Source organism: Pacificoceanicola niger, assembly GCF_048553275.1.
In the GTDB taxonomy this organism is placed as follows: Bacteria; Pseudomonadota; Alphaproteobacteria; order Rhodobacterales; family Rhodobacteraceae; genus Pacificoceanicola.
Genome location: NZ_JBLZMW010000004.1, coordinates 224336 through 280555 on the forward strand (window position 1 = coordinate 224336; position 56220 = coordinate 280555).

The 56220-nt window shown below is 65.2% G+C and carries 51 protein-coding genes (2 of these 51 only partly in view); 26 read left to right on the plus strand and 25 right to left on the minus strand.

Features of this window, described 5'->3' with window-relative positions; genetic code table 11:
* The 3 genes from ACN2XU_RS08055 to pepN all read right to left on the minus strand — a co-directional run.
* Window positions 1-658: the 5' portion of a lysophospholipid acyltransferase family protein gene (locus ACN2XU_RS08055; protein WP_419409906.1), read on the minus strand. Its footprint begins 215 nt before the window's first position; the window shows 658 of its 873 coding nt (coding positions 1-658); it begins with the start codon at window positions 656-658; its stop codon lies off the left edge, out of view.
* 140 nt (window positions 659-798) lie between these two features.
* Window positions 799-1542, minus strand: a complete 744-nt coding sequence (locus tag ACN2XU_RS08060; RefSeq protein ID WP_419409907.1) for an SDR family oxidoreductase — start codon at window positions 1540-1542, stop codon at window positions 799-801.
* Window positions 1539-4088 carry an aminopeptidase N gene (gene pepN / locus ACN2XU_RS08065; RefSeq protein ID WP_419409908.1) on the minus strand — a complete coding sequence of 850 codons (2550 nt, stop codon included), beginning with the start codon at window positions 4086-4088 and terminating at the stop codon, window positions 1539-1541. Before pepN ends, ACN2XU_RS08060 begins: the two co-directional genes overlap by 4 nt.
* 108 nt (window positions 4089-4196) lie before the next feature.
* Between pepN and ACN2XU_RS08070 the strand changes: the two genes are divergently transcribed.
* A complete protein-coding gene (locus tag ACN2XU_RS08070; RefSeq protein ID WP_419409909.1) occupies window positions 4197-4391 on the plus strand; it encodes a hypothetical protein in 195 nt (64 codons plus the stop codon).
* 98 nt (window positions 4392-4489) lie between these two features.
* The gene (locus ACN2XU_RS08075) at window positions 4490-4657 is read left to right on the plus strand and encodes a DUF2256 domain-containing protein (RefSeq protein WP_419409996.1); all 168 of its coding nucleotides are present in this window, start codon (window positions 4490-4492) and stop codon (window positions 4655-4657) included.
* Between the two features lie 213 nt (window positions 4658-4870).
* Here the strand turns inward: ACN2XU_RS08075 and ACN2XU_RS08080 are convergent, their stop codons facing one another.
* A complete protein-coding gene (locus tag ACN2XU_RS08080; protein WP_419409910.1) occupies window positions 4871-8734 on the minus strand; it encodes an efflux RND transporter permease subunit in 3864 nt (1287 codons plus the stop codon).
* Window positions 8731-10554: an efflux RND transporter periplasmic adaptor subunit gene (locus ACN2XU_RS08085; protein ID WP_419409911.1), complete on the minus strand. Its 1824-nt coding sequence runs from the start codon at window positions 10552-10554 to the stop codon at window positions 8731-8733. The genes ACN2XU_RS08080 and ACN2XU_RS08085 overlap by 4 nt, the downstream gene beginning before the upstream one ends.
* A 352-nt stretch (window positions 10555-10906) precedes the next feature.
* Between ACN2XU_RS08085 and ACN2XU_RS08090 the strand changes: the two genes are divergently transcribed.
* The 3 genes from ACN2XU_RS08090 to der all read left to right on the plus strand — a co-directional run bounded on the left by ACN2XU_RS08090 (window position 10907) and on the right by der (window position 14636).
* Entirely contained in the window at window positions 10907-11584 is a 678-nt protein-coding gene (locus tag ACN2XU_RS08090; protein WP_419409912.1) for a tetratricopeptide repeat protein, read from the plus strand.
* 79 nt (window positions 11585-11663) lie between these two features.
* Window positions 11664-12998: an outer membrane protein assembly factor BamB family protein gene (locus ACN2XU_RS08095; RefSeq protein WP_419409913.1), complete on the plus strand. Its 1335-nt coding sequence runs from the start codon at window positions 11664-11666 to the stop codon at window positions 12996-12998.
* 153 nt (window positions 12999-13151) lie between these two features.
* Window positions 13152-14636 carry a ribosome biogenesis GTPase Der gene (gene der, locus ACN2XU_RS08100; RefSeq protein ID WP_419409914.1) on the plus strand — a complete coding sequence of 495 codons (1485 nt, stop codon included), beginning with the start codon at window positions 13152-13154 and terminating at the stop codon, window positions 14634-14636.
* 190 nt (window positions 14637-14826) lie between these two features.
* On the opposite strand, the gene ACN2XU_RS08105 is transcribed toward der, so the two are convergent.
* From ACN2XU_RS08105 to ACN2XU_RS08125, 5 genes are all read right to left on the minus strand, one after another.
* Window positions 14827-15162, minus strand: a complete 336-nt coding sequence (locus ACN2XU_RS08105; protein WP_419409915.1) for a hypothetical protein — start codon at window positions 15160-15162, stop codon at window positions 14827-14829.
* A 174-nt stretch (window positions 15163-15336) separates the two neighbouring features.
* A complete protein-coding gene (locus tag ACN2XU_RS08110) occupies window positions 15337-16038 on the minus strand; it encodes a TspO-related membrane protein (RefSeq protein WP_419409916.1) in 702 nt (233 codons plus the stop codon).
* The gene (gene serS, locus ACN2XU_RS08115; RefSeq protein ID WP_419409917.1) at window positions 16035-17327 is read right to left on the minus strand and encodes a serine--tRNA ligase; all 1293 of its coding nucleotides are present in this window, start codon (window positions 17325-17327) and stop codon (window positions 16035-16037) included. The genes ACN2XU_RS08110 and serS overlap by 4 nt, the downstream gene beginning before the upstream one ends.
* An 84-nt stretch (window positions 17328-17411) precedes the next feature.
* A complete protein-coding gene (locus tag ACN2XU_RS08120) occupies window positions 17412-18050 on the minus strand; it encodes a trypsin-like serine peptidase (RefSeq protein WP_419409918.1) in 639 nt (212 codons plus the stop codon).
* Window positions 18051-18116: 66 nt separating this feature from the next.
* A complete protein-coding gene (locus tag ACN2XU_RS08125; protein ID WP_419409919.1) occupies window positions 18117-19628 on the minus strand; it encodes a pentapeptide repeat-containing protein in 1512 nt (503 codons plus the stop codon).
* 406 nt (window positions 19629-20034) lie between these two features.
* Here ACN2XU_RS08125 and yajC point away from each other — a divergent pair, with 406 nt between their 5' ends.
* The 10 genes from yajC (at window position 20035) to ACN2XU_RS08175 (ending at window position 27177) form a co-directional block, all read left to right on the plus strand.
* Window positions 20035-20322 (plus strand): preprotein translocase subunit YajC, encoded by a 288-nt coding sequence (gene yajC / locus ACN2XU_RS08130; protein ID WP_419409920.1) that lies wholly within the window; start codon window positions 20035-20037, stop codon window positions 20320-20322.
* A gap of 6 nt (window positions 20323-20328) precedes the next feature.
* Complete coding sequence (gene secD, locus ACN2XU_RS08135; RefSeq protein ID WP_419409921.1) at window positions 20329-21990, plus strand: protein translocase subunit SecD; 1662 nt, start codon at window positions 20329-20331, stop codon at window positions 21988-21990.
* Window position 21991: 1 nt separating this feature from the next.
* Window positions 21992-22960: a protein translocase subunit SecF gene (gene secF, locus ACN2XU_RS08140; RefSeq protein ID WP_419409922.1), complete on the plus strand. Its 969-nt coding sequence runs from the start codon at window positions 21992-21994 to the stop codon at window positions 22958-22960.
* The gene (locus ACN2XU_RS08145; RefSeq protein ID WP_419409923.1) at window positions 22953-23705 is read left to right on the plus strand and encodes a TSUP family transporter; all 753 of its coding nucleotides are present in this window, start codon (window positions 22953-22955) and stop codon (window positions 23703-23705) included. Before secF ends, ACN2XU_RS08145 begins: the two co-directional genes overlap by 8 nt.
* A gap of 9 nt (window positions 23706-23714) precedes the next feature.
* A complete protein-coding gene (locus ACN2XU_RS08150) occupies window positions 23715-24068 on the plus strand; it encodes an Mth938-like domain-containing protein (RefSeq protein ID WP_419409924.1) in 354 nt (117 codons plus the stop codon).
* Between the two features lie 140 nt (window positions 24069-24208).
* A complete protein-coding gene (ccmA, locus tag ACN2XU_RS08155; protein WP_419409925.1) occupies window positions 24209-24823 on the plus strand; it encodes a heme ABC exporter ATP-binding protein CcmA in 615 nt (204 codons plus the stop codon).
* A complete protein-coding gene (gene ccmB / locus ACN2XU_RS08160) occupies window positions 24820-25476 on the plus strand; it encodes a heme exporter protein CcmB (RefSeq protein ID WP_419409926.1) in 657 nt (218 codons plus the stop codon). The genes ccmA and ccmB overlap by 4 nt, the downstream gene beginning before the upstream one ends.
* A 279-nt stretch (window positions 25477-25755) precedes the next feature.
* Entirely contained in the window at window positions 25756-26484 is a 729-nt protein-coding gene (locus ACN2XU_RS08165; protein WP_419409927.1) for a heme ABC transporter permease, read from the plus strand.
* Complete coding sequence (gene ccmD / locus ACN2XU_RS08170; protein WP_419409928.1) at window positions 26481-26639, plus strand: heme exporter protein CcmD; 159 nt, start codon at window positions 26481-26483, stop codon at window positions 26637-26639. Before ACN2XU_RS08165 ends, ccmD begins: the two co-directional genes overlap by 4 nt.
* Before the next feature lie 19 nt (window positions 26640-26658).
* Window positions 26659-27177 (plus strand): DsbE family thiol:disulfide interchange protein, encoded by a 519-nt coding sequence (locus ACN2XU_RS08175; RefSeq protein ID WP_419409997.1) that lies wholly within the window; start codon window positions 26659-26661, stop codon window positions 27175-27177.
* 151 nt (window positions 27178-27328) lie between these two features.
* On the opposite strand, the gene purB is transcribed toward ACN2XU_RS08175, so the two are convergent.
* Window positions 27329-28636 (minus strand): adenylosuccinate lyase, encoded by a 1308-nt coding sequence (gene purB / locus ACN2XU_RS08180; protein WP_419409929.1) that lies wholly within the window; start codon window positions 28634-28636, stop codon window positions 27329-27331.
* Window positions 28637-28719: 83 nt separating this feature from the next.
* Between purB and ACN2XU_RS08185 the strand changes: the two genes are divergently transcribed.
* The gene (locus ACN2XU_RS08185) at window positions 28720-29160 is read left to right on the plus strand and encodes a DUF6314 family protein (RefSeq protein ID WP_419409930.1); all 441 of its coding nucleotides are present in this window, start codon (window positions 28720-28722) and stop codon (window positions 29158-29160) included.
* A gap of 143 nt (window positions 29161-29303) precedes the next feature.
* A complete protein-coding gene (locus ACN2XU_RS08190; protein ID WP_419409931.1) occupies window positions 29304-30602 on the plus strand; it encodes a DUF3422 family protein in 1299 nt (432 codons plus the stop codon).
* Window positions 30603-30730: 128 nt separating this feature from the next.
* On the opposite strand, the gene ACN2XU_RS08195 is transcribed toward ACN2XU_RS08190, so the two are convergent.
* The 4 genes from ACN2XU_RS08195 to ACN2XU_RS08210 all read right to left on the minus strand — a co-directional run bounded on the left by ACN2XU_RS08195 (window position 30731) and on the right by ACN2XU_RS08210 (window position 35779).
* On the minus strand, window positions 30731-31774 hold the full coding sequence (locus ACN2XU_RS08195) for a YeeE/YedE family protein (RefSeq protein ID WP_419409932.1): 1044 nt from the start codon (window positions 31772-31774) through the stop codon (window positions 30731-30733).
* A gap of 206 nt (window positions 31775-31980) precedes the next feature.
* Complete coding sequence (locus ACN2XU_RS08200; protein WP_419409933.1) at window positions 31981-32961, minus strand: ABC transporter permease; 981 nt, start codon at window positions 32959-32961, stop codon at window positions 31981-31983.
* A complete protein-coding gene (locus ACN2XU_RS08205; protein WP_419409934.1) occupies window positions 32954-33961 on the minus strand; it encodes an ABC transporter permease in 1008 nt (335 codons plus the stop codon). Before ACN2XU_RS08205 ends, ACN2XU_RS08200 begins: the two co-directional genes overlap by 8 nt.
* Window positions 33962-34078: 117 nt before the next feature.
* Window positions 34079-35779, minus strand: a complete 1701-nt coding sequence (locus tag ACN2XU_RS08210; RefSeq protein WP_419409935.1) for a peptide ABC transporter substrate-binding protein — start codon at window positions 35777-35779, stop codon at window positions 34079-34081.
* A 258-nt stretch (window positions 35780-36037) separates the two neighbouring features.
* Here ACN2XU_RS08210 and ACN2XU_RS08215 point away from each other — a divergent pair, with 258 nt between their 5' ends.
* From ACN2XU_RS08215 to ACN2XU_RS08230, 4 genes are all read left to right on the plus strand, one after another.
* Window positions 36038-37870, plus strand: a complete 1833-nt coding sequence (locus ACN2XU_RS08215) for an ABC transporter ATP-binding protein (protein WP_419409936.1) — start codon at window positions 36038-36040, stop codon at window positions 37868-37870.
* Between the two features lie 73 nt (window positions 37871-37943).
* Entirely contained in the window at window positions 37944-39098 is a 1155-nt protein-coding gene (gene argE, locus ACN2XU_RS08220) for an acetylornithine deacetylase (RefSeq protein WP_419409937.1), read from the plus strand.
* The gene (locus ACN2XU_RS08225) at window positions 39095-40438 is read left to right on the plus strand and encodes an NAD(P)/FAD-dependent oxidoreductase (protein WP_419409938.1); all 1344 of its coding nucleotides are present in this window, start codon (window positions 39095-39097) and stop codon (window positions 40436-40438) included. Before argE ends, ACN2XU_RS08225 begins: the two co-directional genes overlap by 4 nt.
* A gap of 407 nt (window positions 40439-40845) precedes the next feature.
* The gene (locus tag ACN2XU_RS08230) at window positions 40846-42006 is read left to right on the plus strand and encodes a M20 aminoacylase family protein (RefSeq protein WP_419409939.1); all 1161 of its coding nucleotides are present in this window, start codon (window positions 40846-40848) and stop codon (window positions 42004-42006) included.
* A gap of 263 nt (window positions 42007-42269) precedes the next feature.
* Here the strand turns inward: ACN2XU_RS08230 and rsgA are convergent, their stop codons facing one another.
* Entirely contained in the window at window positions 42270-43295 is a 1026-nt protein-coding gene (gene rsgA, locus ACN2XU_RS08235) for a ribosome small subunit-dependent GTPase A (protein WP_419409940.1), read from the minus strand.
* Between the two features lie 224 nt (window positions 43296-43519).
* Here rsgA and ACN2XU_RS08240 point away from each other — a divergent pair, with 224 nt between their 5' ends.
* Together ACN2XU_RS08240 and ACN2XU_RS08245 are read left to right on the plus strand one after the other, a co-directional pair.
* Window positions 43520-44317 carry a glycosyl transferase gene (locus tag ACN2XU_RS08240; protein ID WP_419409941.1) on the plus strand — a complete coding sequence of 266 codons (798 nt, stop codon included), beginning with the start codon at window positions 43520-43522 and terminating at the stop codon, window positions 44315-44317.
* Window positions 44318-44540: 223 nt separating this feature from the next.
* Window positions 44541-44702: a hypothetical protein gene (locus tag ACN2XU_RS08245; RefSeq protein WP_419409942.1), complete on the plus strand. Its 162-nt coding sequence runs from the start codon at window positions 44541-44543 to the stop codon at window positions 44700-44702.
* Between the two features lie 134 nt (window positions 44703-44836).
* Here the strand turns inward: ACN2XU_RS08245 and ACN2XU_RS08250 are convergent, their stop codons facing one another.
* The gene (locus tag ACN2XU_RS08250) at window positions 44837-45445 is read right to left on the minus strand and encodes a thermonuclease family protein (RefSeq protein WP_419409943.1); all 609 of its coding nucleotides are present in this window, start codon (window positions 45443-45445) and stop codon (window positions 44837-44839) included.
* A gap of 311 nt (window positions 45446-45756) precedes the next feature.
* Between ACN2XU_RS08250 and fabF the strand changes: the two genes are divergently transcribed.
* Together fabF and mltG are read left to right on the plus strand one after the other, a co-directional pair.
* Window positions 45757-47019, plus strand: a complete 1263-nt coding sequence (gene fabF, locus ACN2XU_RS08255) for a beta-ketoacyl-ACP synthase II (protein WP_419409944.1) — start codon at window positions 45757-45759, stop codon at window positions 47017-47019.
* 4 nt (window positions 47020-47023) lie between these two features.
* The gene (gene mltG, locus ACN2XU_RS08260) at window positions 47024-48178 is read left to right on the plus strand and encodes an endolytic transglycosylase MltG (protein ID WP_419409945.1); all 1155 of its coding nucleotides are present in this window, start codon (window positions 47024-47026) and stop codon (window positions 48176-48178) included.
* Window positions 48179-48311: 133 nt separating this feature from the next.
* Here mltG and ACN2XU_RS08265 read toward each other — a convergent pair whose 3' ends face one another.
* From ACN2XU_RS08265 to ACN2XU_RS08280, 4 genes are all read right to left on the minus strand, one after another.
* Entirely contained in the window at window positions 48312-48665 is a 354-nt protein-coding gene (locus ACN2XU_RS08265; protein ID WP_419409946.1) for a DUF2798 domain-containing protein, read from the minus strand.
* 343 nt (window positions 48666-49008) lie between these two features.
* On the minus strand, window positions 49009-49674 hold the full coding sequence (locus ACN2XU_RS08270; RefSeq protein ID WP_419409947.1) for an alpha/beta hydrolase: 666 nt from the start codon (window positions 49672-49674) through the stop codon (window positions 49009-49011).
* Window positions 49671-50315 carry a DNA-3-methyladenine glycosylase family protein gene (locus tag ACN2XU_RS08275; RefSeq protein WP_419409948.1) on the minus strand — a complete coding sequence of 215 codons (645 nt, stop codon included), beginning with the start codon at window positions 50313-50315 and terminating at the stop codon, window positions 49671-49673. Before ACN2XU_RS08275 ends, ACN2XU_RS08270 begins: the two co-directional genes overlap by 4 nt.
* Entirely contained in the window at window positions 50297-51031 is a 735-nt protein-coding gene (locus tag ACN2XU_RS08280) for a precorrin-6A/cobalt-precorrin-6A reductase (RefSeq protein ID WP_419409949.1), read from the minus strand. The genes ACN2XU_RS08275 and ACN2XU_RS08280 overlap by 19 nt, the downstream gene beginning before the upstream one ends.
* A gap of 100 nt (window positions 51032-51131) precedes the next feature.
* On the opposite strand from ACN2XU_RS08280, the gene ACN2XU_RS08285 reads away from it, so the two are divergent.
* Entirely contained in the window at window positions 51132-52376 is a 1245-nt protein-coding gene (locus tag ACN2XU_RS08285) for an MFS transporter (protein ID WP_419409950.1), read from the plus strand.
* A gap of 109 nt (window positions 52377-52485) precedes the next feature.
* Here the strand turns inward: ACN2XU_RS08285 and ACN2XU_RS08290 are convergent, their stop codons facing one another.
* The 4 genes from ACN2XU_RS08290 to cysS form a co-directional block, all read right to left on the minus strand.
* Complete coding sequence (locus tag ACN2XU_RS08290; protein ID WP_419409951.1) at window positions 52486-53253, minus strand: squalene/phytoene synthase family protein; 768 nt, start codon at window positions 53251-53253, stop codon at window positions 52486-52488.
* Entirely contained in the window at window positions 53250-53972 is a 723-nt protein-coding gene (locus tag ACN2XU_RS08295; protein ID WP_419409952.1) for a class I SAM-dependent methyltransferase, read from the minus strand. The genes ACN2XU_RS08290 and ACN2XU_RS08295 overlap by 4 nt, the downstream gene beginning before the upstream one ends.
* A 24-nt stretch (window positions 53973-53996) precedes the next feature.
* Window positions 53997-55619: a citramalate synthase gene (cimA, locus tag ACN2XU_RS08300; RefSeq protein ID WP_419409953.1), complete on the minus strand. Its 1623-nt coding sequence runs from the start codon at window positions 55617-55619 to the stop codon at window positions 53997-53999.
* Window positions 55620-55701: 82 nt separating this feature from the next.
* A protein-coding gene (gene cysS / locus ACN2XU_RS08305) for a cysteine--tRNA ligase (RefSeq protein WP_419409954.1) crosses the window boundary here: on the minus strand, window positions 55702-56220 show its 3' end. Its footprint extends 888 nt past the window's final position; the window shows 519 of its 1407 coding nt (coding positions 889-1407); its start codon lies off the right edge, out of view — the gene reads right to left on this strand; the stop codon is at window positions 55702-55704.

The window sequence follows — 56220 nt, forward strand, 5'->3', positions numbered from 1 at the left end:
TGTCGCGCAGCGTCGGGTGGATCAGATCGCACAGGTAGAACAGCACCGAGTTGCGCGCCCGGATGTTCACCGGGATCACCGGCAGGTCGAACTTGCGCGCAATCATCGCCGCCGAGCCCATCCAGGGCCGCTCGTGCAGGCGCAGCCCGCGCCGTTTGGCCAGCCGGCCGGAGGGGAAGATCACGCCAAGCCGCCCAGCTTCGACCGCCTTGCGGGTATAGGCCATGGTCTCGCGTGTCTTGCCATGGCTGCGCCGCTCCTTGCGCCATTCCACCGGCGCGATCATATCCGCCATCTGCGGCACCACCCGCAGGATATCGTGATTGGCATAGTAAAACGCATCCGGGCGGATGCGCTGAAGCAGGTGGTGCAGCACGATGCCATCGGCGATCCCGGTGGGATGGTTCGCCACGATCAGCGCGGCGCCGTGGCGCGGGATGTGCTGCTGCCCGTCATAGATCGCCTCCTGCGCCAGCAGCGCGCCCATGGTGCGCATGATTTCGGCCGAGGGCATATGCTCGACTGCAGCGGCAATACTGAGGGTCTTTTCATAGCTGAGCAGGCGATTGAGGGCGCTATGCGCCATCCGCGCGCCGGGGCGTCCGGAAAACAGCCAGGGCGCGCGGTCCTGTATCAGCGGATCAATACGGTCTTTCATGAGGCCCACCCTTATTACGCGTTCGTAACGCATGAATGACAGCCTGGTTCCGCGATTTTCGCGGGCGGGGACGGCGGGCGCGACCTTCACGCCCGCTCCTTGGTGCGCGATCGCCGCGCAGATCAGCGGGATGGAGGTGTCTACCGCCCGCCCGAGACGTCCAGAAAGCCGTTCGTCACATAAGACGCCTCTTCCGACAACAGCCACAGCGCCCCGGCCGCGATCTCCTCCGGTGTGCCCGCGCGGCCCAGCGGGATCTTGTCCGACATCCCCTTGAGCCGGTCCGGCTGGCCGCCCTTGGCGTGGATTTCAGTCTCGATCGGGCCGGGACGCAGCGCGTTCACCCGGATGCCCTCGGGCGCAAGCTCCATCGCCATGCCCGTGGTCAGCGTGTCGATGGCGCCCTTGGAGGCGGCGTAATCGGTGTATTCGCCGGGCGCGCCAAGGCGCGCGGCGGCGCTGGAGATATTGACGATGCCGCCGCCCTTGCCCCAGGCGCGCATCTGCATCACCGCGCGGCGGCAAACCTCGAGCGCCCCGAATACATTGACTTCAAAGACCTTTCTGACCCGATCCGGGGTCAGATCCGCAATCCCGCCCTTGGGCGCGACGATCCCGGCATTGTTCACCAGATACAGCGGAGCAGGGGCCAGACCGGCGATCTCGGCGAACATCGTGGTCACGGCATCCATGTCCGAGACATCCGCCCCGATCACATGCGCCTGCGCCCCGGCGGCGCGCACATCCGCCGCCACCGCCTCGGCCCCGTCGCGGTCGCGGCCATAGTGCACCACAACATCGGTATAGCCCTTGGCCGGGGCCATGCGGGCCGTCGCCGCGCCAATCCCGGCGCTCGCGCCGGTGACGATCAGACATTTGCTCATGATAGAATCCTTGAAACCATTTCGTTGGTGTCGCCGCTCAGGTTCGGCTTTGCCGCGATCCGTTCCAGCGCCGCGCGCATCTTTTCCTGACGCCCCGCGTCATAACGCTTCCAGGTCTGGAAGGCCGAACACATCCGCGCCGTGGTCTGCGGGTTCTTGTCGTCCAGCGTGATCAGCCAGTCGGCCAGCAGCGCATAGCCCGCGCCATCCGCCTGATGAAAACCCGCATGGTTGCCGATCAACGCGCCAAACACCGCGCGGAAGCGGTTCGGGTTCTTCCAGTCGAATTTTTCGTGACGGGTGAGGGCGCTGGCGCGCGCGACCGCCTCGGCGGGGGCGGCGGCGGCAATCTGCAGGCCGAACCATTTGTCCATCACCAACCGGTCGTCCTGCCACTGATCGTGGAAGGCCTTGAGCGCATCCTCCGCCGTTCCGGCGCGATTGAGACTGGCCAGCGCCGAAAGCTGCATGGTCATATTGTCCGCCGCCGCGAATTGCGCCTGCGCCGCCGCGCCGCCGTCGATGCGGCTCTGCAAGGACAGCACCCGGTTGCCAAGCGCCCGCTGCCCCGCCTGCGCCGCGCCGGGATCAAAGGGCGCGCTGACCCGTGCCTCCTCGGCCAGCTTCGGCAGAAGATCCGCCCAGCGTTCCGCCATGAACAGGCGCAGCGTCTCGACCGCGTCGAAAATCGCGTCCGGGTCCGGCGTGACACCGGCCTCGTGCAGGCTCCGGGCCAGATCGGCCTCGGTCGGCAGCCCAAGCATCAGCGCCCGGTAGGCGGGATCAAGCGTGTCGTCACGCAGCAGCCGCGCCAGCCCGTCAAGCCAGGCGGTGTCCGGCGTCGCGCCCTCGGTGATCATCGCGATCAGGCAGGCCCGCGCCAGCGCCTCGCTCGCCTCCCAGCGGCAGAACGGATCGCTGTCATGCGCCAGAAGGAAAGCCCGCTCCTCGGCGCTGCTCTCGCGCCTGAGCACGACGGGAGCGGAAAACCCGCGCAGGATCGACGCCACCGGACGGGCCGAAAGCCCGGTGAACTCAAAACTTTGCTTGCCTTCCGTCATTTCCAGAATGGTCGTGTTCTGCACCTCGTTTCCGTTTGGCCCGAGCAGACCCACGGCAATCGGCAGCACCTGCGGCGCCTTCTCGTCCTGTCCGGGTGTCGGCGGGGTGTGCTGCTCGAAATGCAGGGTGAAGGTGCCGTCGCTCCAGTCTTCGGTAACGCTCAGATGCGGCGTGCCGCTCTGCGAATACCAGCGCTTGAACTGGCTCAGGTCGCGGCCCGTGACATCCTCGAAGACCTTCAGCCAATCCTCGATCGTGGCCGCATCGCCGTCGTGGCGGTCAAAGTAGAGATCGAGCGCCGCGGCATAGGCCTCATCCCCCACGAGCCGCTTGAGCATACCGATCACCTCGGCACCCTTCTCATAAACCGTCGCGGTATAGAAGTTGTTGATTTCCTGAAAGCTTTCCGGCCGCACCGGATGCGACAGCGGGCCCTGATCCTCGGGGAACTGCCGCGCGCGCAGGTCGATCACATCGCTGATGCGCTTCACTTCCGGCCCGCGCATGTCGGAGGTGAACTGGCTGTCGCGATAGACCGTCAGCCCCTCTTTCAGGCACAGCTGGAACCAGTCGCGGCAGGTGATCCGGTTGCCCGTCCAGTTGTGGAAATACTCATGCGCGATGATCGCCTCGATGCGCTCGAAATTGGCGTCTGTCGAGGTCTCGGGCGAGGCCAGAACGCAGGAGGAGTTGAAGATGTTCAGCCCCTTGTTTTCCATCGCGCCCATGTTGAAATCGTCCACCGCGACGATGTTGAACACGTCCAGATCGTATTCCCGGCCATAGACGTCCTCGTCCCATTTCATCGACGCCTTCAGCGCCTGCATCCCGAAGGCGCATTTTCCCTCGTCGCCGGGCCGGACCCAGATGTTCAGATCGACCTTTGTGCCGCTCCTGGTGGTGAAACTGTCCGGATGATTGCGCAGATCGCCCGCCACCAGCGCAAAGAGATAGGCCGGTTTGCGCCAAGGATCGTGCCATTCGGCAAACCCGTCGCCCGCCGTGCGGGGATTGCCGTTCGACAACATCACCGGCATGTCACTCTCGATGCGCACGGTGAATGTGGCCATCACATCGGGGCGGTCGGGGTAGTAGGTGATCTTGCGAAAGCCCTCGGCCTCGCACTGCGTGCAATACATGCCACCGGACATATACAGCCCTTCCAGCGCGGTGTTGCTCGCCGGGTCGATCTCCACTTCAGCTTCCCACAGGAACGGCCCGGATGGCACCGCGCAGGTCAGTCCCGCGTCGGTCAACTCCGGCGTGACCGGCTGCCCGTCGATACTGGCCCGGATCAAAGTCAATGCGTTGCCGTGCAGGAAGAAGTCCTGCGTCGGCGCGTCCGGGTTCGGCGCGAAATGGATGCGCGCGATCACCCGCGTGGCGTTGGGGGCCAGCCGGAAGGTCAGGTACACATCCTCCACCTGCCAGCCGAAGGGTGTGTAATCCTTGAGGTAGATCGTTTGCGGTGCAGCGTCTTTCATCTCGGGCCTTTCGGGGATGGAACGAATTGCTGGCCCAAGTGTTATGGCCTTGCGAGCGGGGCTGCAATGGTGCGGCGCCGCAGATGAATTCGTACGAGAGGATGACCGATGTCCGCACCCGATACCAACGTCGAAAAGCAGAAGAAGAGACATGCCCCCGCCATGAGCGCGATCAAGCTCTCTCTGGCCGTCGTGGCAATTTTGTTCGTCGGATGGCTGGCTTGGGTTGCTTGGGCGGCCGATGCGCCCGAAGAGGTTGACGTTCAGGTCCAGTCCGGGGCCGATACTGTCCAGACCGACTGATCCGTCAGATCAACCGAAACACAGCAGCGCCCCCGCCGAGGGGCGCTTTTTTCTTGTCCGCCCTTGTCCGCCCCGTGCCGGGGGCCATTTGCCGCGAGATGAAACCACGCCGCAAATCCGAGCTGCCCAGCAAACCCTGCGCCACCTGCCGGCGACCGTTCACATGGCGCAAGAAATGGGCAAAGGTCTGGGACGACGTGAAGTATTGCTCGCAGCGCTGCATGCGCGAAAGGGCGGGGCGGTCCGGGGACAAACCGGCCTCCTGATGGCCCCGTGACCTTTGCCGCGAATGACATCGCATCGCGACGTTTGGCGATCGCGCCAACGGGTCGCAGAGGTACGGCGATGATCCTGTCCGGCCGTACCCCTTCACCCCCGATGCGCTGCGACGCACCGGGGGCCAATGGGAAACGGGGCGTCAATGCGCGCCCACGGGCCGTTCCGCATCGCAGGGATCAGCGCATCTGGCAAACGTCCCGCTATTCCGCGGCTTTGAGATGCGCCGCGGCCGCGATGTCCGGCTCGTCCGTCCAGATGATCTCCGGTGCCTTCGTCCGGCGCGCCTCGCGCATCAGCGCCCAGTTGCGCGCAACCCGGCTCGTCTTGCCCAGCGACAACCGCGCCAGCAACCGCGCGAACCACAGCGCATAGGTCGTCGCCCAGACCCGCAGCGCCAGCATCGAGGGCGTGAACACCAACGTCAGCACCGTCGCGATGCCAAGACCAAAGACCACCGCCGTAGCGAGGTTCTTCCACCACAGCGCCGTCGGGCTGTCGATCGAATAGCCGCCGCCGAAGAAGTCCACCGACAGGCCGAACATCATCGGCGCAAGGCCCGCCATGGTGGTGATCGTGGTCAACAACACCGGCCGGATACGATCTTCTGCCGTGCGGACGATGGCTTCGATCCGGGGCATGTAGCGGGAATACTCCTGATAGGTGTCGATCAGAACGATGTTGTTGTTCACCACGATCCCGGCCAGCGCCACGATGCCCGTTCCGGTCATGATGATGGAGAAATACTGATCCATCACCAGCATCCCGATCAGCACGCCGGTGGTCGACAGGACCACCGCCAGCAGCACCAGCACCGAGTTGTAGAAGCTGTTGAACTGCGCCAGCAGGATGATGAACATCAGCCCCAGCGCCGCGCCGAAGGCCTGCCCGAGGAAGGCCTGGCTCTCGGCCTGATCTTCCTGATCGCCGGTCCATTCCCAATCCACGCCCGCAGGCAGTGGCTTGGTCTCCAGCCATTCGGTCAGCTTCCCGATGCGCTCGTTCGCCTCGATCAGCACGAGGCTCGCATCGCCGCCGGCGATCCGCGCCTCCAGGTTGCCCACCGTGACGCCATTCTCAAGCCGCACGATCTCCAGCGGCGCGCCCGTCGGGCCGGTGATCTCGGTGCCGCCGTGCGAGGCCGCGTCCTGCAACAGGCGCACGGTGGCAAGCGCCTCGCCGCCATCATCCACCAGCGTCGCCAGCGACGGCGCAACACCGGCCTTGACGTCGAAATAGCGCTCCTGATCGACGCGCGTGATCTCGGCCAGCTTGGCCACCGGGGTGCGCGTGATGAAGTTGGCCAGCGGCACCAGCCCATCGGCGGTGCGCACCTTCAGGGTGTCGAGCGTCGACATCACCCGGTCCTTTTCCGGCATCCGAACGCGGATCTCGATTTCCTCGTCAGAGCTGTCCACACGCATGGTGTCGAGCAGGACGCCGCGCGTCACAAGCTGCACCATGGCGCCCACCGTCGCCACATCCGCGCCGTAGCGACCGGCCTCCTCCACGTCCACGTCAATCTGCCAGTCGATGCCGGGCAGGGGACGCGTGTCTTCGATCTGGGTCAGGCCGGGCAGGGCGTTGAACCGCTGGCTCGCTATTTCCGTCGCCTGCAGCAGATCGTCCCAGTTGTCGCCCTTCAGGCGCAGGTGCACGGGCTTGGCGCTCGCCGGTCCGCGCGCCTGAGCGAGGATTTCCACCTTGATGCCCGGGATCTGTTCGAGCTGCGCGGTCAGCTGATCAATGATCAGATCGCCATCGAAGTCGGGCGCCTTGATCGCCTTTTGCACCGTGTGGTTGGTGAACGGAATGGTGAACCACGGCTCATGTGCGATCGGCCGGTCTTCCCAGGCGATGGTCTCAAGCTGGATCTGCCCGATGGTGTCCTTTGGCGGCTGCGAGCCTCCGGTGTTGTTGTTCAGCCCGCCTTCACCGGCAAAGGCAAAGGCGGTCTTGATGCCCGGATGCTGCATCACGATGTCTTCGGCGCGCTGCACCAGCGCATCCTTCTCCGCAAGCGACAGGTTGCCCCGCGCGCGGACATAGACAATGGCCTGCTCCGGCTCGCTCTCAACGAAGAAATCGGTGCCGTTGTTGTTGTTGCCATAGTAGATGAAGACCGAACCAACGAGCACGAAAACCGCCGCAACCACCACCAGCGGCCCCGCCGGGTTGGTGGCGAACAGCGCGATGAACCGGCCAAACAGGCTCCGGCGATAGCCGCTGCGGATCGGCTTTTCCCTGGGCGCGCCAAAGACACGGCGTTTCAGCGCGGTCAGCCCCGCACCGATCCGCGCCGGAATGGCGGACAGGCCCAGCAACAGCGCGACCACGCCGCCCACCGCCAGCCCCGCCAGTACGACGACACCCAGCCCAATCAGGAACACGGTGAGGAAGACCGGCACAACCGAGCCGAGGATGTTGGCGCCGTCCATGATGGCGAACTGGCCGCCGATCAGCGCAAAAAGCGTCGGCACAAGCGCGCCCGCCACCACCAACGGCAGCACCGAAATCAGCACAAGACCGACATGCGCCAGAAGCGGCAGTGCCGCGATCTGCGCGATGCGCTGCTTGAGCCAGCGTTCGGAGCGGCCGAGAACGCCGCCCATCACCGGCAGGTAGACCAGCGCCACCACCAGAGAGGCGGACAGCACAAAGATCAGCGTGACCGGCAGCATGCCCATGAATTCACCCGCGACACCGGGCCAGAACAGCATCGGCAGAAACGCGCAGAGCGTCGTCGCCGTCGATGACACCACCGGCCAGAACATCCGGTGCGCCGCTTCGACATAGGCGTGCATCGGGCCGACGCCCTCCTCGACGCGCTTGTCGGCGTATTCGACCACCACGATGGCCCCATCGACCAGCATCCCGACCGCGAGGATCAGACCGAACATGACGATGTTGGAAATCGTCACCCCCATCAGCGCCAGCAGCAGGAAGCACAGCAGGAAGGACGTCGGGATCGAAAACCCGACCAGCAGCGAGGGCCGCAGCCCGAGCGAGGCCAGCACCACCAGCATCACCAGCGCAATCGCCGTCAGCACCGAGCCTTCGAGCTGGCTCACCATGCTTTCGACCTGGCGGCTCTGATCGTTGCTTGCGCCCACGTCCAGCACCGCCTGCAGCTCCTCGGGCCAGTCGGCGCGTGCCTCCTCGATCACCCGGCGCACCTCGGCGGCGGTGTCGATGATGTTGAATCCCTTGCGTTTGACCACCTGCAAGGCCACCGTCGTCTTGCCGTTGAACCGCGCCGTACCGGTGCGGTCCTCGAAGGTCAGGTTGATCGTCGCCAGATCCCCGAGCGTCACCACCCGGTCGCCATTCACCTTGATCGGCAGGTTGTAGATGTCCTGTGCCTCGTCGAAACTCGACGGGATCTTGATCGCGAAACTGCCCTGATCGGTCTCCACCTCACCGGCGGCGATCAGCTGGTTGTTGTTGCGCACCACATTGATCAGCTCGCCCGCCGTGACGTTGTAGCTTTCAAGCTTGAGCGGGTCGATCAGCACCTCGACCATCTCGTCGCGGTTGCCCGCGATCCCGGCCTCCAGAACCGCGTCCAGCGTCTCGACCTTGTCCTGCAGATCCTTGGCGACCTTGGCCATGGTGCGCTCCGGCACCGGGCCGGACAGGTTCACGATGATGATCGGGAATTCGGAGAAGTTGATCTCGTTGATCGAATATTTCTCCGCGCCTTCGGGGAAGTTCGCCTCGGCGTTGTTCATGGCATCGCGCACGTCGGCGATGATCTTGGTCTTGTCCCAGCCGAATTCGAACTCCAGCGCGAGACCGGCATAGCCCTCGGCGGCGGTGGCCGACATGGTCTTCAGCCCGTCCAGATCCGACAGCTCCGTCTCCATGGGCTGCACCAGCAGCGTCTCGGAATCGGCGGCGGAAATACCGGGGAAGGGGACCGACACGAACAGCGCCGGGATCTCGATATCCGGCTCGCCCTCCTTCGGCAGGCTGACATAGGCATAGCCGCCCACGATGATCGACAGCACGATGAAGGCGATGATCATCCGGGCGCGCTCGGCGGCCCAGTCGATGATACCGGTCATTGCGTGACCTCCTCGAAGACCGGCTCGACCGGGATGCCCTCGGTGACATACTCCTGCCCAAGCGTGATCACGTTGACCGTATCGGGCAGACCGGCCAGCAGCACGCCCTCGCGGGTGTCGCGGATCAGCGCGACCGGCAGGAACCGCACGTGGTTGGTCTCATCCACCGTCCGCACCCCCAGCGTGCCCTCGTCATCGAGCGTCAGCGCCGATTGCGGCAGCAGATGCGCCGGGGCGCCCTCGGCCTCGATGCCGATCTCGGCGGTCTGGCCATCGCGGATGCTCAGATCGGCATTGTCCACCGTCAGCTCGACAAGGAAGGTGCGCGTCACAGGATCGGCGCTGCGCGAGACGAAACTGACCTGTCCCATGACCTCGCGCCCGTCGATCAGCCGCGCCCCGGCAGGCGCGCCAAGCCGCACGCGGGAGACGTCCTGTTCGGGCACGTAGCCGGTGATCTTCATCGGATCGAGCTGGAACACGGTGGCACAGGCGCCGCCGTTTTGCAGCAGCGCGCCAAGCTCCGCCGTGTCGCTTTCCAGAACCCCGGCAAAGGGCGCGTGAATGCTCAGCCGCTGGATGTCCTTGCGCACCGTGGCCAGCGCCGCCTCGGCGCTCTGGATGCCGCTCTGCGCGTTTTCTTCACCTGCCTTGGCCGATTCGATCCCCGCTGTCGCCCCTTCGAGCGCGGCCTTGGTCGAACTCACCGCCGCCTTTGCACCCTCCAGACGGCTCAGCGCCGATTGCACGGCGGCGCGCGAGCTCTCGATATTGCTGCGCGCGGTCTCGATCCCGGCCCTGGCGCTCTGGATCTGGGTCTCGGCGGAGCGCACGGCGGCGCTGGCGCTCTCGACCTGGCTCTTGGCGGATTGAACCTGTGCCTTGGCCCCTTCAAGGTTGCCCTTGGCCTGTTCGACCGCCGCCTCGGCGCCCTTCACGCCCGCCAGCGCCGCCTGCTCCCCGGCCTTGGCGCTTTCATATCCCGCCTGCGCAGCGGCGAGGCTGATCTCGGCGGAAAAACCGCTCTTGTTCAGCTTGGAACTGGCGTTGAGGTTGATTTCCGCTTCGCGCACCCGCGCCTGCGCTTCCTTGAGGCGGGCCTCCGCCTCGGGACGCCCGGCTTCTGCCTGAACCAGGGCGGCCCGCGCCGCCGGGACATTCGCCTCCGCCTGCGCCAGAGCGGCGGCGGCGGCCGGGATCATCGCCTGAGCTTCCTTCAACCGCGCTTCGGCCTCGGGCAGACGGGCCTGCGCCTCCAGCAGCAGCGCCTCAGCGGCGGGCACACCCGCGCGCGCCTGCGCCAGCGAGGCCTCTGCGGCGGGCACATTGGCCTCTGCCTCAAGGATCGCGGCCCGGGCTGCGGGCTCCTGCGCCTGCGCCTCCAGCAACCGCGCCCGCGCTTCCGGCAGCCGCGCCTTGGCCTCGGACAACTGCGCCTCGACCTCCTGAAGCGACACACCGCGCGTCCCCGGATCAATCTCGCAGAGCAGCTGACCGGCCTCGACCAGCGTGCCGCGCCGCAGCGGCGTGTTGATGATCTTGCCGGCGGTTTCCGCCCGCACCTCGACCTGCCGCAGGGCCTGCGTCTGGCCGCGCAGCACCACGGTGCTGTCGACCTCGCGGGCCTGCGATCTGCGCGCCATCACGCGGATCACCGGGGTCTCTTCGGCCGCCGGGGTTGTCTCTGCGACCTCGGTCGGAGCCGCGCCGTCCCCGGACGGAGGGCCGGACACCAGCGCATCGAACGTGTCGCGCTCGATCACGATCATGTAGAGCAGCCCGGAAACCGCGATGGCCGTTGCAATCGGAATAATCCGCATAAGGTCCGTATCCACTGTCTGTCGCGGCCCGAAGCGGGCAGCGGAAATATCGTTGGGTGCCCGCGCAGGCAGAAAGCCAATAAGACGCACGCATCCTGAACTGTTTGGTTCACTTTAGACGTGGCGTCACAAGGCTTCAAGCGCCGCGAAGTCGCACAGTCTGGCATTTCGTGCAGAATTATGGCGCTTTGTTGCAGTGAACAGCACAATTTGCGGGTTTTGCCCGGATTTCGCACAGGCCGAAGGCAGAATTCCGGCGCGCAGGCGGTGCCTGACGCCTTGGCACGCCCGCCCCTCCGCGATAAGAGGGGGCAAACAGGCCCAGTTTTGCGGGCATGAGAGGGAGCCGCTTGTGAGCGACACGGACAGTTTCATCGACGAGGTGACCGAAGAGGTCCGCCGCGACAAACTCTTTGCAACCATGCGAAAGTATGGCTGGATTGCCGTCCTGGTGGTGGTGGCGATCGTTGGCGGTACCGCGTGGCGCGAATACAGCCAGGTCCGGACCGAGACACAGGCGCAGGCCTTCGGCGATGCCATCATGGCCGCCCTGGAGGAAACCGAACCGGACGCGCGCATCGCGGCTCTGGACGAGATCGCAACCGACCGCCCCGGCGCGCGCGCCGTGCTGGATATGCTGGTTGCCGCCGAAAAGGGCGCCGAAGGCGATGATGCCGCCGCCGTGGCCCAGCTTCAGGCCGTCGCAGGCAGCACCGAGGTGCCGCAGATCTATCGCCAGATCGCGCGCTACAAGGCGCTGGCGCGCGGCGCAGGGGTGCTCAGCCTCGAAGAGCGCCGCCGCGGTCTCGAAGACCTGGCCGTTCCCGGCGAGCCGCTGCGCCTTCTGGCCGAAGAGCAGCTTGCACTGGTGGACATCGAAGCCGGGAACAAGGACGCGGCGCTGGAGCGGCTCAAAAACATCGCTGTGGATTCGGAGGCGACAGCAGGCTTGCGCCGCCGCGCATCTCAGTTGATTGTGGCTCTTGGTGGCTCGCTGGATGACCTTATGGGTCAGGTACAGGACAGTTAAGGGTAATTTCGGCCCGGCCCGAAGCGCGCTGCCGGATGGCAGCCCTGCGGGAACAGGCGGCAAGCAAGGGGGCACAGACATGCTTCGCACGGCAACATTGATGGCAGGCATTGGCCTGATCGCGCTCGCAGGCTGCGAGGAACGCGAGGAAATCCTGCCCGGCGAGCGCATGAGCGTGCGCGACGTGCTGGAAACCCGCGTCGACCCTCTGGCTCAAAGTGACGTCAATATCGCCCGCGCCGTGGCGCTTCCGGCGCATCGCAGCAATGCCGATTGGGCGCAAAGCGGTGTCTCGCCCTTCGCCCGCATCGACAATGCCGCCTTCTCCGGCAGCTTTCAGCCGATCTGGCAAACCTCCATCGGTGCCGGAGACGGTCGCCGCAAACGCCTCAACGTCGATCCGGTCGTGGCGGGCGGGCGCGTCTTTACCATGGACAGCGAGTTCGTGGTGCGGGCCACCTCCACCGGCGGCGCGCCGCTGTGGAGCCATGACCTGACCCCGCTGCGCGACAAGAATTACCAGGCGCAGGGCGGCGGTCTCGCCTACGAGGGCGGGCGTCTCTATGTCGCCTCCGGCTTTGGCACCGTGACCGCCATGGACCCGGAAACCGGCGGCGAGATCTGGACCCAGCGCCTCGGCAACACCGCCACCGGCGCCCCCTCGATCCGCGATGGCGTCGTCTACCTGACTTCCGGCGACAGCCTCGGTTGGGCGCTCGAAGCCGACGATGGCCGCATCCGCTGGCAGCTCGACGGCGTCGGCGACAGCAACAACGTGGCCGGTGCGCCATCCCCGGCACTTGGCGAGAAGCGCGTGATCTTCTCCTTCGGCGATGCGTCCGTGCAGGCGGCCTTCCTGCAGGGCGGGCTGAAACTCTGGAGCGCGGATATCCTGGGCCGCCGCAACGGCGTGGCGCTCTCGGCGATCGACGACATTACCGGCGATCCGGTGATCGTGGGCGAAACCGTGTACGCGGGCAACCACTCGGGCCGCTTCGTGGCGCTCTCGGTGCATGACGGCGAACGGCTCTGGACCGCCCGCGACGGCGCGCTTGGCCCGGCCTGGCCGCTGGGCAATGATTCGGTGGTTTTTGTCAGCGACCGCAATGAGCTGGTCCGCCTCGACGCCGCCACCGGCGAGCGTATCTGGGCGGTGGATCTGCCGGGCTATGTGCCGACCCGCCGCAACCCGCAGAAACGCCGCGATGCGGCCTATGCCAATCATGGCCCGATCCTCGCGGGTGGGCGGCTGATCGTGGCAAGCTCGGATGGCTTCATCCGCAGCTTTGACCCCGAGACCGGCGCGGAAGTGAGCCGCGTCGAGATCAGGGGCGGCGCAACCACGCGCCCCGTGGTCGCGGGCGGCACGCTCTACGTCGTCTCCGGCAACGGCACGCTGCACGCGTTTCGCTGAGCAAGGCGGCAGGCCGAAGCCCGCACCGGGGCACCGGGCTCCGGTCCGAAGCCGCTGAAAGAATCCGGGTCCGACGGGGGCGACGTGGTCTTGCCCCTTCCCACGGGAAGAGAATTCCTGTAAGCGGCGCGACTTGAACGCGGAGCAAGCCCCATGTCCTTTTCCCTCGCCATCGTCGGCCGTCCCAATGTGGGCAAGTCGACGCTCTTCAACCGCCTCGTCGGCAAACGCCTCGCGCTGGTCGACGACCAGCCCGGCGTCACGCGCGATCTGCGCGAAGGCGAAGGGCGGCTGGGTGATCTGCGCTTTACCGTGATCGACACCGCCGGGCTTGAAAACGAAAACGACGACAGCCTGCCCGCCCGCATGCGCCGCCTGACCGAGCGCGGCGTCGACATGGCCGACATCTGCCTGTTCCTCATCGACGCCCGCGCGGGCATCCTGCCCGACGATGAAGTCTTTGCCGAGATCCTGCGCAAACGCGCCAAACACGTCATCCTCGCCGCCAACAAGGCCGAGGGCGCGGCGGCGGACGGCGGTGTCATCGAAGCCTGGTCTCTCGGCCTCGGCGAGCCGATCCGCCTCTCCGCCGAACACGGCGAAGGGCTGAACGATCTTTATTCGCAACTGCTGCCGCTCTCCGAAGGGTTCGAGGCCCGCGCCGCCGTGGAAGCCCCTGATGTCGAGGTCTCCCTCAGCGAAGAAGAGGCCGAAGAGGGCGACGACCGCGTCCCCATGCCGACCGCGAGAAAGCCTCTGCAGATCTGTGTCGTCGGCCGCCCGAACGCGGGCAAATCCACCCTGATCAACCAGATCATCGGCGAAGACCGCCTCCTCACCGGCCCCGAGGCCGGCATCACCCGTGACGCCATCTCGGTGCAGCAGGAATGGGGCGGGGTGCCGATGCGCATCTTTGACACCGCGGGCATGCGAAAACGCGCCAAGGTGCAGGAAAAGCTGGAAAAACTCTCGGTCTCCGACGGCATCCGCGCGGTGAAATTCGCCGAGGTGGTGATTGTCCTGCTCGACGCCGCGATCCCCTTCGAAGTGCAGGACCTGAAAATCGCCGACCTGGCCGAACGCGAAGGCCGGGCGGTGGTGATCGCGGTCAACAAATGGGACATCGAGGACCACAAGCAGGACAAGATGCGCGCGCTGCGCGAGAGCTTTGAGCGGCTGCTGCCGCAGCTGCGCGGCGCGCCGCTCGTCACGGTCTCGGCCCGCACCGGCAAAGGCCTCGACCGGCTGCAACAGGCCGTCATGGACGCCTACACGGTGTGGAACCGCCGGGTCTCCACCGGGCAGCTCAACCGCTGGCTCGCTTCCATGATCGAACGCCACCCGCCCCCCGCGCCGCAGGGCAAGCGCATCAAACTGCGCTACATGACACAGGTGAAATCGCGCCCGCCCGGCTTTGTCGTGATGTGCTCGCACCCGGACAAGCTGCCTGCCAGCTACTCGCGCTTCCTGGTCAATGGCCTGCGCGAAGACTTTGACATGCCCGGCACCCCGATCCGCCTGTCGATGCGCGGGCAGGGAGATCAGAACCCGTTCAAAGGCCGCAAGAAAAAGAACGCGGGGGCGCTGAAGAAGCACCTTGGCGGGCTGCAGGGCAAGAAGGGCGGTGAGCGCCCGTGATCGCCTGTCCGGGCCTTGGTGTCCGGACCCGTCACGGGGCTTTTCGATCCGGCGGTTTCGGATCGCCTGCGCGATCCGACAAAGGGCGCGGCTCCTGCGGACCCGCGCCCGAGGGGGCTCCGCCCCCAAGCGCCCTTGGCGCTTTCCCCCGGGATATTTTTGCAGAGAAGATGCAGCGGCGTTGGTGCCGCTAGTCCGGCGTTGCCTTCTCCAGCGCCAGCCCATCGGCCCAGGTGCCATGCAGGGTGCCGTCGGGCATGGTGACGTAGATCACCGGCGCCTGTCCGGGTGCCCAGTTCAGGGTCAGGATGCGTCCGTCGAGCGGGCCATATCCGGAGTAGGGTGTGCCGCCAACCATCCAGTCCGCCGCGACCGCATTGCCGTGCTGTTGCAGAGTCAGCGTTCCGCTATAGGCGGAGCCGTCGGCATTGCGGCCCTGGACCGTGTAGCGGCCGCTCAGGTCGGCGGCGGCAAGGATGGGCAGGGCGCTGAGCAGCAGCGCTGCTGCGAGGGAGCGGTTGAGCATGGTGGCACCTCCGGTTGCCATGCGGGCGGTGAGCATGAGCTTAGGCGTGCTGTCCGGGCCGGGGCAACCGGTTTTCGTCGCGTAATCTGCCGGGTTCGTTTGCCGCTGGCGGGGTTGCCTGGGCGCTGAGCCGCGCCAGAGGCGGCGACGTCCGCTGCCAGGGTCAGTGCGCGCTTATTCGGTGTCGGTGCCGCGCAGCCCGAGGATGGCGATGATCCCCAGCAGGGCCAATCCGGCCACCGCCGCATTGAACGGGTGGGAATTGGCGACGATCACCGCCACAAGCGCCCAGATCACCGTGATGCCATATTCCGGCGCCCGGTGCAGGCGGTATTGCACCACCACGGAAATCACCAGTGCCAGGGCCAGCGAGACCAATGCCGCCGGGGTCGGCGGCAGCCAGCCATAGCCGCCCAGCACCACGCCGAGCCCGACGCAGGAGGCCGCTGTCAGCCAGCCGGCATAGATGGCCACCGGCGCCTGTTGCAGCCAGCGGTCGGTGTCCCCGACCCGGAACAGGCTGAGCAGTGCGCCCGCCAGCATGACCCAGATCATCCCCGTCGCGATCACCGGATAGTGCATGGCGACCGGTAGCCAGTTGACCCCGACCGCAAGGCTCACGAAGAGCGGCAGCCGCCCCGGCGTCCAATCCGGATCGTCCCAGCGGCGCAGCAGGCCAAACCCGGTGCCGACCACCAGCCAGGCGAAGATCAGGCCCCAGATCGAAAACGCATAGCCCGAGGGTTGCACCGGCGGCTCTTCGATCATCACGGGGAATTGCGAGGCCTCATAGCCGCCAAAGCCCGGCGCGAGCAGGGGCGAGGCCGCAAAGCCCACCGCCGCCAGAAAGCACAGGATCGCCAGAAGGCGGATCATGCCAGCTGGCCCTCCGCCGTCAGTGTGGTCTTGCCGCCAAGCCAGGGATGCAGCGCCGCGGGCAAGGTGACGGAGCCATCGGCGTTTTGCCCGTTCTCCAGCACCGCGATCAAGCAGCGCCCCACGGCCAGCCCCGACCCGTTCAGCGTGTGCAGGAACTGCGGCTTGCCGCCGTCCGCCGGTTTGAAGCGCGCGTTCATGCGGCGCGCCTGGAATTCACCTGCCACGGAGACGGAGGAAATCTCGCGATAGCTGTTCTGCCCCGGCAGCCAGACCTCGATGTCATGGGTCTTGATCATGCCAAAGCCGATGTCCCCCGAACACAGCACCACCGTCCGGTAGGGCAGCTCGAGCTCTTGCAGGATCGCCTCGGCGCAGCCGGTCATGCGGTCGTGCTCTTCCATGGATTTGTCCGGATGCACGATCGACACCATTTCGACCTTCTCGAACTGATGCTGGCGCAGCATGCCCGCGGTGTCCTTGCCGGCGCTGCCCGCTTCGGAGCGGAAACACTGGGTGTGCGCGACATACCGGCGAGGCAGGTAGCTTTCGTCGACCACCAGCCCGTTGACGATATTGGTCAGCGTCACCTCGGCGGTCGGCACCAGCCACCAGCCATTCGTCGTCTGGTAGGAATCCTCGCCGAACTTCGGCAACTGGCCCGTGCCGTACATCATCTCTTCCTTGACGAGCACCGGCGTCCACGTCTCGGTCAGCCCGTGCTCGGCGATATGCGTGTCGAGCATGAACTGGGCCAGGGCGCGATGTACCCGGGCAACGCCGCCCGACAACACCACGAAGCGCGACCCGGACAGCTTGGCCGCCGTCTCGAAATCGAGACCGTCCCGCGTCGCCGCCAGCGCGTAATGCTCCTTCGGCGCGAAATCGAAGCTGCGCGGCGTGCCCCACCGGCGGATCTCCACGTTGTCGGCCTCGTCGGCGCCGTCCGGCACATCCGCATGCATGACGTTCGGAAGCGCCATCAGCAGGTCCGTCAGCTCCGCATCCAGCGCCTTGGCGCGGGCCTGCATCTCTGCCACTTCGGCCTTCTTCTCGCCAACCAGCGCGCGCAGCCGTTCAAACTCCGCCTCGTCGCCGCTCGCCTTGGCCTTGCCGACGTCCCTGGACGCCTTGTTCTGCTCGGCCTGCGCGGTCTCTGCGGTCTGGATCGCAGCGCGCCGCGCCTCGTCGATGGCGAGGACAGACGACGACTGCGGCTCCATCCCACGGCGGGTCATCGCCGCATCGAAGGCGGCGGGATTTTCGCGGATGGTGCGGATGTCGTGCATCGTATCCTCCTGATTACACGGAACTTGAGACAATTTGAGTCGGGTGCCTTATGCCTCACTTTGATCGAGGAGTGTAGAGGCCTCTCACGGCCCATCCCGCGCCATGCCGATCTTCGCCGCCGGAGCCGCCCGCGCCCATGCGTCCAAAGGCAGCGCCAGCGCCATCGCGCCCTGCCGCGCCACGATCACCGCCACCAGTTTGCCCTCCGAGAGAACCGCACCCCCCGATTGCCCCGCCGTGACCCGGCAGCCCAGCCGCCAGAACGGCAAGACCTCCGCCCCGTAACAGAAATCCTGCCGCAGACGCTCGCCCGGTGCCTCCCGCCGGAAACTGACGAAACTCACCGGACCGGGCAGGGGGGCCTCGCCCATCGCCACCGGCGGCGCCGAAAGCGGCGCGGCCAGCTCCGCCAGCGCCATGTCCGTCCGTGGGCTGAGCCCGTCACCCATCGCGCGCAACCCGGGATGCGGCACCACGCCGACGATCTCGGACACCACCGCGCCATCGGGCTGCGGCAGCACGAAAACCTGGCCCTCCAGAACCCGAATGCCCGCCCCCTCGACCCGCGCCACACAATGCGCAGCCGTCAAAACAAGCTGCGGCGCAATCAGCGTGCCGCTGCAATGGCCCTTGCCGGGCGTGCTCGCACTGGTCAGCCGCCCGATGCTCTGCCCGTGGGCAGGAAGGGCCAGCAGCGCCAGCAAGACGATCAAGGCTCTCATGCGGGCCATCCCCTTGTTGCCCGGCAGCGTATCAGCGCCAAGCAAACCCCGGAGACGGGCACCGGGTCAAGGGTCTGGCACGTCCAACGTGTCCGGTTTGTCGGGATCAAACCCGATGGACCGCTGCCAGGCGCGCCAGGCGGTTTCGAAGTCGTCTGAGACAATATCGAATTTCTCGGCTTTCCAATGGTCAGGCCGTACCTCTCCGTCGGGCAGGATCACGGAGCCATCGGCAAAGACATCCTGCCAAAACGGCTTCAATTGCGTTATGGTTGTAGAATCCACGTCTCTCAGCGCCGCGCCTCGAAGAGTAGCGGCGCTGAGATCCGTATCCTCATCCAACTGCGTGTCGTCTAGGTCCGCTCCCTGCATCTGCGCCTCCACGAGGAACGCCCCCTGCAACTGCGCCCCCCAAAGGTTCGCCCTCTGCAACTCCGCCTCCCAGAGGTTTGCCCCCTGCATCTGCGCCTCCCCGAGGAACGCCTCCTGCATCTGCGCCTCCCCGAGGAACGCCTCCTGCAACTGCGCACCCGCAAGGGCCGCCCCCTGCATCTGCGCGTTCCCGAGGTTCGCCCCCTGCATCTGCGCGTTCCCGAGGCTCGCCCCCTGCATCTGCGCGATCCTGAGGTTCGCCGACTGCAACTGCGCCCCCCAGAGGCGCGCCCCCTGCAACTGCGCCGCCCCGAGGTCCGCCCCCTGCAACTGCGCCTCCCCGAGGTTTGCCTTGTCAAAGCGCAGCGCCTTCAGGTCAAACCCCTGCAAATTCGCGCGGCGCAGGTCGATTTTCAGGTCCTCCGCCTTGACGCCGTCGATCCCCGCCAATCGTCCCAGCACCTGAGCGGCGTTCTGCATGTCGGCGCGCACCGGCTCCAACCCTCGCGCCCATGCCGAGATCTCGACCACATTGTCGGACTTCGGGACGGGTTTTGGCGGAAAGTCCTTGCTCAACTCCCGCACATAGATGCTCAGCAGGCGCGACACCCGCTCCGCCTCGCGCGGCTGTTCCTTGACCAGTTGTTCCAGACGGTCGATCGCCGCATTCCGGCGGATCACGTCGTCTTCGTATTTGTCGATGTACTTCTGCGGACCCAGCTTCACCGTCACCTTTCGCGTCGCGTACAAATCCGCCGCCGCTTCGGTGATCTTGTCATTGAACAGCGAGGCTTTCGACGTCTCCGTCTGCTCCCGCGTCAACCGCAGCCGGTTCAACGTCACCGGCAGCGCCACCAACGCACCGAGGACTGTGGTCAGCGCCGCCAGTTGCGCGAGTCTGAACCGGAAGTCCCAGACCTGATCCTGTCCCGGCATGGCGTGCAGCAAGATTTTCAGCACCAGCCAGAACAGCCCCACGAACACCACGAGGGCGATGGCCGCCCAGAGGATTACTGGCAGCCAGAACAGGCCGGGGGGCAGGTCCGACAGCCCCATGCGTTTCTGCAGATCACCGGGTTTCAATTCGCCGCGACCGGAGGCCACCCACAGCAGGCAGAAGACAATCAGAACCGCAAGGCTGACCCCGAGCAACGTCACGCTGCCCCAGAACACATCCGGCGCGATCGGCAATACCGTTTCTGTCATACCCGCTCCCTCGCAAACCGAGCCACACCCTAGGGGTGTCTCGCAGGCCCCGCAATCGCCGCGTTAACCCGAATTAATCGAAATTAACCACGAACCACGCCTCCGGAGCCGGTCCGGGCCTGAGGGGCGGGGCGTTTTGTACCAAACTCGCCGCGAATCGTACCAAACGGCGTTGGGCGGCTGCGATGGGCCTCTGCGAAGGGGGTGCATTTTGTACCGAACTCGGCGCATTTTGTACCGAACTGGCCCCCGCGCCGCACCGCGCGGGGCGTTAACCCCACCGTACGCTCCTTTTCTTGACTTGCGCCCCGGTCCGCTGCCTTGCAACTGGCCCCCGCCGCGCATAGGTTCCGCGCAATCAAAAAAGGCGGGTGCCCCGCCTCGAAAAATTGACAGGAGCATCCCCATGGACGTCGCACAGCTTGGCCAGTTTCTTCCGCTCATCCTGATCTTCGCGATCATGTATTTCCTGCTGATCCGGCCGCAGCAGAAGAAGATGAAAGAGCATCAGAAGATGGTCGAAGCCCTGCGTCGCGGCGATCAGGTCGTCACCCAGGGGGGCCTCATCGGCAAGGTGGCCAAGGTCAAGGAAGGCAATGAAATTGAAGTGGAAATTGCCGAAGGCGTGAAAGTCCGCGTCGTCCGCGCCACCATCGCGCAGGTCCTGTCCAAGACCGAACCGGCCGAAAGCTGATCCCTCATGTTGCAGATTGAAACCTGGAAGCGGGTCCTGATCTGGGCGACTTTGGCGCTCGGATTGGCGCTGGCGCTGCCCAATGCCTTCTACACCCGCGTCGAGCAGCACAATGATGCCGTGAGCGCGATCGAGTTGGGCGCGGATACCGCTGAAAATCAACAGCTTGCGTCCCAGTGGCCAGGTTTCCTGCCCTCCGGCCTCGTCAACCTCGGCCTCGACCTCAGAGGCGGTGCCCACCTCCTCGCCGAAGTCAAGGTACAGGACGTCTACGCCGCCCGGATGGAGGCGCTCTGGCCCGATGTGCGCGATGTGCTGCGCCCCGAGCGCGAGACCGTCGGCACCATCCGCCTGCTGCCCTCCGATCCCGGTGAGCTGCGCGTGCGCATTTCCGAACCCTCCGGCATGCCCCGCGCCATCGAACTCGTGCGCGGCCTTGCGCAGCCGGTGGTCTCGCTCACCGGCGCCGGGTCCACGGACATCGTTGTCCGCGCCGACGGCGATCAGATCGTGGTCACGCTTTCCGAGGCCGAACAGCAGGCCAGCGACGAGCGGACCATGCAGCAAAGCCTTGAAATCATTCGCCGCCGCATCGACGAGGTCGGCACGCGAGAGCCCACGATCCAGCGTCAGGGCAGCGACCGCATCCTGATCCAGGTGCCCGGCATCGGCTCCGCGCAGGAGCTCAAGGACATCATCGGCACCACCGCCCAGCTGACCTTCCAGCCGGTCGTCGGCAGCACCGACAACGCGAACGAAAGCCCCGGCGTGGGCAATGAGGTCGTGCCCTATCTGGACCGCGAGGGGGCTTTTGCGATTCTCGAACAGGTCCCGGTTGTCACGGGTGAAGAACTGGTTGATGCACAGCCCGCCTTCGACCAGAACGGCCGCCCCGCCGTCAACTTCCGCTTCAACCCATCAGGCGCGAGAAAGTTCGGCGACTATACCGCCGACAACATCGGCTCACCCTTCGCCATCGTTCTGGACAACGAAGTCATCAGCGCACCGGTCATCCAGAGCCACATCGCCGGCGGCTCCGGCATCATCACGGGCAACTTCACCGTCGAAGAAAGCACCAACCTTGCCGTGCTGCTCCGCGCCGGCGCGCTGCCGGCGGGGATGGAGTTCCTCGAAGAGCGGACGATCGGCCCGGAACTGGGGCAGGACAGCATCGACGCGGGCAAGATCGCGACGGTCGTCGCCTTCGTCGCCGTGCTTGGCTTCATGCTGGCGGCCTACGGGCTGTTCGGGATCTTCGCCAACTTTGCGCTGATCTTCAATATCGTGCTGATCTTCGGCGCGCTGAGCCTGATCGGCGCAACGCTGACCCTGCCGGGCATTGCCGGGATCGTGTTGACCGTGGGTATGGCCGTGGATGCCAATGTGCTGATTTTCGAGCGTATCCGCGAGGAACTCAAGACCGCGCGCGGCCCTGCGCGGGCCATCGAACTGGGCTATGAAAAGGCGCTGTCGGCGATTGTCGATGCCAACATCACCACCTTCATCACCGCGGTCATCCTCTATGTCATGGGCTCCGGCCCGGTGCGCGGTTTTGCCATCACCCTTGGGCTGGGCATTCTGACCTCGGTCTTCACGGCGATTTTCGTCACCCGGCTGTTGATCGTCATGTGGTACGAACGCCGCCGCCCCAAAACGATCGAGGTGTGACATGAGACTGAGACTGGTTCCCGAATCCACCAATTGGGACTTCTTTTCCCGCTCGAAGCTCTGGCTGGGTATTTCGCTGTTCATGATGGTTCTCGCCTTTGGCAGCTTCATGCTGCGTGGGCTTAACTATGGCATCGACTTCCGGGGCGGCACGACCATCCGCACCGAAAGCGCGCAGCCGATTGATGTGGGCGCGTATCGCGACGCGCTGTCGACGCTGGGGCTGGGTGACACCACGATTTCCGAGGTGTTTGATCCGACCTTCGGCCCGGATCAGAACGTCGCCATGGTACGCATCGGCGCTCAGGACGGCGAAGAGGCCGTGTCCTCCGAGGTGATCGCTTCGGCGGAGGCCGCGCTGCAGCAGATATCACCGGATATCAAGTTCGTCTCGGTCGAGAGCGTCGGACCGAAGGTCTCGGGTGAGTTGATCAAGACGGCAGCCATCGCCGTCACGCTCGCCATCGCGGCGGTGCTGGTCTACATCTGGCTGCGGTTCGAGTGGCAATTCGCGGTGGGTGCGGTGATCGCGCTGATCCACGACGTGATCCTGACCATCGGCATCTTCTCCGAACTGCAGATCAAGTTCGACCTTGCGATCATCGCGGCGCTGCTGACCATCGTGGGCTATTCGCTGAACGATACGGTGGTGGTCTTTGACCGAGTTCGGGAAAACCTGATCAAGTACAAGTCCAAGGATCTCAAGGAGGTCCTGAACGTGTCGATCAACGAGACGCTGAGCCGGACCTTCATGACCTCCTTCACCACGCTGATCGCGCTGATCGCGCTGCTGGTGCTGGGTGGGGACGTGATCCGGGGCTTCGTCTTCGCCATGACATGGGGCGTGATCGTCGGCACCTATTCGTCGATCTTCGTGGCCTCGGCGATGTTGCTGCGCACCGGGGTCAAACGCGACTGGAGCAAGCCGTCGGACACCTCCGGCAACCAGTTCGGCAACATCGATGCCTGATCTCATCGCCGGGGTCCTGCACACGCAGGGCCTTGGCTGGATTGCCTTGGCGGCATTCCTTGGGGGGCTGGTCCGGGGCTTTGCAGGCTTTGGAACAGCCCTTGTTTTTCTGCCGGTGGCGGCTCAGTTCCTGACGCCGTTTCAATCGATACTCGCTCTGACTTTCATGGACCTGATCGGCCCGGTTCCGAACCTGCGCCGGGCATGGCCGCAGGTCGAAAAGGGCGACCTTGCGCGCCTGTTGATCGGGACGGCGGTCATGCTGCCGGTCGGGCTCGGGGTGTTGAGCGTGGTGGATGCAGGGGTCTTTCGCTATGCCGTGAGCGCGCTGGCACTCGGGATGCTGCTCGTGCTGCTCGGCGGGCTGCGCTATCGCGGTGCAGTGACACGGCGGATGGTGATCGGCATCGGCGGCGCGGCGGGGTTCCTTGGCGGGGTGGCCGGGCTGCCGGGGCCGGCGGTGATCCTGTTCTACATGGCGCGGCCGCTGGCGGCATCGGTTATCCGGGCGACAACGTTGTTTTACCTGTTCTGTTTCGACGGATTGATCATCTTCGGCATGGGGCTGTTCGGACGCTGGGAGAGCGGCGCGGTGGTGCTGGGCCTGTGTCTTGCGGTGCCGTGCATGGCGGGCAACTGGCTGGGGGGAGCACTGTTCCGGCCATCGCTTGAGAAAGCCTATCGCGGGTTGGCCTATGGGTTGATCGCGCTCTCGGCCTTGTCGGGGCTGCCACTCTGGGGGTAGAAACATCCTATGCGTATCAATGAAATCACCTTTACCGATGCTGTGCCGGTCGACGGCTATGGGCCGGGCTTTTTCCGGGTTGGCGGTTCGGTGCACACCGGGCCGATGCTGATGTATGGCGCCGGGGCGAATCCCTGGGGCGGGCTGAGCGACGAAGCGGCGCTGCTTGACCTTGTTGGCCATGTCGATGTGCTCTTTGTGGGCACGGGGGCAGAGATCTTTCACCTGCCTTCGGCGCTGCGGGCGCGCCTGGAGGAGGCCGGACTGGGCGTTGAAGTGATGAACTCGCCCGCTGCCTGCCGGACCTATAACGTGCTGCTCAGCGAAGGGCGACGCGTGGCGCTCGCGGTGTTGCCGGTCTGAGGATGGGAGCGCCGCTCGTCCGGCGGTGCCGGACATCGCCCCGCCCGCCATCCCGCAAGCCGCGCCGCGTCAGGCGCCGGCAAGGACACAGCGCTGTTTTGCCGCTTTTGCAGCGGCGCGCGCTGCGGTAAGCCTCGGGCATGGATTTGACTGCGACCGATCTTGCGGTGGCCCGGGGGGGCGTGCCGGTCCTGGAAGGGCTGAGTTTCGCGCTCGCGCCGGGACGAGCCCTTGTGCTGCGCGGGCCGAACGGCTCTGGCAAGACGACGCTTCTGCGCACGGTGGCGGGGCTGCAACCGGCCTTCGCCGGGGAGATTGCCGGAGCCGGAGAGCGCATCGCCTATGCCGCTCATGCGGATGGCCTGAAATCCATGCTGAGCGTCGCCGAGAACCTGACGTTCTGGGCGCAGGCCTTTGGCAGCGATGATATTTCGGCCGCCCTGACCGGCTTCAACCTCGACGCGCTCAAAACCCGCCTCGCGGGCACGCTCAGCGCCGGGCAGAAGCGGCGGCTGGGGCTGGCGCGTCTCATGGTCACCGGGCGTCCGGTCTGGGTACTGGACGAGCCGACGGTCTCGCTCGATCTCGCCTCGGTCCAGCTTTTTGCCGAGGCCGTGCGCGGGCATCTGGCCTCGGGCGGCAGCGCTCTGATGGCCACTCATATCGACCTTGGCCTCGCCGAGGCAGAGGTCTTCGACGTGACCGCTTACAAGGCGCAGCCGCGCCTCTCCACCGCCGACGAGGCCTTCCTTTGATCGCCCTGCTGATACGCGATCTACGCCTGTCCGTGCGCGCCGGGGGCGGCTTTGGGCTTGGCCTTGCCTTTTTCCTGATCGTGACGGTGCTCGTGCCGTTCGGTGTCGGGCCGGAGACCGGCCTGCTCCGGACCATCGCGCCCGGTGTGCTCTGGATTGGGGCCTTGTTGGCCTGCCTGTTGTCGCTCGACCGCATCTTTGCGCTCGACTGGGAGGACGGCTCGCTCGATCTGCTGGCCACGGCGCCGTTGCCCATGGAGGGCATCGTCAGCGTCAAGGCGCTGGCCCACTGGATCACCACGGGGCTGCCGCTTGTGCTCGCCGCGCCCATGCTTGGCGTTCTGCTGAGCCTGCCGCCTGCCGGGTATCTCTGGGTCGTGGTCAGCCTTGCGCTTGGCACCCCGGCGCTCAGCGTGATCGGCACCTTTGGCGCGGCGCTGACCGTGGGTCTGAAACGCGGCGGGCTGTTGATGTCGCTTCTCGTGCTGCCGCTCTACGTGCCGACGCTGATTTTCGGCGCGGAAGTGGCGCGGCGCGGGGCCGAAGGGCTGGCGGTCCAGACGCCGCTTCTTATGCTGGCGGGGATCAGTTTCGGCTCGATGGCTCTGCTGCCGTTCGCTTCGGCCAGTGTGCTGAAGATCAACCTTCGGTAAGACACGCATTGTCGGCGGCGGTGGCACACGCGCGCTACGTCAAACCGCGCCCGCCATCGGGGCACGGCCGGTTGCTGTGCTTACACCTGTAGACGCGTCACTGCCTTTTGCAGTCCCGGCGGGCGGCTTTGTGCGCACAGGCGCGGAATACGGGATGGCGCAGGGCATTGGCGGATCGCGCCTTGAGCGATGGCATCGGCGGCCTCCTGTGAGCGGACGTATTGCGCCCCACGCATATTTGATGTGTAAAGCTGCGCAAAGACAGATATCGGGAGCGCCATGTCGATCTGGGAATATGCCAATCCGGTCAAGTTCATCCGGACCACAGACCGTCTGCTGCCCTGGCTCAGCGCCGGTGCCGTGGTCTGCCTCGTGGTCGGTCTGATCTGGGGTTTCTTTTTCACGCCGGAGGATTATCGGCAGGGCAGCACGGTCAAGATCATCTATCTGCACGTGCCGTCCGCGCTGATGGCGATCAACACATGGATGATGATGCTGGTTGCCTCGCTGATCTGGATCGTGCGCCGCCACCATGTCAGCGCGCTGGCCGCCCGCGCCGCCGCGCCCATTGGCGCGACGATGACAGTGATCGCTCTGGCCACCGGCGCCATCTGGGGACAGCCGATGTGGGGCACGTGGTGGGCGTGGGATCCGCGCCTGACCTCCTTCCTGATCCTGTTCCTGTTCTACCTTGGGTATATGGCGCTCTGGTCAGCCATCGAGGATGACGACACCGCCGCCGACCTGACGTCGATCCTGTGCCTCGTGGGCTCGGTCTTTGCGCTGCTCTCGCGCTATGCGGTCAACTTCTGGAATCAGGGGCTGCACCAGGGCGCGTCGCTCTCGCTCGACAAGGAAGAGAACGTCGCCGACGTCTTCTATTTCCCGCTTCTGGTCTGCATCGGTGGGTTTGTGCTGCTGTTCATCGCGCTGGTCTTTCTGCGCACCCAGACAGAAATCCGGGCGCGCCGGGCGCGCGCGCTTCTCGCACGGGAGCACGCGACATGATGCCGGATCTTGGGAAATACGCCGGGGCGGTCCTGTCCTCCTACGCGGTGTCGATCGTGCTGATCGTCGTGCTGGTCGCGGTCAGCATCCTGCGCGCGCGGCGGGTGAGGGCGGCGCTCTTTGAAATCGAGGAAAGGCAGAAACGTGAGCGCTAAGAAAGGCATTTCGCCTCTGATGCTGTTGCCCCCACTGATCTTTCTGGCGCTGGGGGCCATGTTCTTTTTCGGCCTGTGGCGCGAGGGCGCAAATGAGCTGGAGTCGAAATTCACCGGCAAGCCGCACCCGGCGATGACATCGGCGGCCTTGACGGGGTTTGATCCGATCACACCGGAAATGCTGGCTGCTGGCGAGATTACCCTCGTCAATTTCTGGGCCAGCTGGTGCCCGCCATGCCGGGCCGAACATCCGCGGCTGCTGCAAATGCAGGAAGACGGCCTGCGCATTGTCGGCGTGAACTTCAAGGATCAGGAAAAGCAGGCTCTGAAGTACCTCGCCGACGACGGCAATCCCTTCTTGGCGGTTGCTTTCGATCCCGCCGGACGCACGGCCATCGACTGGGGCGTTACCGGCCCGCCCGAAACCTTCATCCTGGATGGCGACGGCACAGTGCTGTTCAAATTCGTCGGCCCGCTTGTCGGATCGGACTACGAACAACGATTTCTGCCCGCCCTCGAAGCCGCCCTCGCTAAATAGCCCCCAAAAAGCCAAAGGCCGGAGCATGCAGCCCCGGCCTTCGTCTTCATTGGTCCGATACTATCCTGGGGGAGCCCCGCAGGGGCGGGGGCAAAGCCCCTCACGCGCCGAAGGCGCGCGGATCGCCCCGGCTGGGCCGGGGCGAAATCTCTCAGTCCTCGTGGAACACCCGGGCAAAGATCGTGTCGACATGTTTGGTGTGATAGCCAAGGTCGAACTTCTCGTTGATCTCTTCCTCCGACAGCGCGGCGCGCACTTCCTCGTCCGCGAGCAGTTCTTCGCGGAAGTCGGTGCGGTGATCCCAGACCTTCATCGCGTTGCGCTGCACGAGGCGATAGGCATCTTCCCGCGATACACCGGCCTGCGTCAGCGCCAGCAGCACGCGCTGCGACATGACCAACCCGGGGAACTTGTTCATGTTGTCGAGCATGTTCTGGGGGTAGACCAGCAGCTTGTCGATCACGGATGTCAGGCGCGCCAGCGCGAAGTCCAGCGTGATCGTGGTGTCCGGCCCGATGTTCCGCTCCACCGACGAATGCGAAATGTCCCGCTCGTGCCACAGCGCCACGTTTTCCATCGCCGGGATCACCGCCATGCGCACCAGGCGGGCAAGGCCGGTCAGGTTTTCGGTCAGCACCGGGTTCTTCTTGTGCGGCATCGCCGAGGAGCCCTTTTGCCCCATGGAAAAGAATTCCGCCGCTTCCAGCACTTCGGTGCGTTGCATGTGGCGGATTTCGATGGCGATGTTCTCGATGCTGCTTGCGATCACGCCCAGCGTTGCAAAGAACGCCGCGTGGCGGTCGCGCGGGATGACCTGGGTCGAGATCGGCTCCGGCACGAGGCCGAGCTGTTCGCAGACATGATCTTCCACAGCCGGGTCGATATTGGCAAATGTGCCCACCGCACCGGAGATGGCGCCCGTGGCAATCTCTGCCCGCGCATCGCGCATCCGGCTGAGGTTGCGATCCATTTCGGCGTAAAAGCGCGCGAAGGTCAGCCCCATGGTCGTGGGTTCGGCGTGGATGCCGTGCGAGCGGCCGATGCGCACCGTGTCCTTGTGCTCGTAGGCGCGCTTTTTCAACGCCGCCAGCAGCCCTTCTAGATCCTCGATCAGAATGTCGGAGGCGCGCACCAGCTGCACGTTGAAGCAGGTGTCGAGCACGTCCGAGGAGGTCATGCCCTGATGCACGAAGCGCGCCTCTTCGCTGCCCACGTGTTCCGCGAGGTGGGTGAGGAAGGCGATCACGTCATGCTTGGTCACCGCTTCGATTTCGTCGATGCGGGCGACGTCGAATTCCACGTCCTTGGCCTTCCAGACCGCATCCGCGTTTTCCTGCGGGATCACGCCGAGCTTCGCCATCGCGTCGCAGGCGTGGGCCTCGATCTCGTACCAGATGCGGAACTTGGTTTCCGGCGACCAGATGGCAACCATGTCAGGACGGGAATAGCGGGGGATCATGGGCAGACTTTCGCGTTGAGTTCGGGATTGCGGGCCTTCTAGACTGTGCGCACCGAGCGAACAAGAGAAAGGGGCCGGCAGCGATGTCACGGGCGTTGACGATCTGGGATTTCGAAGGCGCGTGGACCTACGCCCGCGAAATCGACGATGCCACGGGGCTCGGGGCCGGCGCGGGGCAGGGAACCGCGCGCTTTATCCGGCAGGATGGCGCGCTGCGCTACGATGAGGAAGGGCAGATCGCCTTTGCCACGACGCCGCCGATGAAGGGCAGCCGCCGTTACCTCTGGCGTGAGACACCGGCGGGCGCGGCGGTGTTTTTTGAAGACGGGCGCGCCTTTCACGACGTGGATCTGCGGCAGGGCAGCCCGGCAGCCGCGCATTGGTGCGATCCCGACCAATACGACGTGACCTATGATTTCTCCGACTGGCCGCGCTGGTCGAGCCTTTGGCGGGTGAAAGGGCCGCGCAAGGATTACACAATGCGCACGACCTACCATCGCCCCGGTGCCGCAACGGAAGGATAAGGCTTTGAAAACGCCAAAAAATCTCCCGCGCCTTGGGCGGTATACAAAGGTATTCCTGTAACGCTTTGAAAATATTGAATTTTCCTCTTTCCCTTGGGGCGACCCGCGCGTAATTTGCAGAAAGTTGACAAGGAATCCGCTCCATGGCGCCCATTCAGGACCATCCGCTGCGCTATGCGCTGGCCAATGAGTTGCACGCGCGCCCGTTTCCGTCGCTGACGGTGCCATGCCGCGCGGTCTATCTCGCGATCAAGCAGCCCAGCCATGCTGCCGGCCGTGACAAGGCGCAGGATCTGGCGCATCTGGTCGACCTTCTGGACCGCTTCGGAACCGCGCACCCATCGCCCGGTGCCACGCATTTTTCCGCGCGGATCGGGCAGAACATGCTCAAGTGGGAGCAGCACACGGAGTTTGTCACTTACACGGTCTTTCTCAAGGGGCTGGGTCAGCGCCCCTATGATCCGGCGGATTTCGATGTCTTTCCGGAGGAGTGGCTGGAGCAGGCACCTGGGGTGCGGGTGACCTCTGCGATGATCCGGATCGCGCCGCGCCCTGATGATGCGGATATCGCCGAGAAGGTCGACGACTGGATGGTGCCCGAAAGCGTGGCGATCAGCCGTGTGCTCGATGACGACGCGGTGGTCGCGGGGGATTTTCGTATTGATCCTGCAGGGCATCAGCGCTTTGCCGTGTTTACCGCCGAGGATGTGGGGCAGCGGCGGGTCGGACGAATCGTTCAGCGTCTCTGCGAGATCGAGACCTACAAGACCATGTCGATGCTCGGCTTTTCCCGGGTGCGCGAGATTGGCCCACGCATGGGCGAGATCGACACGGATCTGTCGCAACTGATGGCGGCAATGACCGGCAGCACCGCCCCCGAGGAAGAGACGCTGAAAGCGCTGCTCTCGGTTTCGGCGGAACTTGAAGCCCTTTCGGCGCGAAGCTCTTTCCGGCTGGGCGCGACCTTTGCCTATGAGGCGCTGGTGCACAAGCGCATCGAGGTGCTGCGCGAAAGCCGGTTTCAGGGGCGGCAGACCTTCGCCGAATTCATGACCCGGCGCTACCTTCCGGCGATGCGCACGGTCAAGAGCAGCGAGGCGCGGCTTGGTTCCATGGCGGATCGGGCGATGCGCGCCGGGGATTTGCTGCGTACACGCGTGGAGGTGCAGCGCTCGGCCCAGAACCAGCAGCTCCTGGAGAGCATGGATCAAAGGGCGGAGGCGCAGCTGCATCTGCAAAAGACGGTCGAGGGCCTGTCCGTGGTGGCGATCAGCTATTACGCGGTGTCGCTGGTCAGCTATCTGCTCTACCCGCTTGCAACGCCGCTTGGGCTGACGAAGGGATCGCTGACGGCGCTCGTGGTGCTGCCGGTTGTGGCTGTTGTCGCGCTGATGATCCGGCGCATTCGCAAGTCCATGGATCCGAGCGGCAAACAGCTCTAGCGCGCCAGACCTCGCGGAGCGCCTCCGGCGCGCTGTTTCTTATTGCGTTCGGGCCACGCAGGCCCCGGGGAGGGCGCTGCCCTCCCCAAACCCCTCCCGAGGTATTTTCAGACCAAAGACGGGGCCGCTTATTCGGCGGGGACGGCGCCGGAGGCACCTGCCGTCTGGCTGCTCAGAACCGCGTTGGTCGCCAAGGTTCCGACCGCAATCGAGGCCAGCGCCGCGACAGCCGCAATCGAGAGCGTCGGGACGCCGGCAAGGCCCGCGCCCACGGTGCACCCGCCCGCCAGAACGCCGCCAATGCCCATGAGCACCGCGCCGGTGAGGTATCGGCCGGTTTCGCGCGGGCTGCTGAAGCTCTGCCACGCAAAGCGGCGCGCGGCCAGCGACGAGAACAGGGCGCCGCCAAGCACACCGCCGATCAGGCCGACACCAAAGCCTGCCGGAATGGAGGTGGAGGCAATGGACCAGAACAGGGTTTCGCTCCAGGGCGAGGTAAAGCTGAGGCTTTCGAGCGCAATCGGGTCGAAGTCGTCATAGAGGATGAAGCCGGTGCCGACCCAGCCGAGCGGGACCAGCAGGCCGAGCAGCGCGGCGAGGATCAGCATGCCGGATCGTGCGCCCGAGCGCAGTGCAAAGACCAGGGCGGCCAGCGCCAGCAGCGCAGTCCAGATCAGCGGGTTGCCGGGCAGCGCGGCGCTTTCGAGGGCGAGGGTCTGCGCACTGAGCGTGGTGCGGATCGGCGCGAGCGTGCCTTTGAGCGTGGCATGGGCGGCGATGGCAAACACCGCCAGAACGGTCAGCGCGCGCAGATTGCCGGTCCCGGTCAGCACGGTGAGGCGCGACGCGCAGCCGCGTGTCAGCACCATGCCTGCACCGAACAGAAGGCCGCCGATGACGATGGCAAGCCACGGCAGGTCCGCGTTCATGAAGCGGTGATCGTCGAAGCTGATCCAGCCTTGCCAGACTGCGGCCTGCGTCCCGAGGATGGCCGCCGCGAGCGCGGTCAGCCAGACGCCCATGGCGGCGCGGCGGTCGTCGCCGATCAGTGCGCGGCGGAAGCAGAACTTGGTTTGTTCGGCAAAGATGCCATAGGCCGCGCCAAGCGCGAGCGCGAAGAAAACGGCAACCTGTGGGGCCGTGAGGGCCTCGAAGCCGAGGGATTCGAACATGGATCTGCCTCCGAAAATGGAACAGTGTTCCCATGAAGGAGAGAGTGGGGCCTATGCAACCCTTTGTTCTATGCGGCGCTCTTCTGTTTGCGGTCTACTGTTCCGGTTGCATCCGCTTTTAGCGAACATTGTTCTGAAGCGCGAAAAGAGGGCGGTGGCTGTTCCACCGCCCCCATGTCTGGGCGTTCCTCGCGTTCTTTTTTGGCTCAGCGCCCGCGAATACGCGGATCGAGCGCGTCGCGTAGCCCGTCACCGATGTAATTGACCGACAGAACGGTGAGCGAGATGGCGAACCCCGGCAGCAGGACACGCTCCGGATATTGCTCCATGCGGACCACCGCATCGGCCAGCATCTTGCCCCATGTCGGGAAATCAGAAGGAAAGCCGACGCCGAGAAAGCTCAGCGCGCTTTCGGTGATGATGGCCGTGGCGAGGCCAAGCGCGGCGGAAACCATGATCGGCGAGAGCACATTCGGGAGCAGATGGCGGCGGATGATCTTGCCGTTGGAGGTGCCGATGGAGCGGGCGGCGAGCACGAACTCACGCTCCTTGATGGCCAGCACGTCGCCACGCACGATGCGCGCCGTGGGCATCCAGGAGGTGATGGCGATGATCGTCACGATCAGGATGAACATGCCGCCTTCTGGCCCGGCAAAGCTGCGCAAAGGTTGTCTGAACAGGGTCACCGCCAGCAGAAGAAGCGGCAGGATCGGCAGGGCGAGGAACAGGTCCGTTGTGCGCATCAGCAGCCCGTCGATGCGGCGGTAGAAACCCGCGAGAACGCCGATCCCCGTCCCGATGACAAGGCTGAGGATCATCGCGGCCCAGCCGACAGCCATGGAGGCACGGCCCCCGGCAATCATCTGGGCAAGGTTGTCGCGGCCAAGCTGATCGGAGCCGAGCGGCTTGTTCCAGCCCACCTTGGCGTCACTGTCCCAGAGCGCGGTAAAGATCGGGCGCATGTCCTTCGACCGGATATCGAGCTTGCCCGGATCGACGGTCCAGATGTAAGGGCCGATCAGCACCACCAGTGTGATGAAGATCAGGAAGCCGAGCCCGAACATCGCGCCCTTGTGCTTGCGGAACTGATCCCAGACGTCGCGGCTGCGCGACGTGGGCGGGGCCATCGGTCCGCTGTCCTTGAGCGCTTCTATAGGGGTCGGGGACGCGGGGACGGGCTCAGTCATAGCGGATCCTCGGGTCAAGGACGCCGTAGAGAATGTCGGCGATCAGGTTGAACATCACGATCAGCACGGCAAAGATGAAGGTCAGGGTCATGACGCCGGGCAGGTCGTTGGCAAACAGCCATGTCAGCAGCAGCTGCCCGATGCCGTTCACCTTGAAGACGTTCTCGGTAATGATGGCGCCGCCGAAGATCGACGGAATGCCGAGGGCGATGACCGTGACGACCGGGATCATCGAATTGCGCAGCACGTGCACCATGACCACCACAGCCTCCGACAGGCCCTTGGCGCGGGCGGTGCGCACGTAGTCCTGCCGCAGATTGTCGAGCATGGTGGCGCGCATGTAGCGGCTGAGCTGTGCTGTGATCTGCAGGGCAAGCACCATCACGGGCATGACCATCTGCATGAGCTGAACCTTGAAGCTCTCCCAGTCGGTGACAACGTGGGTGGTGTCATAGATCGACGGCAGCCAACCAAGCTGCACGGAGAAGATCACGATCAGCAGCGGGCCGGTGAAGAACGGCGGGATCGAGAATCCGATCATGGTCACAAAGGTGCCGGCCTGGTCAAAGACCGAATACTGGCGGTAGGCGGAGTAGATCCCGACCGGAATGGCAATGAGGATGGCGACGATGTAGGCCACGCCGACCACGGACAGAGTCTGCGGGATCCGCTCGACGATGGTGTCCATAACCGGGCTGCGGTTCTGCCATGAGATGACGCGCTGCTTGCCTTCGGAGAAATCGGTGCCGAAGACCCAATCGACAAAGACCTGCGGCTCGACCCAGAACACCTGGACCAGCCATTTCCAGTATTGCACCAGCGCCGGTTCCCCGACGCCGAGCGCTTCGCGCATCTTTTGCTTCACCTCGTCCGGGACGGTGAGTGGCACATCCGCCATGGGATCGCCGGGCGCGAGCTGAAGCAGCATGAAAATGACGAAACTGATGAATAGAAGCGTCGGGATCGACAGGATCAGCCGTCGCAGGGCGTAGGTGAGCATCGGCGCCTCGGGTCAGACGTTTCTTTTTGTGGGTGTGAGAGCGGGGCGGGGCATTTACCCCGCCCGGCAGGAGCGTTGGTCAGTCGGGCGGGGCTGCTGCCCCGCTCCTGCCGCCGATCACTCCACGCGATACCAGTCAGCGATGTTCCACAGCTCGCTGTCCCAGGCGTTCATCACCACGCCGCCAAGTGTGTTGGAGGCCGCCGCGATCCGGCCGCGGTGGACCAGCGGGATCATCATGCCGTTCTCGATGACCATATCGTTGAGTTTCACACCGATGGCGCCGCGCGCCTCGGCGCCGACCGTGCCGGAGAGCTCCTTGTGCAGTGCATCATACTCTTCCATGCAGAAGCGCGAGATGTTCTCGCCCTGCCACTGGGTCTCGGGACGTGGGGCCTTGTCGCACAGCGCGTTGCCGAGATAGGCCTGCGGGTCCGTGCCGGGGAAGGTGTTGGCGTACATTTCCACGTCGGCATAGAACTTCTGGAACGTGTCGGGCGAGCCCGCATCGCCGCCGAAGAACACCGAGGAGTCGACGTTGCGCAGCTCCACTTCAAAGCCCAGATCTGTCCACCACTCCTTGATCAGGGCCTGGAAGTCCTGACGCACGGCGTTGGTCGAGGTCTGGAACAGGATCGAGAGCGGCACGCCGTCCTTCTCACGCACGCCGTCGCCGTCGGTGTCGACGATTCCCGCCTCATCCAGAAGCGCCTTGGCGCCTTCCATGTCCTGCTCAAGGCAGTCGAAGGTCTTGGAGTTGAACCAGTCGGGCGCGGGCACCCAGTTGCAGGTCACCTTGCCCGCCGCGCCATAGCCGATTTCCACCAGCAGTGTGCGGTCGATGGCCATGGACATCGCCTTGTACACTGCGGGATCGCGCAGGAAGGGGTGCGGGTGCGCCGCGGTCGAGCGTTCGCCTTCGGGCAGATCCGGCGAAGGATCGGTCCAGTTCAGCATGACGCGCTCGACGGTACCGCCGAAGTCGGACACGAACGTGCCGAGGCCGCGTTCGAGCATGCGGTCCATCACATCGGGGGCCAGCTGCTGGTTCCAGGCGTAATCGAACTCGCCGGTTTCCAGCACGGAGCGCGCCGCCGAGGCCGCGTCGCCGCCGCCCTTGATGGTCACGGCCTTGAACGAGGGCTTGTCCGCGTCGCGGTAGTTGTCGTTGATCGAGTAGGTGACCACGTCATTGGTCTTGAAGCTGTCGACCTTGTAGGGGCCGGTGCCGATCGGACCGAAGTTTTGATCGGTGCAGCTCGATGCGGCGCCACCGAGGCAGCTCTCGAACTGCGCTTTTTGCAGGATCGGGCTCTCCGCGCCGACGAAGGGCAGATAGGGGTTCGGCGTCGGCGAATCGAAGGTGATCCGCACGGTCAGATCATCCGGCGCCTCAACGGTCTTCACGCCCTCGAATTTCGTTGCCTGGGCACAGCCGCCTTCCGGGTGGGTGCAGTAGTCATAGGTGAACAGGACATCGGCCGAGGTAAAGGCGGAGCCATCAGACCACGTCAGACCCGGTGTGATCTTCCATGTGATCTGCGTCAGGTCTTCGCTCACGCCGCCGTTGTCCACGGTGGGAATGTCCTCAACCAGCCAGGGCGTCAGCGCGCCGGTCTCGTCATAGCGGGCCAGCGGTTCAATGATCAGCGATGCCGCTTCGATATCTTTGCGGCCACCGGACAGAAACGGGTTCAGCGTCGACGGCGCCTGCCAATAAATGATGCGAACCTCGTCGTCCGCGCCGCGCTCCGCAAAGGCGGCCGGGGCAAGCGCGACCGACGCGGCGGCCCCGAGCATCAGGGTTTTCAGTTTCATGTCACTCTCCTTGTTGTACCGGCCAGACACCGGTTTTCTTATTGAATTTCAGGGGGAAATACCGTGTTCTACTCTTTGCTGGAATCGCCTTATACTGGCAAAAGCCGATCGGCAACTCTCTCTTTACACCACCCCGCGTTCCTTCCATCGAAACAGGATTTGCGCAAATTGCAAGCATTGCCTTGGCGATAGGCAGCCGGGGGTTTGACAGTGCTGAAAACATAGCCTTACCGTCGGCCAAGCGAAAAGGAACCGGCCATGCTCGACGACACATCATCACCGCCTATCGCGCGGATCGAAAATCTTCGCGTCGAATTCCAGACGAAGTCCGGGCCAGTCGTCGGGGTCGAGGATGTTTCCTTCGAGATTCGCTCCGGTGAAACCGTCTGCGTCGTCGGCGAATCCGGGTCCGGCAAATCGGTCTCATCGCTGTCCTTGATGCGGCTGGTGGAATACGGCGGGGGCGAGATCGCGCGCGGGCGACTGCTGTTCGATCGACGGGAGGGCGGCGAGATCGACCTGGCGCAGGCCGGTGACGGGCTCATGCGCACGATCCGTGGCAATGAGATCGGCATGATCTTCCAGGAGCCGATGACCGCGCTCAACCCGGTGTTTACCGTGGGCCGTCAGCTGACCGAAGGCCTGCGCGTGCACAAGGGGCTGTCGCGGGCAGACGCCGAGGCGCGGGCGCTGGAACTGTTGCGCGAGGTCCGCATCCCCGAGCCGGAGCGGCGGCTCAAGCAGTTTCCGCACGAGCTGTCGGGCGGTATGCGGCAACGCGTCGTAATTGCCATGGCGCTGGCCTGCGAGCCGCGCCTGCTGATCGCGGACGAGCCGACAACGGCACTGGATGTAACCATTCAGGCCGAGATCCTGGCGTTGATCGACCGGCTCAAGCGCGAGACCGGCACGGCGGTGATGTTCATCACCCATGACATGGCCGTGGTGGCGCAGATGGCCGACCGCGTGGTGGTCATGTTCCGTGGCAACAAGGTGGAGGAGGGGACCGCCGAGGAGATTTTCGCAGCGCCCCGGCATCCCTACACCCAGGCGTTGCTGGCGGCGGTTCCCAAGCTGGGCGAGATGACGGGCAAGGCGTTGCCGGAGCCGATGAAACTGCTCGGGAGCGATGCCTTCGAGGTCAAGCCAATCAAGGGGCAGGATGATGTTCTACTGGATGTTCAGGGACTTACCACCCGGTTTCCGGTGCGGGGCGGGTTCTTCCGGCGGCATATCTCGAACGTGCATGCGGTCGAGGATGTCTCGTTCAGGATCAACAAGGGGCAGACGCTGAGCCTTGTCGGGGAATCCGGCTGTGGCAAGTCGAGCGCCGGGCGCTCGATCCTGCGGCTGGTCGAGCCGGTGGCGGGCAGTGTGGTGCTTGACGGGGTGGACGTCATGGCGCTCTCGCCCAAGCAGCTGCGCGAGGAGCGACGGCAGATGCAGATGATCTTCCAGGACCCGTTTGCCTCGCTGAACCCACAGTTGCAGCTTGCCGATCAGGTCGCGGAGCCGATCCACAACTACCGTCTCGAAACCGGTAGCGCCGTCACGGATCACGTGGCCGAGCTGTTCGACCGGGTCGAACTGCCCCGCAGCTTCATGCGCCGTTACCCGCACGAGCTGTCCGGCGGTCAGCGTCAACGCATTGCAATTGCACGGGCTTTGGCGCTGCGGCCCAAATTGATCGTGGCCGATGAGGCGGTGAGCGCGCTGGATGTGTCCGTGCAGGCGCAGGTTGTGAACCTGATGATGGAATTGCAGGCGGAGATGGGCCTGTCCTATCTGTTCATCAGCCACGACATGGCGGTGGTCGAGCGGGTGAGCCATATGGTCGGCGTGATGTACCTTGGGCGGATCGTCGAGATCGGGCCGCGCCAGGCGGTGTTCGAAAATCCGCAGCACCCCTATACCCAAGCGCTGATGAAGGCGGTGCCGATCGCGGACCCGACCAGAAGAAAATCCGAGAAGGATTTGAATTTCAAGCCAATTCCCTCTCCGATCCATTCGGTCGACTATGTCCCGGCGCGCTCGGATTATCGCGAAGTGTCCCCCGGTCACATGGTGCTGATCACCGAAAGCGGTTACTGATACGCTGCGGGAACGCGGGGCCAGCCCGCGCGCTTCCCGGAAGATGCCCACCAGGAAGAAGCAAGGAGTTCCGATGGAACGCATGACGCCCCGCGAGATCATGGACCGGCTTGTCGGATTTCCGACGGTGAGCCGGGACAGCAACCTGCCGTTGATTGATTGGGTCGAGGCCTATCTTGCCGGGCACGGCATCCAGTGCCACAGGCATCTCAATGAAACCGCTGATAAGGCAGCGCTTTTCGCCCATGTCGGGCCGGACGTGGCGGGCGGTGTCGTGCTGTCGGGGCATACCGATGTGGTGCCGGTCGAGGGGCAGAGCTGGTCCAGCGACCCCTTCACCGTGACGGAACGGGATGGCAGGCTGTACGGACGCGGGTGCACCGACATGAAGGGGTTCGATGCGCTGGCGATCTGGGCAATGGTGGAGGCTCGGTACAGGGGCGTTGCGCGGCCGTTGCAGATCGCGCTGAGCTATGACGAGGAAATCGGCTGTACCGGCGCGCCGCCTCTGGTCAAGGCCATGGAAATATTGCCGAAAGCCAGTGATGTGATTGTCGGGGAGCCGACGATGATGAAGGCGGTGACGGGGCATAAGGGCGGGGTGACCTTCTGGGTGCATGTGCACGGCTTCGAGGTTCACAGCTCGCTGTTGCACACCGGGGTCAGCGCGATCATGTGGGGTGCCAAGCTGATTGATTGGGCCAACCATGTGAATGCCGCGCAGATGGCGGCGGAACCGGCTGGACTCGCGGCGCTTTTTGATCCGCCTTATACCAATGTCCACGTCGGTCAGGTACAGGGCGGCACGGCGCACAACATCGCGGCGAAAGACTGTGAATTCGGTCTTGGATTTCGGGTCGTGCCCGGCGAGGATCCGGACAGTTGGCGAGCGGCTTTTCACAGTAAGGTCAAAGCGTTGGAGGAGGAAATGCAGGCGATCCGGCCAGAGGCCTGGATCGAGACCGAGGAGAAGTTCAGCCTGCCGCCCTTTGCCCCGGTCGAGAACAACCCGGCGGAGGGGCTGGTGCGGCAGCTCACCGGAGATAATTCAGAGAATTTCGTGAGTTACGGGACAGAGGCGAGCCATTTTCAGGCCGGCGGCTATAACGTCGTGGTCTGTGGTCCTGGCAGCATCGACGTGGCACATCAGCCCGATGAGTATATCACGATCGCGCAGTTTACCGAGGGGCAGCGCTTCATGGAACGGCTTCTGGAGCGGCTGGCATGAGCTTTCCCATCCAGGATGACGGGCCTGTGGAGCACATGAGCACATTGCCGCAAGATGTTGATCTTGTAGTGATTGGTGGCGGTGTGATTGGCATCTGCACGGCGCTCTACGCGGTTCGGCAGGGGATGTCGGTGCTGGTTCTGGAGAAAGGGCGCGTTGCGGCGGAGCAGTCGAGCCGCAACTGGGGCTGGATCCGGGTGCAGGGGCGCGACCTCGCGGAAATCCCGATTGCCCTGGAAGCCCAGGACCTGTGGCAGGCGCTGGACCGGACGTGCGAGGGGCGCTTGGGCGTGCGGACCGTGGGGGTGACCTACCTGGCGCGGACCGGCAAGGAGATGGCAGGGTTCGCCGGGTGGCTGAAGCAGGCGGCCCCGCTTGGTGTTTCGTCCAAGCTATTGACGGATAAGGAAACCTCCGCGCTATTGGGAGAGCCAAAGGCGCCTTGGGTCGGGGCTCTGCATACGCCGACGGACATGAAGGGCGAGCCGTGGGTGGCCGTGCCGGAGCTGGCCCGGCTGGCTGCGTCCGAAGGGGCGCTGATCCGGGAGCGCTGCGCGGTGCGGGGGTTGCGTCGTTCGGATGGCCGCGTGACGGGGGTCGTGACCGAGGAAGGCGTGGTGGCCACGCGCCGCGTGGTGTTGGCGGGCGGGGCGTGGTCGAGCCTGTTCCTCCGGCGGCATGGCGTTGATATTCCACAGCTTTCAGTCAAATCCACGGTCATGGCGACGGCACCGTTGCCGCAGGTCGTGAACACGGCGGCGGTGGATTATCGCATGGCGTTCCGGCCGCGCGCGGACGGGGGGTATACGCTGGCACCGGCGGCCTTTGCAGAGCTGTTCGTCGGGCCGGATGCGGTGCGCCATCTGCGGCGCTATCTGCCGCTTGCGCTGTCCGGGGAATTCGATGTGAAACTGCGCGGACCGGCGCCCAGAGGCTATCCGGATGCCATTGGCACGGCGCGGCATTGGGCGGATGGCGAGCAAAGCCCGTTCGAGCGGATGCGCATTCTCAACCCTCCTCCAAATCATAGCAAGATCAAGGATTTGAAGGGCGACTTTGAAGCGATTTACCCGCAGGTTGGCGGAGTGGACAGCACGGCGGAATGGGCCGGAATGATCGACGTTTTGCCCGATGTGGTGCCTGTGGTGGACGAGGAACCGAGCATTCCGGGGCTGATCGTTGTGACGGGGATGTGCGGGCATGGGTTCGGCATCGGCCCGGCGTTCGGGCGGATCGCGGCGGATCTGGCGGCGGGAAAAGACACCGGCCATGACCTGAGCCGGTTTCGGATAATGCGTTTCCGCGATGGCACCAAACTGCAGTCGGGGCCGAACCTTTGAGCGGGGTGTTAACCCCTTGGCGCGGGCAGCGGGGTTAACGCCGCGTGCGGTGCGGTTAAGGCACCGTGCGCCCGCAACAGCGCGGCACATGATGGGGGTGCGGCGCGGTGCGCCACAACGCTGTCACAGTCATTAACCTTTCGGGTAGGGCCGTTAACCAGCGTTTGGTACGATTCGGGCGCAGTTTTGTACCAAACGCCAAAGCGGCTGTTTGAAGGGAGGCGCTTGACTGCCCTGACCGCGCGTGACGTTGCGTCAAAAAGGTTAACGGCTGTGCCGGGCAGGGATCGGAGCAGCGGAAGGAGTGCGGCGGTACAGCCACGCCGCCGGAGGGCACAACCCTTGCAGCCCGCCGTGGCGAGTGGCAGGGTTTGATCAAATTCCCAAAACAGACTCAGGAGCCTCTCATGCCCGTCAAGAACCGCTTTGCCGAATTGCAGCAAGACATCACTGCATGGCGCCGGGACATTCACGAAAACCCGGAAATCCTGTTCGAGACCCATCGCACCAGCGCGCTCGTCGCGGAGAAGCTGCGGGCGTTCGGCTGTGACGAGGTGACAGAGGGCATTGGGCGGACCGGCGTCGTGGGCGTGATCAAGGGCAAGTCCGACACGAGCGGCAAGGTCATCGGCCTGCGCGCCGATATGGACGCGCTGCCGATCCATGAGCAGACCGGCGTCGCGTATGCGTCCAAGACGGATGGCGCGATGCATGCCTGCGGTCACGATGGCCATACCGCGATGCTGCTTGGCGCGGCGCAATACCTGAGCGAGACGCGGAACTTCGACGGCACGGTGGTGGTGATCTTTCAGCCCGCCGAGGAGGGCGGCGGCGGCGGCAAGGAAATGTGCGATGACGGCATGATGGACCGTTGGGGCATTCAGGAGGTCTATGGCATGCACAACTGGCCCGGCGTGCCAGTGGGTAGTTTTGCCATTCGCCCCGGCGCCTTCTTTGCGGCGACGGATCAGTTCGAGATCACCCTTGAGGGCAAGGGCGGCCATGCGGCGAAACCGCAGGAAACGGTGGATACGACGGTGATGGCGAGCCAGCTGGTGCTGAGCCTGCAGACGATTTCGAGCCGCAATGCTGACCCGGTCGATCCGGTGGTGGTGTCCGTGACCTCCTTCGAGACCTCCTCGAAGGCGTTCAACGTGATCCCGCAGCGGGTGCACCTGAAAGGGACGGTGCGCACGCAGTCGAAGGAGATGCGGGCGCTGGCCGAAGAGCGGATCAAGGCGATTTGCGCCGGGGTGGCGGCGACCTTTGGCGGCACGGCGGATGTGACCTATCACCTCGGCTATCCGGTGATGGTGAACTCGGAGGAGCAGACCGCCTTTGCCGAGGACGTGGCGCGCTCGATTTCCGGTCAGTGCGATGAGGCGCCGATCGTGATGGGGGGCGAGGATTTCGCCTATATGCTGGAGGCGCGCCCGGGGGCCTATATCCTCGTGGGCAACGGCGAGACCGCGCCGGTGCATCACCCGGAGTACAACTTCAACGATGAAGCGATCCCGGCGGGCTGTTCGTGGTGGGCCGAAATCGTCGAGCAGCGTATGCCGGCGTGAACCGATTGATCGGCTGACCGACGCGGTGGCCCGGGGCGGGTGCGGGGCAGAGCCCCGCCCTACGGGCCGTTGCGCGAAGGGGAGACGGCGGTGTCCCGGCTCAGGTCTGGGCTGGTTCGGGGCTTGGTGGCCGCAGTCTTGCGGGCGCGGGCAGTGCCGGGCCTGGAGTTCGCCTTCGGGGCTGGCTTGGCTCTGGCCGGTATTGCCGAGGCCTGTCGCAGAAGGGGACGGACCGGTCGGGGCCGGGCCGTCCCTGCGTGATCCTACCGCTCCGGGTCGCGTTTGTGGCGGCTCTGCGCCTTGCCGCCTTTGACCATCTTGGCGAAGGCTTTGCCGCGTGCCCGTTGCCGCGCGATGGAAGCGGTGTTGCGGGTGTCTTCGGCTTCGAGTTTGCGCCAGCGGGTCAGGCGCTCCGGGTCCAGGTCGCCGGCCTCGATGGCGGAGCGGACGGCGCAGCCGGGTTCGGAGACATGCTCGCAATTGCGGAATTTGCACTGGCCCGCGAGCACCATCAGATCGTCAAAAATCTCCTCGATGCCGTCGGCCATATCGGCCAGTTGCAGCTCGCGCATGCCCGGCGTGTCGATCAGCCAGCCGCCCGTGAGCGTTGGAACAAGGCTGCGGAAGGTGGTGGTGTGGCGGCCCTTGGCGTCATCCTCGCGGATGTCCTGCGTCGCTGCCGTCTCGCCGGTCAGGCGATTGCGCAGCGTGGTCTTGCCGACGCCGGAGGAGCCGAGAAGGGCGAGGGTCTGGCCATTGCCGCTCCATGGATGCAGGCGGGCGACGTCCTCTTCGTCCTTGGCGTTGATGGCGAGCGCGGTGATCAGCGGCGAAAGGCTTTGCGCCGCCTTGATAAAGGGCGCGGGATCGTCGCATTTGTCCGGCTTGGTCAGGATGATCAGCGGCAGGCAATCGGCGGTCGCGGCGAGGGCGAGATAGCGTTCGAGCCGGGCGAGGTTGAAGTCCTCGTTGCAGCTGCTGACGATGCCGAGGGTGTCGACATTGCCCGCGATACGCTGGGTGTAGTGGACGTGGCCGGCGGCCTTTCGGGAGAGGTTGCCGCGCGCGTCAAGGCGGCGCAGCGCCTGCGTGCCGTCGGTCAGAACCCAATCGCCCACGGCGTAGTTGCCCGCCGCTTCGGTGGGGATAAGGCGCATGGGCCCTTCGGTCGAGAGGACGCGCAGGCGGTCGCGCTGGACCTCGTTGACGCGGGCGGGGGTGAGATGGGTTTCGTCCGGGGCGATCTGATCGGCGAAGAAGTCCGACCATCCGAGGCCGGTGAGTGTCATGTTGGACAATGTCTTGATCCCTTGGAGACATGGCAAAAGGCCCCGCATCGTGCGGGGTGTGCGGTGGTCTCGGGCCTCATGCGCGGGGCGCGGCGGCCCGGAGGGATGAGACAAGCTCCATCAAATCTCCGGCGTTGGTTGCGGCTGCAAGATAGGCGCGGCGCGGTGTCTGGTCAATCGCAGGGCGGGTTGGTAGAGCAGGCGGAGACAAAAGCGAGGCCGGAATGCAACCCGTCAATATCATGTGCATCAAGTGGGGCACGCTGTTTGGCCCGGAATATGTCAACCGGCTGTACTCCGGGGTGCGGCGCAATCTGTCGCGTCCGGTGCGGTTTATGGTCATGACGGAACAGGCCGAGGGGCTGCACCCCGATATCGAGGTGCTCGATCTGCCGGTGGAGCCCTTCGCCGAGCCGATGGCGCAGGCGCTGGCGGTGGCGAACCGGCAGGGGGCGATGCGCAAGGTGTCCTTGTTCCGGCCCGGATTGGTGCCGGATCTGCAGGGGCCGGTTCTGGGCTTTGATCTGGATGTGGTGATCACCGGGTCATTGGACGAGATCGTGGCGCTCGCGCCGGGGACGGTGGCAATGCGCCATGACTGGACCGAAAAACGCAAAGGGCGGCCTACCGGGCACGGCTCCGTGTTTCGGTTCGATCCGGCGGTGCACGGGTTCTTGTACGAAGACCTCGCGGCGGATGCCTATGGGGAGGTGGAAAAGGCGCGCGGCTCCGAGCAGCGCTATACCTCACACAAGGCGATGGACCGGGGGTGTTTCACCTATATTCCGGGGGAGTGGGTGGTGTCGTTCAAATACGACTGCAACCCGTTTCCGGGGAATTGGTTTCATGCACCCCGTTTGCCCGCCGATGCGCGGGTTGTGTGTTTCCATGGGCGTCCGAAGATGACGGATGCGCTGGAGGGGTGGAACGGGTCGTTCATCCGGCACTCGAAGCCTTGCGATTGGCTGCGCGACCACTGGATCGACCGGTCGAAGGCGGATCTGGGGCCGGATTGGGCTTGAGGCAGCGCTGCGCGCCGGCACCGTGTTGGGAAGAGATGGTGTTTATGCGGATTTCACGGTCTGCGCCCTGAAATTTACGGATTATTTACCACCTCAACGATAGGTTGAAAGGAAGATCGGCTGTGTTCCTGCTCCTGGCAGGCGGCGCAGGTCCGGTTCGAAACGCATCCTCGCTCAAAGAGGTAACTGGGCGCAGCGATCCTACCCATAGTGAGTGTAGCCCGTGGCCCGCCGTGTCCTTTCCCTGCTTCGTGATGTCTTTCGTCTGTTTGCCTATGTGGCCATGCTCATGGTTCTGGCGACGGTGTGCATTGTGATGATACTGACCGAGACCTCGAAGCCTGCTCAGGCAAGCGCGCTGGTCAAGCCCGTCCCGCGAGGGTGATGGACGGTTCACCGGAGCGTTGCACGCAGACTTGCGCAATCGGCGTGGACGGTCCTTGCGCGAACCCGCGCGTTTTGCCCTCTGCGCGGTCTCGGTTGCCACGGCGTGCGGATCAGATGGCTGGCGTGGGTCGTCTATTCCGCTTGTGACGTCTTGCGCGCGTTTTGCCGGGCCTCGAATTTTTCCCAGACATGCATCCGACCCTTCTGCCGCGCGTCCGCCAGCCACAGCTTCTTGCGGGCCTCCGGACGCTCAAGCGAGCGATACACGCCACCGGAGAATTTTGGCCAGTCTATGGCGAGGCCAAGCTTGACCATTTCCGCCGAAAGATCCCGACCATCGGGAAGCCGGCATTTGGCGACAACACGGCCATGCGTATCCTGATCGGTGACCTCTGCCTCAATTGTCTGCCCCTTGCACAATTTGACAAGCGCCCATTTTGACGTCTTGCCATAGGGATGATTCATTTCGGGTGCGTCCACGCCGAATAACCGAATTTGGTTTTTCCTGATGACCAGTGTGTCACCATCAACGATATAGGCCGGCCCGCGAAGCGTGATCTTTTCTGGTGTTGGTTCGGCGGTTGTCGCATCAAAGGGGGCCGTCTTTGGAACAGCGATCGACGCCGGTGCCGGATTCTTCCTCTCCGGTGGTGTCCGGGCTTCTGCCGGGCGTTTCGGCGTCTGTCTCTCAGGCCTGCCGCGGAAAAATAGGACGAGGGCAATGAGGACGATGGCGATCATGACTATGGTTTGCAATGGACGTGGTCTTTCTTATTTCAAACGTATTTCCAAAAGGGCCCGTCTTTCGATTTGGGCCAAGCGGTCCGATTTACGAGATTTGACCATATTGGATTTGCCATCCGATAAAGTACAGAGGCGGGCCGGCGGAAATGGGAGGCGTGGCCGTGGTTTCCGGGTGAGGCGGGTCTGCGGCGCGGAACGCAGGCTGTTCCAGCAAAAACCCGCCTCTCCAACGGCGACCCGCACCCTTGCCCCCGAAGACCCTGTCAGGCTATAGGCAAGCCCGAGGATATACGAGGAAGGGCAGAGCCATGGGCCGACGCGTCGTTGTTACAGGACTGGGACTGGTCACACCGCTGGCAAGCGGAGTCGAGGAGACCTGGACCCGTCTGCTCGCAGGGCAGTCCGGAGCGGGCACGATCACCAAGTTCGATGCCAGCCATCTGGCCACGAATTACGCCTGTGAGGTGCCGTACGGTGACGGCAGCGATGGCACCTTCGATCCCAACGCCTATCTGGACAAGAAAGAGCAGCGCAAGGTCGATGAGTTCATCATGTTCGGCATGGCGGCGGCGGCGCAGGCTGTGGCGGACAGCGGATGGCAGCCGGAAGATGATGAGGCGCGCGAGCGCACCGGCGTGATGATCGGCTCCGGCATTGGCGGGCTGAACTCGATTGCCGAGACGGCACTGCTGATCAAGGAGAAGGGGCCGCGCCGAGTGTCGCCGTTCTTTATTCCCGGCGCGCTGATCAACCTGATTTCCGGCAACGTGTCGATCAAGTACGGCTTCAAGGGGCCGAACCACGCGGTTGTGACGGCCTGTTCGACCGGCGCCCATGCCATCGGCGATGCGGCGCGGCTGATCAAGTATGGCGATGCGGATGTGATGCTGGCGGGCGGCGCGGAGGCGGCGATCTCCGAGATCGGAATCGCGGGCTTCAACGCCTGCAAGGCGCTGTCGACGAAGCGCGGCGACGATCCCACGAAAGCCTCGCGCCCCTATGACGCGGACCGCGACGGGTTCGTGATGGGCGAGGGCGCGGGCGTTGTCGTTCTTGAGGAGTACGAACACGCCAAGGCGCGCGGCGCGAAGATCTACGCCGAGGTTTGCGGCTACGGTCTGACCGGTGATGCCTATCACATCACGGCCCCGTCCGAGAGCGGCGAGGGCGGCGAGCGCTCGATGCGCAAGGCCCTGAAGGATGCCGGGCTGGAGCCATCGCAGATTGATTACATCAACGCCCATGGCACCTCGACCATGGCCGACACGATCGAACTTGGCGCGGTGGAGCGGATGCTCGGCGAGGCGGCGCATACGGCGACGATGTCCTCGACCAAATCGGCCACCGGGCATCTGCTTGGCGCGGCGGGGGCCATCGAGGCGGTATTCAGCATCCTGGCGATCCGCGACCAGGTGGCTCCGCCGACGATCAACCTCGACAATCCGGCGGTTGAGACGCCACTGGATCTCGCGCCGAATGCCAAACGTGAACGGGCGATCACCTATGCGCTGTCGAACAGCTTTGGATTCGGCGGCACGAACGCCTCTGTGATCTTCGGGAAAGTGAGCTAAGCCCATGTGGCGCAACATCGCTTCGAACGCGCTGACCTTCCTGGTTGTCGCGGTGTTCCTCCTTGGCGGCGTCCTGATCTGGGCGCAGAACGAGTATCACGCGGAGGGCCCGCTGGACCAGGCGATCTGTCTTGAGGTGCCGCGTGGCACCAACATGAAGCGGGTCTCCGAGGATCTCTCCGAGCGCGGGGCGGTGTCCAGCGCGGTGATGTTGCGGCTGGGGGCGGATTACACCGACCGGACGCAGCGGTTGAAGGCGGGCAGCTATCTGGTGCCGGATGGCGCGAGCATGTCGCAGATCGTGGATATCGTGACCAAGGGCGGCGCGAGCACCTGCGGCACCGAGGTGGTCTATCGCATCGGCATCACGCGGGCGAGCGTCGAAGTGCGCGAGATCGACCCGGCAAGCGGCCGCTATGAGGAAAAGGCGGAGTTCGTGCCCGGCGAGGACGACATTCCGCAGGTCTATGCTCAGGTGCGCGAGAAGAGCGACACGCGCTATCGCGTGACGCTGGCCGAGGGCGTGACGAGCTGGCAGGTGGTGCAGGAGCTGGGGCTGGTCGATGTGCTGGACGGAGAGGTCGCGGTGCCCCCAGAGGGCAGCCTGGCGCCGGACAGCTACGAGATCGCACCGGGTGACACGCGGGCGAGCGTGATCCGCCGGATGCAGGACGCGCAGGAGGTCATCCTGGCGCAGGCCTGGGCGGATCGTGCGGATGGCCTGCCGCTGGACAGCCCGGAGGAGGCGCTGATCCTGGCTTCGATCATCGAGAAGGAGACCGGCGGGCCGGAAGAGCGCTTTGATGTGGCGTCTGTCTTCGTGAACCGTCTCGACCGGGGGATGCGCCTGCAGACAGACCCGACGGTGATCTATGGCATCACCAAAGGCGAGGGACCGCTGGGGCGCGGCCTGCGGGCGTCAGAGCTGCGCCGCGAGACGCCGTGGAACACCTATGTGATCCCGGGCCTGCCGCCGACCCCGATTGCGAACCCGGGCCGGGCAAGCATCGAAGCGGCGCTGAACCCGGCGAGCACGGATTACATCTACTTCGTGGCCAAGACTCTGGACCCCCGCGACGGGCATAACTTTGCCGAAACGCTGGAAGGGCATAACGCCAACGTGGCGGCCTACAGGCGGCTCGAAGCGGAACGGAACTGACTGAGGGCGCGACTTCCGGCCGCCCCGACTGAGCCTGCGGCTCAGCGGCCCGCCCTCCAGTCCACGCCCGGCGAACACACGCGGACAGAAACGAGCGGTCTTCGGCACGGTCAGTGGCGAAGACCGGAGTTCATCAGCGCGCGGGCCGCGTCGCGCGGGCAGCCAGAGCGAAGGCAAGGGGCGTGATGATCTGGGTCAGGACAAAGGCAAAGGGCCAGGCAATGAGGGCCTGCCGGGGCCAGCCCGCCAGCCATTCGGCGCCGGGTCCCACGGCAATGAGGGACATGATGCCCGACATCGAGACGGCCATGAGGATGGTGATGATCAGCTGAGCGATCAGAAGCGTTTTGCGATCCATGGTGTATGGTTCCATATTGCGGTCGGACGGGCAGTCGAACTCCCCGGCACCGACCCAGTTGAGGTCGATGCCGCGGGTTCGCGCACAGGCGCGACTGATCTCTGACAGGCAGAGGGCCGGAATAACCAACCGGCCTCGCAATCTTTTCGGCTTTTGCGGTTTAGGACCGGTCTGTACCGGGCGCAACCGTGATCTTGCGGCGCGCGCAGAAAATGGACCGCGTGAATTTGACCGGGCTGTCCCGAGGGGGCAATCCCGGATGTTCGAAGCGGCGCTTTTCCCAAGTCGGAAGGGAGTATTTGTCAAAGAGAAGAAGCAGGGGCACGGTGCGGATGGATGCGGGCTGTCCTGCTTCTTCTCTTTCATAAATACTCAGAATCGGCGGGACGAATGGGCCGTCGCCGCCGTTTGTCAGGTGGCGGGCCGGACGTTTTAAGGGTTCCGGTCCGATGTCTTGAGCCGAAATCTGTGCTCAGAAGCCACATTTGTCGCGCAGGAAGGCGAGGGCGACGCCAAGGCCGTCGGGTGAGATGCCGTGCGCCGTGCCTTCCATGACATGGGCGTAGATCTCTTTCCAGCCCGCCTCCTGCAGCGCTTCGGCGGCCTGGGGCATGGATTGTGGCGGCACGACGTCATCCTGATCGCCATGGATCAGCAGCACCGGCGGGCGCGAGATCACCTCGTCCGCGAGCAGGTCCGGTTCGAGAAGGCGGCCGGAGAAGCCGACAATGCCGGCCAGGGCGTCTTCGCGGCGCGGGCCGACGTGCAGGCTCATCATCGTGCCCTGGGAAAAGCCGACCAGCGCCACCTGTTCCGGCATCAGGTCTTCGTCCACCATGAGCGCGTCGAGGAAGGCGTTGAGGTCGTCCACGGCGCGTGCCATGCCGGCACGGGCTTCTTCTTCGGAGGAGCTGTCGATCCAGGGGATCGGGAACCACTGGAAACCCATGGGCGAGCCTGCGCAGGTCTCCGGCGCATCGGGCGCGACAAAGAGTGTGTCGGGCAGGTGTTCGCCCAAGGGATCGGCCAGCCCGAGCAGGTCGGCGCCGTTCGCGCCATAGCCGTGTAGGAAGACCACGCAGGATCGGATGTCACCGGAGACCGGCGCTTTGCGTCCGGTTTGAAGCACACGTGTCACAGGATACCCTCTCTGTTTTTCTCAACATGGTAGTAGGCCCAGAGGATGCGCGCCGCAACCGATCTCCATGGCGACCAGTCTTCGGCCATCTGGCGCAGGGCGCGGTCCTTTGGTCGGTCCGGCAGCTCGAAGAGCAGGCGCGCGCCTTCCTGCAGAGCGAGATCGCCGGGGGCGAAGACATCGGCGCGGCCGAGGCTGAACATGGCGTAGATTTCCGCGGTCCAGATGCCGATGCCCTTGACGGCGGTCAGGGTTTTGACGACGTCGGCGCTGGGGGCGCGGCGCAGGGCGTCGAAGTCGATGTCGGCCTCGGCCAGTGCGCGGGCGTAGGCGGCTTTCTGGCGGCTGAGGCCGAGGGCGCGCAGATCCTCCTCGGGCGTCGTGTGGATGGCCTGCGGGCTGGTCATGCCGGCGGTTTCGAGTTTGCTCCAGATGGCGCGGGCGGAGGCGACGCTGACCTGTTGGCTGACGATGGCGGAGAGCAGCTGGGCAAAGCCATCGGGGCGCAGGCGCAGGGGCAGAGGGCCGGTCTGGCTCAGGGCATAGGCAAAGCGCGGGTGGCGGTCCGCGAGCCATGCGGCGCCTTCGGCGATGCAGTGATCGCCGGTGATGATGCGTTCGGTCAGAGCCGGGGCAGCCATGCCAGCGCCTCCTCGATGGTTTGTACGCGCGGCCCGCCCGGACGGCGGGGGCGGTCGACCATGGCCACGGGCAGGCCGAGGTGCCGCGCCGCCGCGAGTTTGGGCCAGCCGCCGGGTCCCCCTGCATTGCGCAGCAGCAGCCAGTCGATCCGGTTCCTGCGCAAGAGCGCGATTTCATGGGCGACGGTGAACGGACCCTGACTGCGGAGGTAGCGCCCGCGCCGCAGCGGGAAACCCGTGGGCGCGGGGCCGATGCGGCGCACGAGGGCGGTTGCGCGCAGTGGCCTGAGCGCGGAGAGCTCGGCGCGTCCCAGGGTGATCAGCACGCGGGCGCTTGCGGGGATCACATGTCCCGCCGCTTCGGGGCGGGGCAGCGCGGTCCAGCGGTCGCGCGGGCCGGGCTGCCATGGCGGGCGGAGCAGTTGCAGGCGGGGCAGGCCAAGCTGTGCCGCGGCGCGGGCGGCGGCGAAGGCGGTGGCGGCATCGCAGGGGTGCGCGGCCTCGATCACGGCGCGGGCGCCGGTGGCGCGCAGCCAGTCCGCCGTCACCGGTCCATGGCTGAGCGGATTGGTCCAACTCTGCGCCACGCGCTCGTGCGCTGTCAGCCTGACACAGGCATCCGGCAGCGCCGCCGCCAGATCCCGCGCCTCCGCCGCGCCGCCAATGATCACGATCCCGCTCATGTCCCAGCGATAGCGGGGCGGCCTGCGGGTCACAAGCGCGGTCTCGGGGGGTACAATTTATTTGTACCAATCCGGGGGGTGCGGTGACATTCCCCTCTTGCGATACGTATCGCCGCCGCCTACCCATTGCGGCATGAGCGATATCACCATACAGACCGCAGACACGAAGGCCCGGCGCAATGTTGCCGTGCTGGTGCTGGCGCAGGCCATCCTTGGCTCGCAGATGCCGATGATCTTTACCGTCGGCGGGCTTGCCGGTCAGGCGCTGACCACCAATCCCTGTTTCGCGACGCTGCCGATTTCGCTGATCGTGCTGGGCTCCATGCTGTCGGCGACGCCGCTGTCGGCGCTGATGCAGCGATATGGCCGCCGCGCCGGGTTCTGGGCCGGGGCGGCGGGGGGTGCGCTTGGCGGTCTGATCTGTTTCTACGGGCTTTATATCGCGTCGTTTCCGGTCTTCCTGATCGGATCGCTCTGCACCGGGGTCTACATGTCGGCGCAGGGGTTCTATCGCTTTGCCGCTGCCGATACCGCCTCGGACGATTTCCGCCCGAAGGCGATTTCCTATGTCATGGCGGGCGGGCTCATCTCGGCCTTCATCGGGCCGCAGCTGTCGAAGGTGGGCGCCGGTCTGATCGAGAGCCCCTCGGCGGTGGTGTCGTCCTTTGCCGGGATCTATCTGTTCGTGGTGACGCTGAATGTGCTCGGCTCGCTGTTGTTTCTGTTCCTCGACATCCCCAAGCCGCCGATTCCTGCGGAGGACGCGCCGCGCGGGCGCAGCCGGATGGAGCTTCTCAAGACGCCGCGCATCGCCGTGGCGGTGATCTGCGCCATGGTGTCCTATGCCCTGATGAACCTCGTGATGACCTCCACGCCGCTGGCGGTGGTGGGCTGCGGGTTCGAGCAGAACACGGCGGCGGATGTGGTGTCGGCGCATGTCATCGCCATGTTCCTGCCGTCGTTCTTTACCGGCCATCTGATTGCGCGCTTTGGCGTGGAAAAGATCCTGGCCACCGGGCTTGTCATCCTTGCCGGTGCGGGAGCCGTGGCGCTGTCGGGCGTGGCGCTGGAGAATTTCTTCATCGCGCTGGTGCTGCTCGGGCTTGGCTGGAACTTTGGGTTCATCGGCGCGACCACCATGCTCGCCGGGGCGCATGAGGCGCACGAGCGGGGGCGGATGCAGGGGCTGAACGATCTGCTGGTGTTCGGCGGCGTCACCTTTGCCTCGCTGGCGTCGGGCGGGTTGATGAACTGCTCGGGTGGCACGGCGCAGGAAGGCTGGACCGCGGTGAACCTCGCAATGGCACCGTTCCTCGTACTGGCGGGCGGGGCGCTGATCTGGCTGGTGCTGCGTCCGAAGGACGAGGCCGCGGCGTAGAGCCGGAGCGGATCAAAAATTCCAGGGAATTTTTGTCTGGGGGCGCTGCCCCCGCCCTGCGGGCCCCCCGGGGATATTTTTGCAGAGAAGAAGCGGACGCGCGGTCGCGTCAGACCAGCGTCGCGGCGATCAGGCGCGCGCGTTTCTGGAATTCGCTGAGGGCGAGGGTGCCGTTTGCGACCCGTTGCGGGCTTGCTGCGGCGCGTTTCAGCAGCGGTTTGGTTTGCCAGGCGGCCAGGGTGGCCGCGCGGGGTGGGGCTGGGTGCCGTCGGGCCGTGGTGAGCCGTTCGAGTCCGGCGCAGGCGAGCCGCGCAACGGCCTCCGGCGTGCCTTCGGGCAGAGGTTGGCGATTGCGGCTTTCGAGGGTTGGAACGGCGCGGAAATAGCTGGCCAGCCCACTGGCGGTGCCGATCTGCTGCGCGGCGGTCAGATCCGTGGCGCCGAGCGCGCGCGCCGTGGCGGCCATGAGCGCACCGCCGGTTTTTTCAAGGTAATCCCAAAGCGCGGCCTCGTCCGCGAAGGGGGCGCGTTCGATGTCGAGCCGCCGTGCCTCCACCAGATCCTGCAGCAGCGCGGCGCCCTGCGCATCCAGCACCAGTGCAAGCGGCGTGACGACCTCGTGCCGTCGCACCATGCCCCCGGCGCGGATCTCCTCAAGGGCATCCCACCACCATTGCAGGCGCATCTGCGCGATCATCGGCTCCTGCGTCACCCAAGGCGCACGGCTGACCTCGACGTTGAAGGCGTAGAGCGGAAACAGCGCGGTGCGCGCCTGCACCGGCGCGGCCATGGTGGCGGCAAAGCGTTCCGGGTCGCCTTGTTCGGTCAGCCGGGCGCAGGCGACGAGGTCGGGGTTGTCGGCGAAGGGATCGGTCATGGTCGGGCGCGCAGCACGCTCAGCGCATAGCCGAACGTGTCGTTGTTGGCGCGCCAGAGCGCGGCTTCGGCCTCGGCCGCGTCAAGCACGGCGCACAGGGCCGGGTCTGCCCCCGCCCGCAGTGTGGCGATGTGCTGCTCAAGCGGCCCGTAATAGGCCTCCCAGGAGGCGCGGGGCAGCATCTTTTGCGCGGCAATCTCGAAGCCTTCGGCCTCGATGATGCCATTGAGCCGGCCAACCGTGCCTATGGCGGGATACTCCGCCTCAAGCGCTTCGCGGACCGGGGCCGGGGGTTGCGGCACGCGGAAGACCAGTTCGGAGAAACACAGCAGGCCGCCGGGGGCGAGCTTGCCGCGCATGATCTCCAGCCCCGCGCGCAGACCGAGGAAATAAAGCGCCCCAGCGCACCAGATCACGTCAAACGGCCCCTCAGCCGCCGCCATGTCGTCTTGGATCAGCGTCACGCGGCTGTCGCGGCCCCAGCGTCGGGCCGCCCGCTCGACAAAGGGGGCGTGCGTCTCGATCGCCGTGACATGGCCGCCCGGCGCCGTGGCCAGCAAGAGGGGCGCGATGTCCGCGCCCGGACCGCAGCCCGCGTCCAGCACCCGCGCGCCGGGTTTCACCCCGGCAACGCCAAGCGCCCAGGCCACATCCTCCGGCCGCCCCGGACCCTCCCGGGGCAAATCCTTGTGCAACTCGAAAAACGCAGACACATCCATACCGCACTCCACCCAACAGGCCCCTTACGCCGCGCGCGTCCCGGCGTCGCGGACCAGTTTCCAGCGTACCGCATCCAGAAGCGCCTCGAAACTGGCGTCGACTATATTGGCGCTGACGCCCACGGTTGACCAGCGGCGACCCTTGCTGTCCTCGCTGTCGATGGTGACGCGGGTCACGGCCTCGGTGCCGCCCTGGGTGATGCGCACCTTGAAGTCCACGAGGCGCATGTCGTCGATCAGCGCCTGATAACGCCCGAGATCCTTGGCCAGCGCCTTGGACAGCGCGTTGACCGGGCCTCGATCACAGCCCAGCTCGTCCATGGATTCAGAGACCGAGAGCTTTTTTTCGCCGTCGACCTTCACCACCACGACCGCTTCCGAAAGGCTGACCATCTGATTGTACTTGTTCTTGCGGCGCTCCACCGTCACCCGGTAGCGTTTGACCTCGAAGAAATCGGGCAGCGCGCCGAGCTCGTCGCGCGCCAGTAACTCGAAGCTGGCCTGAGCTGTGTCATAGGAATAGCCCTCGGATTCGCGATCCTTGACCCGGTCGAGAATGCGGCCAAGGGCGGGATCACGCTTGTCCACCTCAAGACCCGCCTCGGCCAGCCGCCGCCGCAGGTTGGACTGCCCGGCCTGGTTCGACATCGGGATGATGCGCTCGTTGCCCACGCGCCCCGGCTCGATATGCTCATAGGTCGAAGGGTCCTTGAGGATGGCGCTGGCGTGCAGCCCGGCCTTGTGCGCAAAGGCGCTGGCCCCGACATAGGGCGCCTGCTTCATCGGCACGCGGTTGAGGATGTCGTCGAGCATCCGCGCGGTGCGGGTCAGACCCTTCAGCGCCTGTTTGCTCACGCCGGTCTCGAAACGGCTGGCAAAGGGCTCCTTCAGAAGCAGCGTCGGGATCAGTGAGGTCAGGTTGGCGTTGCCGCAGCGCTCGCCAAGACCGTTGAGCGTGCCCTGCACCTGGCGCGCCCCGGCGAGGATCGCCGCCAGCGAGCCGGCCACGGCGTTGTCCGTGTCATTATGCGTGTGAATCCCCAATCGGTCCCCATCGACCCCGGAGGCGATCACATCCTGCACGATTTGCCCGATTTCATGCGGCAAAGCCCCGCCATTGGTATCGCAAAGCACGACCCAGCGCGCCCCGGCCTCCAGCGCGGCCCGCAGACAGTCCAGCGCATAGCCGGGATTGTCCTTGTAACCGTCAAAGAAATGCTCGGCGTCGAACAGCGCCTCGCGCCCGGAGCCCACCAGATGCGCGACGCTGGCGCGGATGTTCTCGAGGTTCTCCTCCAGCGTCACGCCGAGCGCCTTTGTCACGTGGTAGTCGTGGCTCTTGCCGACAAGGCAGACCGCCCCGGTCCCGGCATTGAGCACCGCCGCCAGCACCTCGTCATTCGCCGCGGAGCGTCCGGCGCGCTTGGTCATGCCAAAGGCCGTCAGGCGCGCTTTGGTCTCGCCGACTTCTTCAAAGAACGCGCTGTCGGTCGGGTTGGCACCGGGCCAGCCGCCTTCGATATAATCGACGCCAAGCGCATCCAGCGCCGCCGCGATGCGCAGCTTCTCGGCGCTGGAGAATTGCACCCCCTGCGTCTGCTGCCCGTCGCGCAGGGTGGTGTCATAGAGATACAGCCGTTCTTTCATGACCACGCCCCTGGTTTCTTCTCTTGGGAAATACTCCGGGGGTGCGGGGGCTGGCCCCCGCTCCGGCATCGGTCAGAAGCGCTCACAGCAGGCCCTCCAGTTTGGCCGCGTCAAAGCCCGCGCCGGGGAGAAGCTCCACGCTCGCCTTGCTCATCCGGACCTCGACCCCGGCGTCAATCAGCGCCGTCTTCAGGCGGTCGACTTCGGAAAAATCCTTGCTTTGCATCGCGGCGGCGCGGACCGCGGCGAGCCGTGTCGCCAGCCCGGAGAGATCGGCCCCGACCACGTCCCAGCCGCCAAGCTCCGGCGTCAGCAGCCCGAGCAGCTGCGCCGATGCAAGCAGGACGCCTTTTTCGATGTGGCAGTCCTTTTGCGGATTGGCGGCAATGTCGCGGGCCATGCGGTGCAGATGCGTCAACGCCCCCGCCGTGTTCAGATCGTCGGCAAGCGTTTCGACCAGCGCCGCATCCGGCCCGACCGGCGTTGCGCCCTCGGTCAGGGCCCGCCACTTGCGGAGGGTCGCCTCGGCTTCGCGCGCCTTTTCGGCGGTCCAGTCCATCGGTTTGCGGTAGTGCGTCGAGAGCATGACGAAGCGGATCAC

Bases quoted from the DNA above. Each gene is read 5' to 3' on its own strand.
- fabF (WP_419409944.1), top strand. From the start codon at position 45,757: ATGGGCCGACGCGTCGTTGTTACAGGACTGGGACTGGTCACACCGCTG.
- ACN2XU_RS08080 (WP_419409910.1), bottom strand. From the start codon at position 8,734: ATGACCGGTATCATCGACTGGGCCGCCGAGCGCGCCCGGATGATCATC.
- ACN2XU_RS08185 (WP_419409930.1), top strand. From the start codon at position 28,720: ATGTCACGGGCGTTGACGATCTGGGATTTCGAAGGCGCGTGGACCTAC.
- ccmA (WP_419409925.1), top strand. From the start codon at position 24,209: ATGGATTTGACTGCGACCGATCTTGCGGTGGCCCGGGGGGGCGTGCCG.
- ACN2XU_RS08060 (WP_419409907.1), bottom strand. From the start codon at position 1,542: ATGAGCAAATGTCTGATCGTCACCGGCGCGAGCGCCGGGATTGGCGCG.
- der (WP_419409914.1), top strand. From the start codon at position 13,152: ATGTCCTTTTCCCTCGCCATCGTCGGCCGTCCCAATGTGGGCAAGTCG.
- ACN2XU_RS08240 (WP_419409941.1), top strand. From the start codon at position 43,520: ATGCAACCCGTCAATATCATGTGCATCAAGTGGGGCACGCTGTTTGGC.
- rsgA (WP_419409940.1), bottom strand. From the start codon at position 43,295: ATGACACTCACCGGCCTCGGATGGTCGGACTTCTTCGCCGATCAGATC.
- mltG (WP_419409945.1), top strand. From the start codon at position 47,024: ATGTGGCGCAACATCGCTTCGAACGCGCTGACCTTCCTGGTTGTCGCG.
- ACN2XU_RS08125 (WP_419409919.1), bottom strand. From the start codon at position 19,628: ATGACAGAAACGGTATTGCCGATCGCGCCGGATGTGTTCTGGGGCAGC.
- secF (WP_419409922.1), top strand. From the start codon at position 21,992: ATGAGACTGAGACTGGTTCCCGAATCCACCAATTGGGACTTCTTTTCC.
- ACN2XU_RS08165 (WP_419409927.1), top strand. From the start codon at position 25,756: ATGTCGATCTGGGAATATGCCAATCCGGTCAAGTTCATCCGGACCACA.
- ACN2XU_RS08215 (WP_419409936.1), top strand. From the start codon at position 36,038: ATGCTCGACGACACATCATCACCGCCTATCGCGCGGATCGAAAATCTT.
- ACN2XU_RS08225 (WP_419409938.1), top strand. From the start codon at position 39,095: ATGAGCTTTCCCATCCAGGATGACGGGCCTGTGGAGCACATGAGCACA.
- ACN2XU_RS08200 (WP_419409933.1), bottom strand. From the start codon at position 32,961: ATGACTGAGCCCGTCCCCGCGTCCCCGACCCCTATAGAAGCGCTCAAG.
- ACN2XU_RS08195 (WP_419409932.1), bottom strand. From the start codon at position 31,774: ATGTTCGAATCCCTCGGCTTCGAGGCCCTCACGGCCCCACAGGTTGCC.
- ACN2XU_RS08190 (WP_419409931.1), top strand. From the start codon at position 29,304: ATGGCGCCCATTCAGGACCATCCGCTGCGCTATGCGCTGGCCAATGAG.
- ACN2XU_RS08285 (WP_419409950.1), top strand. From the start codon at position 51,132: ATGAGCGATATCACCATACAGACCGCAGACACGAAGGCCCGGCGCAAT.
- ACN2XU_RS08250 (WP_419409943.1), bottom strand. From the start codon at position 45,445: ATGATCGCCATCGTCCTCATTGCCCTCGTCCTATTTTTCCGCGGCAGG.
- argE (WP_419409937.1), top strand. From the start codon at position 37,944: ATGGAACGCATGACGCCCCGCGAGATCATGGACCGGCTTGTCGGATTT.
- ACN2XU_RS08230 (WP_419409939.1), top strand. From the start codon at position 40,846: ATGCCCGTCAAGAACCGCTTTGCCGAATTGCAGCAAGACATCACTGCA.
- ACN2XU_RS08150 (WP_419409924.1), top strand. From the start codon at position 23,715: ATGCGTATCAATGAAATCACCTTTACCGATGCTGTGCCGGTCGACGGC.
- cimA (WP_419409953.1), bottom strand. From the start codon at position 55,619: ATGAAAGAACGGCTGTATCTCTATGACACCACCCTGCGCGACGGGCAG.
- ccmD (WP_419409928.1), top strand. From the start codon at position 26,481: ATGATGCCGGATCTTGGGAAATACGCCGGGGCGGTCCTGTCCTCCTAC.
- ACN2XU_RS08105 (WP_419409915.1), bottom strand. From the start codon at position 15,162: ATGCTCAACCGCTCCCTCGCAGCAGCGCTGCTGCTCAGCGCCCTGCCC.
- ACN2XU_RS08070 (WP_419409909.1), top strand. From the start codon at position 4,197: ATGTCCGCACCCGATACCAACGTCGAAAAGCAGAAGAAGAGACATGCC.
- ACN2XU_RS08275 (WP_419409948.1), bottom strand. From the start codon at position 50,315: ATGGCTGCCCCGGCTCTGACCGAACGCATCATCACCGGCGATCACTGC.
- pepN (WP_419409908.1), bottom strand. From the start codon at position 4,088: ATGAAAGACGCTGCACCGCAAACGATCTACCTCAAGGATTACACACCC.
- serS (WP_419409917.1), bottom strand. From the start codon at position 17,327: ATGCACGACATCCGCACCATCCGCGAAAATCCCGCCGCCTTCGATGCG.
- ACN2XU_RS08175 (WP_419409997.1), top strand. From the start codon at position 26,659: ATGCTGTTGCCCCCACTGATCTTTCTGGCGCTGGGGGCCATGTTCTTT.
- ACN2XU_RS08290 (WP_419409951.1), bottom strand. From the start codon at position 53,253: ATGACCGATCCCTTCGCCGACAACCCCGACCTCGTCGCCTGCGCCCGG.
- ACN2XU_RS08295 (WP_419409952.1), bottom strand. From the start codon at position 53,972: ATGGATGTGTCTGCGTTTTTCGAGTTGCACAAGGATTTGCCCCGGGAG.
- yajC (WP_419409920.1), top strand. From the start codon at position 20,035: ATGGACGTCGCACAGCTTGGCCAGTTTCTTCCGCTCATCCTGATCTTC.
- ACN2XU_RS08110 (WP_419409916.1), bottom strand. From the start codon at position 16,038: ATGATCCGCCTTCTGGCGATCCTGTGCTTTCTGGCGGCGGTGGGCTTT.
- purB (WP_419409929.1), bottom strand. From the start codon at position 28,636: ATGATCCCCCGCTATTCCCGTCCTGACATGGTTGCCATCTGGTCGCCG.
- secD (WP_419409921.1), top strand. From the start codon at position 20,329: ATGTTGCAGATTGAAACCTGGAAGCGGGTCCTGATCTGGGCGACTTTG.
- ACN2XU_RS08205 (WP_419409934.1), bottom strand. From the start codon at position 33,961: ATGCTCACCTACGCCCTGCGACGGCTGATCCTGTCGATCCCGACGCTT.
- ACN2XU_RS08085 (WP_419409911.1), bottom strand. From the start codon at position 10,554: ATGCGGATTATTCCGATTGCAACGGCCATCGCGGTTTCCGGGCTGCTC.
- ACN2XU_RS08120 (WP_419409918.1), bottom strand. From the start codon at position 18,050: ATGAGAGCCTTGATCGTCTTGCTGGCGCTGCTGGCCCTTCCTGCCCAC.
- ACN2XU_RS08095 (WP_419409913.1), top strand. From the start codon at position 11,664: ATGCTTCGCACGGCAACATTGATGGCAGGCATTGGCCTGATCGCGCTC.
- ACN2XU_RS08075 (WP_419409996.1), top strand. From the start codon at position 4,490: ATGAAACCACGCCGCAAATCCGAGCTGCCCAGCAAACCCTGCGCCACC.
- ACN2XU_RS08210 (WP_419409935.1), bottom strand. From the start codon at position 35,779: ATGAAACTGAAAACCCTGATGCTCGGGGCCGCCGCGTCGGTCGCGCTT.
- ACN2XU_RS08145 (WP_419409923.1), top strand. From the start codon at position 22,953: ATGCCTGATCTCATCGCCGGGGTCCTGCACACGCAGGGCCTTGGCTGG.